The organism is Curtobacterium sp. Csp2 (assembly GCF_013347165.1).
On record NZ_CP054593.1, the window covers coordinates 3,703,169 to 3,760,251 of the forward strand.

Sequence of the window (57,083 nt, forward strand, 5' to 3'; positions counted from 1 at the left end):
GCACCGCGCCTCCCGTCCGTCAGGTGGTGGCGCTGGTCAGACGCCGGCCGTGGAACGGATCCACGAGGACGACTGCGACAGGAGCGCGTAGTTCGAGCCGGCCGTCGTGTCCGCGCCGGGGTCGGCGCTGTCACCGGTCGAGCAGACGGCCACCACCTTGCCGTTCACCAGGAGCGGGCCGCCGGAGTCGCCGTGGTTCGAGGCGCCGGTCACACCCGTGACGTGCTGCGCCTTGCCGTTGTAGGCGTCACGCGAGGCGCCGGTCAGCGAGACCGTCGCCTGGTAGAGCCCGTCGGACTGCTGCGCGTTCGCCCGCAGGCCGTAGCCCTCGATGACGCCGGTGCCGCTCGACTTGGCGGCGGCCGTCAGGTCGAGGGGCGCGTAGGTCGACAGGGAGTAGGTGCTGCGCAGGTGCACGAGGGCGATGTCCCCGGCCGGGGCCGCGGTGACCCGGTCGACGGCGACGGCGGAGCCGCGGTTCGTCGTGGAGTTCGAGTGGTAGACGTTCATCGCCCCGATGCCGTCGATGCAGTGCCGCGCGGTGAGGATCCACGAGGCGTTGATCTGCTCGCCGGTGCAGTTGCTGACGTAGCCGGACGGGATGGTCCCGCCGGAGGCCTCGAGCTGGACGGCCCAGGTCGTGGTGGGCGCCTTCTCGCCGCCGACGACCTCGGTCCCGGCGGGCAGCGCCGTGGCGGGGGTGGCGGCGAACACGCCGCCGGCGACGACGGCCACGGCGGCGAGCGCCGCTGCGAGGGTGTGCTTCATGTGGACTCCTCGGTCAGGACCCTGCTGCGTTGCAGGGTGCAACTAGGAGGCCCATCCTGACCCCCGTCCAGGGGGTGCGGTAGTCCGCACTTCGACCGACACGTGCCGGCCGACGGCGCTGCCTATGCTGTGACCGTGTCCGACTCCGCCGTCCCCGCCGCCGTCGCCGCGCCACGCCGTCCGGTGGTCGCGATCGCCGGACTCGCGATCGAGACCTCGACCTTCACGCCGACCCGGACGGACGCCGCGGCGTTCCACCCGGTCCGCGGGCAGGACGTCGTCGCCCGGTCCCCGTTCCTCGCGGCGTACGCGGACGTGGTCGACCTGCGCGGGACCCTGACCGGGCACGCGCTGCCCGGCGGGGTGGTCCTGCGCTCGGCGTACGAGGCGCTCGCGGGCGAGATCGTCGACCGGCTGACGTCGGTGGTCGCGGGCGGCCCGGTCGACGGGCTCTGGTTCGACGTCCACGGCGCGATGGTCGTCGAGGGTCTGGACGACGCCGAGACGGACCTGCTCGGGCGCATCCGCGCGGTCGTCGGGCCGGACACGATCGTGTCGGCGTCGATGGACCTGCACGGCAACGTCACCGCGGAGCTCGCACACCAGCTCGACCTCGTCACCTGCTACCGGACCGCCCCGCACGAGGACGTCCTCGAGACGCAGGAGCGGGCTGTGCGCAACCTGGTCGACGTGCTCACGACCCGCGCGCCCGGGCAGCGCCGACCGGTGAAGGCGTGGGTGCCGATCCCCGTGCTCCTCGCCGGCGAGCAGACCTCGACCCGGGTCGACCCGGCCGCCGCGCTGTACGCGCAGGTCCCCGAGGTCGAGGCGTCCGAGGGGGTCCTCGACGCCGCGGTGTGGGTCGGGTACGCGTGGGCCGACCAGCCGCGGGACCGCGCGGTGACGGTCGTGACGGGGTGGGACCAGGAGGCGGTCGCCGCCGGGGCGGAGCGGCTGGCGCGGGCGTTCTGGGACGCGCGCGAGGACTTCGGGTTCGTCGCGCCGACGGGCACCTTCGCGGCCTGCCTCGACGCGGCCCTCGCCCCGGGAGCGCCGCGGCCGTACTTCGTCTCGGACTCGGGCGACAACCCGACCGCCGGCGGCTCGGGCGACATGACCTGGGGGCTGACCGAGGTCCTCGCGCACCCCGCGTTCCGGGACCCGGACGGTCCCGTGCTCGTCTACGCGAGCGTCCCGGGACCGGCCGCCGTCGACACCGCGGTGGCCGCCGGTGTCGGTGCGACCGTCACGGTGACGGCCGGGGCCGCGGTGGACGACGAGCACGCCGGACCGGTGACGATGACCGGTCGGGTGCACGCGATCCGGCACGGCGACCGGGACGCGGACACCGAGGTCGTGCTGCAGGTCGGCAGCGTGTACGCGATCCTGACCCGACTGCGGAAGCCGTACCACCACGAGCACGACTTCACGGACCTCGACCTGTCGCCCCGTGACGCGGACGTCGTCGTCGTGAAGATCGGCTACCTGGAGCCCGAGCTGTTCGACATGGCCGCCGGGTGGATGCTCGCACTGACCCCGGGTGGGGTCGACCAGGACCTCGTCCGGCTGGGCCACCACCGCGTCGAGCGGCCGCTGTTCCCCTTCGACCGAGACTTCCCGTCCCCACCGGACCTGCACGCCCGGATCGTGCCGCCGTCCGACGAGCCGCTCGGGAGCCTGGCGTGAGCGCGGGAGGTGCCGGGGTCGCGCTCGAGGTGGCGGTCACGTCGCCCGCCGGGGCGGTCGTCGCGCGGGACGCAGGTGCCGACCGGGTCGAGCTCTGCTCCGGACTCGAGCTCGGTGGGCTCACACCGTCGCAGGCCCTGGTCGAGATGACCCACGGGACCGGCATCCCCGCGCACGCCCTGGTCCGGTGCCGTCCCGGCGGGTTCGTGCTCGACGCCACCGAGCTCGAGCTCACCGAGCGCGAGGTCCGCACGGTCCTGCGCTCCGGAGCGGCGGGCGTCGTCGTCGGCGCCCTGCGCCCGGACCGGACGCTCGACGAGGACGCCCTCCGTCGGTTCGTCGACGCCGCCCGGTCGGTCAGCGCCACCGCCGAGGTCACGCTGCACCGCGCCGTCGACCACGCGGTGGACCCCGTGGCGGCCGCCGCCCGCCTGGCCGACCTCGGGTTCACGCGGGTGCTCACCTCCGGCGGGGCGCCGAGTGCCGCGGCGGGCGCGGGGACGATCGCCCGCATGGTGGCGGCGGCGGGGCCGGTGCAGGTGATGGCCGGAGCGGGGGTGACGCCCGCGGACGTCCCGGCGCTCGTCGCCACCGGGGTCGCGGCCGTGCACCTGTCGGCGAAGCGGTCCGCTGGTGGCGGGCACGCCGGGGTCCCGATGGGCGCCGGCGACCGGGGCGACGGGCACTTCGTGACCGACGGCGCGGTCGTGGCGGCGGCGCGGGCGGCGCTCGGCGGCTGAGCCGGGCGCGCTCAGCCGAGCGTGACGACACGGTCCGCCGCCGCGACGGCGACCGGGTCGTGCGCGGCGTGCACGACGACCGCGCCGCGGGAGGCTTCCTCGGCGAGCGCTGCCACGACGAGCGCCGCGGAGGCCGTGTCCACGCCGGCCGTCGGCTCGTCCACGAGCAGCACCGGCGCGCACTGGGCGAGCCCGAGCGCCACGAGCGTCCGCTGCCGCTGGCCCCCGCTCAGCTCGTCGAGGGACCGGTCGGCCAGGTCGGCGATCCGCATCCGGTCCAGCTGGGCGTCCACGACGTCCCGGTCGTGCCGGCCGAGCGGTCGCCACCAGGGCTTCCCCCGCCAGCGCCCCATCGTGACGGTCGCCCGGACGGTCAGCGGGAGGGCGCTCGGCGGCACCGCCTGCACGACGTAGGCGGCCCCGTCCCCCGGTCGCGTCACGGCGCCGGCCGCGGGCGCGACGACACTGGCGAGCGCGTCGAGCAGCGTCGACTTGCCCGAGCCGTTCGGTCCGGTGAGCGCCGTCACGGCACCGGCGGGGAACGTCGCGTCGACGCGGTGGAGCACCGTGCGGTCGCCACGGCGGACGGTCATCGCGGCGACCCGCACGGCGGGGTCGGTGGTGGTCGTGGGCACCTGAGCACGCTATCAGTATCGATAGTCATTTTCATGTAGCGTCTCCGCCGTGACCTGGCTGACCGACCCGTTCTCCGTCGACTTCATGGTGCGCGCCCTCGTCGGCGGCGCCCTGGCCGCGGTGCTGTGCGCGGTCGTCGGCACGTGGGTGCTGGTCCGCGGGATGGCGTTCCTCGGCGAGGCGCTCGCCCACGGGATGCTGCCGGGCGTCGCGGTCGCGGCCCTCACGGGTGTCCCGGCCGTCCTGGGTGCCGCGGCGAGCGCGGGCGTGATGGTCCTCGGGGTCGGGGCGCTCCGACGTCGCGCGCGGCTGTCGTACGACACCTCGATCGGACTGCTCTTCGTCGGGATGCTCGCCCTCGGGGTGATCATCGTCTCGTCGTCGCGGTCCTTCGCGACCGACGTCACCGCGATCCTGTTCGGTGACGTCCTGGCGGTCACCCCCACGGACCTCGTCGGACTCGCGGTCGCCGTCGCCGTCGCGCTCCTGCTCACGACCGTGTTCCACCGCGCCTTCACCGCCGCCGCCTTCGACCAGCGCACGGCCACGACGCTCGGACTGCGGCCGCGCCTGGCCGAGGTCGTGCTCGTCGCCCTCGTCACGCTCGCGGTCGTCGCGTCCTACCGCGCGGTCGGCACGCTCCTCGTCGTCGGCCTGCTGCTCGCGCCGGCGGCCGCGGCCCGGGCGTGGACGCGGCACGTTGCCTCGACGATGGTGCTCGCCGCCGTCCTGGGGTCCGCGGCGGTCACGGTCGGCCTGCTCGTGTCGTGGCACGTCGGCACCGCGGCCGGCGCCACCATCGCGTTCGCCGCCGTCACCGGGGTCGCACTGTCCCGCACCCTCGCCGCCCTCGCGGCCCACGGCCGTCGACGCCGGGCCACACCCGTCACCCGACCCGAACCCGGTCCCGTCCAGCGGACCACACCGACCCCAGCACCACGAGAGGGAGCATGAACCCGACCGCCCGACGCACCCCGCGCCTCCTGGCCGCAGCCGTCGCGACCACCCTGACCACCGGCCTCGCCCTGTCGGCGACCGCCTGCACGCCCGGCGGGTCCGCCGGCCGGTCCGACGAACCGTCGCCGGACCGCTCGTCCACGGCGCGGCCGCACGGCTGGGTCGAGGGGGCGAGCGAGGCGCAGGAGCCACAGCTGCGACTGCTCGCCGTGTCCGCGTCCGGCACGACGACGCTCCACGACCTGCTCGGTGGTGCCGCCACGTCCCTCGACGCGGTCGACGCCCCGGCGCACTCGGCGACCGACGGACGGTTCCTCGTGACGAGCGACGCCGACCGGACCACGATCACCGACGGCGGCGCGTGGACGGTCGACCACGGCGACCACACGCACTACTACACGGCCGATCCGCGGGTCGTGGGCGTCCTCGACGGCGGCGGACCGGTCGCGGTCCACTCGTCGGAGACCGTCACCACGATCAGCTGGCCGGAGCGCCGGCAGGCCGTCGTGCTCGACCGCGCCGCACTCGGCCAGGGCGACGTCGACGTGACCGCACGGCTGGACGCCGCCGTCCTGCTCCCGTTCGGTGACGGCCTGGTCGCCGCCACCGACGCCGGGGTCCGGCTCCTCGACGCGGACGGCGAGCCCGTCGGAGCCGCGACGCCGTGCGCCGCACCCGCGGGCGGCACCGTCACCCGCGCGGCGGCCGCCGTCGGATGCGCGGACGGCGCGGTGCTCGTCGCCGAGGACGGGACGGCCACCGTGGTCCCGCTCCCCGACGGCGCCGAGCGGCCGACGTCCTTCGCGGCGCGGGGCGGACGCCCGACCGTCGCCGGGACCGCCGGGGGCCGCGGTGCGTGGTTGCTCGACACCCGCGAGGGCAGCTGGCGACTCGTCGAGACCGAGCGTCCGCTCCGGACGGTCGTCGCGGTCGACGACCAGGAAGAGCACGTCGTCGGGGTCGACGACCTCGGGCGGGTCGTCGTCCTGACGGTCGCGACGGGTGCGGTCGCGACGACCGGTCCGCTCCTCGACCCGGACGCCGAGCCGTTCCTGCAGCTGGACGCCCAGCGCGCCTACGTCGCGGACGACGCCGGGCCGCGCGTGCACGAGGTGGACTTCGCCGACGGTGCCCGCGTGGCCCGGACGATCGAGCTGCCCGCCGCCCCCGCCGCCCTCGCGGAGGTCGGGCTGTGACCCAGCGCGACGCCGAACGCCGCGGGGCCGGACGCCGGAGTGGACGCTCGGTCACCGCGCTCCTGCTCGCCGCCCTCGTTCTGGGCGGTACCGCGGCGTGCACGACCGGACCGCCCGACCGACCGACGGTCGCGGTGACGACGAACATCCTCGGGGACGTCGTGCACGAGGTGGTCGGCGACGCCGCCGACATCCTCGTGCTCATGCCGCCCGGAGCGGATCCGCACTCGTTCGAGGTCTCCGCGCAGGACGCCGCCCGACTCCGCTCCGCGGACCTCGTCGTCGAGAACGGCCTCGGACTCGAGGAGGGCATCGCGCGGCACGTCGAGGCCGCAGCGGCCGACGGCGTCCCGGTGTTCACCGCCGGCGACGCGGTCGACGCCCTCGAGTGGACCGCGGACGGCGACAGCGGACCGGACCCGCACCTGTGGACCGATCCCCTCCGGATGATCGACGTCGTACAGGACCTGGACGTGGCGCTCCGCGACGTCGGCGTGGACCCGACCGGCACCGACGCCTACCTGGACGAGCTCGCCGCGCTCGACGCCGAGATGGCCGCCGCCTTCGCCCGCATCCCGGACGACCGGCGCGCCCTGGTCACGAACCACCACGTCTTCGGGTACCTGGCCGACCGGTACCGGTTCCGGGTGGTCGGCGCGGTGGTCCCGAGCGGCACCACGCTCGCGTCCCCGAGCGCGGCGGACCTGCGCGACCTCGCCGAGGCGATCGAGGACGCGGGCGTCCCGACGATCTTCGCCGACCTGTCGCAGCCCGCCCGGCTCGCCGAGGTCCTGGCGGACGAGGTCGACGTGCACGTCGAGATCCGCTCGCTCGCGACGGAGTCGCTGACGCCGGACGGCGCGGCCTCGACGTACCTCGGCATGATGCGCGCGAACACGGCATCGATCACCGCCGGGTTGTCCGTTCGTAATTGAGAATGAGAATCAGTACAGTGAAGAGCATGACCCCTCGAACCGCCCTCGCGCCGGCGACCCTGCTCGGCGCGACCGCCCTCCTGCTCACCGGCTGCACCGCCGCTCCGACCGGCGCCGACCGCGCCGACGCGCGCGCCGACGCCACCGCTCCCGACGGGGCGCGCATCGTCGTGACCTACGACGGCGGGCTCCTGACCCTCGACCAGGACCTGCGGGTCGTCGCCGATGACGCGATCGACGGCTTCACCCGCGTCAACCCGGCCGGGGACGGCCGGCACGTGCTCGCCACCGTCCCGTCCGGCTTCCGCGTGCTCGACACGGCTGCGGACCCGGCCCTGACCGACGCGGTGTTCCCCGCCGACACCGGTGGCCACGCGGTCGTGCACGGCGACACGACCGCACTCTTCGCGGACGGGACGGGCGACGTCACGGTCTTCGAGCACGACGACCTCGACGGCGACCGGCTCCCCGAGACCCGCACCACCACGTCCGAGGCCGCGCACCACGGCGTCGCGATCCAGCTCGAGGACGGCACGCTCCTGACCACCGTGGGAACGGAGGCGTCACGCTCCGGCGTGCGGGCGCTCGACGAGGACGGCACCGAGACCGCGCGCTCCGAGTCCTGCCCGAACGTGCACGGCGAGGGGGCCGTCGAGGACGAGGTCGCCGTCTTCGGGTGCACCGACGGAGCGCTCGTGTTCCGCGACGGCACCTTCACGAAGATCGACGCCCCGACGACGTACGGCCGCACCGGGAACCTCTTCACGACGGAGTCGAGCCCCATCGCGGTCGGTGACTACAACGACGACCCGGACAGCGAGGGGTACCTGCTCGACCAGGTCGCCCTCATCGACACCGCGACCGACGAGTACCGCGTCGCCGACCTGCCCGAGGGCGTCGGCTTCACGTTCCGGGACCTCGCCCGTGGTCCCGGCGACGAGGCCGTCGTGCTCGGGTCGGACGGCGCGCTGCACACGATGGACGAGCAGACCGGCGAGCTCCTGGCCTCGTACCCGGTGATCGACGCGTGGCAGGGTCCGGCCGAGTGGCAGGACGCGCACCCCGCGCTCAAGGTGGTCGGCGACGTCGCGTACGTCACCGACCCGGCGGAGCGGAAGGTGCACGCCGTGGACCTGACGACCGGAGCGGTCCGCACGTCGAGCGACGTCCTGCCCGGCGTCCCGAACGAGATCGCGGTCGCGTAGCGCGGGTGGTCGCCACCCGGCGGACGGGAGGCACGGGGCCGGCCGGCACCGTGCCTCCCGTCCGTCGGTCCACGGGACGGGCGGTCAGCGCCAGTCCGGCCGCGCGCTGCGGATCGCGGCGCGCGCCCGGGCGATCTGCCCGCGGACGGTGGACTCGGGCAGGCCGACCGCGTCGGCGATCTCCCGGTAGGACAGACACCCGAGGTGTCGCAGCTCCCAGCAGCGTCGCTGCGCGTGCGGCAGGGCGCCGAGGAGCCGTTCGGCCGCCGACACCATCGCCGCGCGCTCGGCGACGGCGTCCGGGCAGTCGTCGGTCCGTGCGACCGCGTCCGCCTGCAGCTCGGCGCGACGGCGACGATCGGGAGCACGGAGCCGGTCGTAGCTGCGTCGTCGGGCGGTCGTGGCGAGCCACCCCGCGATCGCGTCGCCCTCGACGAGGTCCGCCATCCGCAGCCACGCGGTGAGGAAGGTCTCCTGCACCACGTCGTCGACCTCGGCCGTGCCGTCGAGGATCCGGCCGACGACGGCCCGGAGCATGGTCTCGTGCCGGCGGACGAGCACGGCGAACGCCCGGTCGTCCCCGGTGGCGGCGCGAGCGACGAGCGCTCCGGGCGGAACGGCCGAAGGTGACGGCGGCGGCGATGACGGCTCGGGTGGGAGCGGGTGGTCGGGCGGGGTGGTGGTCCGGGTGGGGTCCGGGAGCGTGGCGAGCATGGTGGGTGCCCTCTGATCGGCGGGGGTGGTTGCCGATGGTTCGGAGGGGACGACCGCCCGGGGTGCTGCGGCCGGTACCCCAGATCACGGGGCAGACGGCCTCAGTGCCGCCCGGGCAGCCGCAGGTCCCGCCACGTGAAGCCACCGCGCGGCGGGAGGGCCGCCCGGATGTGCTCGTCGTCGAACCGCGCCGACGGGGCCAGGTCGGTGGGCAGGTCCTCCGTCGGCGGCGCGGCCTCGGTCACGCCCTCTGCGAGCATCCGGACCTGCGCCTTCGCCACGAGCGGCACCCGCATCGTCCACTCGGTCAGCTGGCCGAGCGCCCGGTGCGCCCAGACCGGCGCGGGGAACACCAGGACGCGCCGACCCACCACGCGGGCGACCCGGCGCACGGCCTCGCTGAGCAGCAGGGCCTCACCTCCCCGGACCGCGACGGTCCGCCGGGACAGCCGACCGTCGAGCGCGGCCACGACGACGTCCACGAGCTCAGCGACCGGGATCGGGCTGATCGTCCGCTCGCGGAACCCGACCGACGCGAAGAGCGGCACGGTCTGCACGGTGTGGCTGAGGTGGTCGACGAGGTGGTCCCCGTGCCCGTAGATCATCCCGGCCTTCAGCACGGTGTGGTCGAGGCCCGAGGAGCGGACGAGCTCCTCCGCCGTCCACTTCGTCTCGTGATACGGCGAGCCGGTGCCCGGGCGGGCGCGCAGGAAGCTCAGCAGGACGACGCGCTGCACCCCGGCCCGCCGCGCGGCCTCGAGCACGGCTGCGGTGCCCTCGACGTGCACGCGCTGGAAGGTCTGGTCGCCGAGCTCGCGGTTGATGCCCGCGCAGTGCGCCACGGCCTCGACCCCGGCGAACGCCGCGGTCAGGGCGTCGACGTCGTCGATCGGCACTCCGGTGCGCCGGGACACCACGACGACGTCCTCGGCCGGGTACCGCTCGGCGAGGTGTCGTCCGACGAACCCCGTCCCACCCGTGATCGCGATCCGCACCGGTCCTGCTCCCCCCGGGTGCACACCTCGCGCCCCCGCTGCGGACACTAGCGCGTCGCGGTCGCCGCCGGTCGCCACATCGACACGGGTCTCGCCGCGCCGAGGCCGGTGATCGGCGCCCCTTCCCCGAACCCGTGCCGACGGTAGAGCCGGCGGTTCTGCGGCGTGGACGACTCCAGGTAGGCGTCCTCGCCCCGGCCGTCCACGCGGTCGAGGGCGTGCTCGAGCAGCAGCCCGCCGACGCCCCTGCCCCGGGCGACCGCCGCGACACCGATCTCGGCGAGGTACCAGTGCGGCGCCTCCGGACGGGCACGGTCCATGCGGCCGAGGTGTCGGACGGCGCGGAGGGCACCGCCGACCCCGAGCGTCCGCAGGAAGGCCGGGACCTGCCGGAGGAACGCGAGCGCTCCCCCGGCGTGCGGCCGCGGCGCCTGCCAGAAGGCGGCACCGACGACCCGGCCGTCCTCGACCGCCACGTCGAGCGCGCGGGACGCCGCCGGGACGGACCGGACCAGCGCGGTGAACAGGTCGGTGAGGACGGCCTCGCGGTCCTCGTCGGCGCGTGCCGGGCGGAACGCCCGGAGGACCGGGTCGTCGGCGAAGGCCTCGGCGAGGACGGCGGCGGCCGTCGGCACCTCGTGCTCAGCGGCGGGTCGGACGGTGATCGACACGGGGGCTCCCTCCAGATTCGGCCACTTGGCCGAATGTAGTCTCCCGAGGACACCTGCACGCAGGCCGTACGCTGCCTGTGATGACCCCGGAACCCGCTCCGCGCGCCTACCGCAGCCGTGCCGAACGCCGCGACGAGCTGCTCGACGCGGCCGCCCTCGTGGTGCGGGACGGCGGGGTCGAGGCGCTCACCACCCGGGCGGTCGCGGAGCGCGCCGGTGTCGCACACGGGGTGGTGCACTACGCCTTCGGGGCGCGGCAGCACCTGGTGCTCGCGCTGCTCGAGCGGCAGGCGCGGGACGTGCTCCCCCGCGTGCTGGCGGCAGCCGAGGAGCACGACGACCTGACGGGAGCGCTCGACGCCGGCGTCTCGGCGTACCTGGCGCTCGTGCGGGCCGAGCCGGAGCGGTTCCTGCTGCTCGAGTCGTTGAGCGGGACGGCGCTGGGTGGGCCGGCACTGGGCGGGGACGATGCGCTCGTCCGGGGAGAGCGTGCGCTCTGGCACGACGGCCTGGTCGCCGCGATCGAGCGGTGGACGGCTCGACACGGGGTCGCGCTCGCGGAGCCGGCGGCGGTTGCAGCCGATGCCGTGCTCGCGTTGGTCGACGGGCTCGGCCGGGCCGCGTGGAGCGATCCGGACGGGTCGGCCACGGACCGCGCGCGGGCGCTCCTGGTGCGCGGCCTCGCGCACGCGCTGACGCGCTGACCGGCCGCACGCGCCAGCGCAACCGCGGGACGGACTGGAGGCACGGTGCCAGCCGACACCGTGCCTCCCGTCCGTCAGGTGGTCGTGGGCGTCAGCCCGCGACCGGGATCGACTGCGCCTTCAGGGCCGCGATCGTCTTGGACTGTCCACTCTTCAGCGCGTCCTCGAGCGTTCCCGAGCCGGAGGCCGCGGCACCGAAGCCGTCCGAGACGTCGGCGTAGGTCTGCGTCATCGTCGGGCCCCAGGTGAAGGGCTGGATGTCCTTCGCGGCCGAGGAGAACTCCTCGTAGATCTTCTGGTCGCCGTAGAAGGGCAGGCCCTGGGTGAGCGCCGGCAGGTCGGCACCGGTCGAGGACGCCGGGTACAGGTTGGCCTCCTTGTTCAGTGCGCTGAGGGCCTCGGTCGAGGTGTTCAGCCACACGAGGAACTTCGACGCCTCGGCCGGGTGCTTGCTGCCCGCGAAGACGACGTTCGACGAACCGCCCCACGCGGCGGACTTGCTCTCACCGGACTTCCACTGCGGCATCGGCGCGACGGCCCACTTGCCGGAGGTCGAGGGCGCACCGCTCGAGATGGTGTTCGCACCCCAGACGGCGGAGACCCAGGTCCAGTCCTGCCCGCTGTCGTACGCGGCGTTCCACTGGTCGGTGAAGCTCGGGACGGTGTTGACGAGCTTCTTGTCGATCAGGCCCTGCCAGTAGTCCGCGACCTTCTTCGACGCGCTGTCGGTCAGGTTCACGTCCCACTTGTCGCCAGAGTTCGAGAACCACTGGCCGCCGGCCTGCGAGACGAGCCCGGCGAACTGGTTGACGTCACCCTTGGCGAAGTTCGTGATGTTGCCGCCCTTGGCCTTGATCTCCTCGGCGGCCTTCGCGTACTCGTCCCACGTCTTCGGGACCGGGATGCCGGCCTGCTCGAACAGGTCCTTGCGGTAGTACAGCGCCATCGGGCCGGAGTCCTGCGGCACCGCGTAGACCGACTTCGACTCGCCGAACGTCACCTGGTTCCAGAGGCCGTCGGAGAAGTCCTTCTTCGCGGCGCTGATGCCGGAGCAGGCGCCGATGTCCTCGAGGCCGCCCTGGACGCGGAAGGCCGGCAGGGTGTCGTACTCGACCTGGCCGATGTCCGGCGCCTGCTTGGCCTTCAGCTGGTTGAAGAAGTTCTGGTACGTGCCGCTGTTGCCGTTCGCGACGATGGAGACCTTGACCTGGATGTCCGGGTTCTCCTTGTTCCAGATGTCCACGACCTTGTCCATGTTGGGCACCCAGGTCGTGAAGTCGAGGGTGACCTTGCCGCTCGACGGCTTGCAGCTCGCGGCGGCGGAGTCGGAGCCACCGCTGCCGGAGCCGGAGCCGCCGGTGCTGCAGCCGGCGAGGGCCACGGTCGCGGCGACCGCCACGGCGGCGACGCTGAGGAACTTCGTTGTCTTCATGCTGTTTCCGTTCGGATGTGGGTGAGGAGGAGGTGCTGGTCCGGGGTGTGGGCCGCGGTGGCTCGGGGCCGGGCTACTTCAGGCCGCCGGCGCCGAGGCCGGACCGCCAGAAGCGCTGCAGGGAGAGGAAGGCGACGAGCAGCGGGATGATCGAGACGAACGACCCGATGAGCACGAGGGTGCGCAGGTCCGGGTACTGGTTCACGCTCGAGTTCCACGTGTAGAGGCCGAGGGTGACGGGGAACAGCGACGAGTCGCGGAGCATCACGAGCGGCAGGAAGAAGTTGTTCCACACGGCGACGAACTGGAACAGGAAGATCGTCACGAGCGCGGGCGACATGAGCCGCACGGCCACGGTGAAGAACGTGCGGACCTCGCCGGAGCCGTCGATGCGCGCGGCCTCGATGATCTCGTCCGGGACGCTCGACGCCGCGAACAGCCGCGACAGGTACACGCCGAACGGGCTGACGATGCTCGGCAGGAACACCGACCAGAACGTGTCGGTCAGGTCGACCTGGCTGAAGATGAGGAACAGCGGCAGGGCCAGCGCGGTCGCCGGCACGAGGACGCCGCCGAGGAACACGTTGAACAGGGCCTCGCGACCGCGGAACCGGTACTTCGCCAGGGCGTACCCGCACATCGCGCTGAGCACGGTGCCGAGCAGGCCGGCGACCCCCGCGTAGGCGATGCTGTTCAGCAGCCAGCGCAGGTAGATGCCGTCCTGGCGGGTGAACAGCTCGACGAGGTTGCCGAAGAAGTCCTGGAACGAGGTCGCGCTGAACCACAGCGAGAACGTCGTGTTGAAGTTCGACGCCGTCTTGGTCGACGAGACGAAGAGCCAGAAGATCGGCAGCAGGAAGTAGACGGTGAAGACGCCCATCACGATCATCGCGGCGGAGCGCGAGATCACGCTCTCGCGCGGTCCGCGGGCTCCCGGCTCGTGCGGACGGGAGGCACGGTTCGGCTTCAGGGGTCGGCCTGCGTCCGCGACGAGGTCGCGTCGGGTGGGTGCGTTGACGGTCACTGGGCGGCCTTCCGCTGGGTCAGTCGGAGGAACCCGATCGACAGGACGAACGTGGCGAGGGCGAGGACGACCGAGAACGCGGCCGCGAGGTTGAAGTTCGGCACCGACGAGGTCGAGTAGACGAGCATGTTCGGCGTGAAGGTCGACGAGATCGTCGAGGTGAACTGCCGGAACACGGTCGGCTCGGTCAGGAGCTGCAGGGTGCCGATGACGGAGAACACGGCGGTGAGGATGATCGCCGGGACCACCATCGGGATCTTGATCGAAAGCGCGATCCGCAGCTGCGACGCGCCGTCGAGCTTCGCCGCCTCGTAGATCTCGGTCGGGATCGCGAGGAGCGACGAGTAGATGATGAGCATGTTGTAGCCGACGTAGACCCAGGTCACGACGTTCGCGACGGCCCACAGGACAGTGCTCGCGGAGAGCAGGTCGACGTTCGACGTCAGGAACGAGAACGGCGACAGGTCGGGGGCGTAGAGGTAGCCCCACATGATCGCGGCGATGACGCCGGGGACCGCGTACGGCGCGAAGAACGCCAGGCGGAAGAACCGCTTGCCGCGCAGCAGCGGGGAGTCGAGCAGCAGCGCGAAGACGAGCGCGAGCCCGAGCATCACCGGGACCTGCACGATGCCGAACAGCAGCACGCGGAGGACGGAGCCCCAGAACTCGGTGGCCTGGAACACGAGCACGTACTGGCTCAGGCCGCCGAACACCTGCGTCGGGGCGCCGAACGTGCCCTGGCGCTCGATCTTCTGCAGCGACTCCCACACGGCGTACAGGATCGGTGCGAGGTAGAACGCGGCGAACAGCAGCGCGAACGGCAGGACGAAGAAGGCGATCGCGCACCGGTAGCGCGTGCCGCCGGGGCGACGCCGGGGCGTGGTCGGCCGGGTCGTGCGGCGCGACTGGGCGGTGGTGGTCATGGGCGGGCTCCGTCGATGCGGTCGGTGCGGATGATCTGGGTGCCGCCGGCGGCGAGGACGGTGACGCCGTCGACGGGCCGGTCGGCGACGAGCTCGTGGCCCGCCACGGTGTGCGCGACCTCGCGGTCGGTGTGGTTGAGCAGGAAGACCCACTCGTGCGCGTCGTCACGGCGACGGACGACCTCGAGGCCCGGCTCGGCCACGGGGTCCGGGGCGACCCCGGCGGTCTCGAGGACCCGACGGAGCAGGGCCGCGCGGGCGCCGTCCTCGAGCACGGTGGAGACGTACCAGGCGTCGCCCGTGCCGACGGTGTTCCGGGTGACGGCCGGGCGTCCGGCGAGGGGCCCCTCGGCGTAGGTCGTGACCGCCTCGGCGCCGCGCAGCTCGACCGGCTCCGACCAGGTGTGCGCCCGGGTGCCGTCCGACAGCGCGAGGGTCTGGCCGGCGCCGAGCGGGCGGAACTCTGCGACGCGGATGCCGAGCAGGTCGCGGAAGGCGCCGGGGTACCCGCCGGTCCGGACCCGGTCGTCCTCGTCGACGATGCCGCTGAAGAACGTGACCACGGCCTGGCCGCCGCGGGCGACGAGGTCGGCGACGACCGCCGCGTGCTCGTCGCGGACCAGGTAGAGCTCCGGGACGACGACGACCGCGTACCCGTCGAGCGGGGCGCCGGGCGCGACCACGTCGACCGTGACGCCGAGGTCCCACAGCGCGGCGTGGAACGCGTGGACCTGTTCCAGGTACCGGAGCGCGGTGGTGGGGTGCGCCTCCACGTCGGCGGCCCACTGGACCTCCCAGCTGAAGACGAGCGCGACGTCGGCGACGACGCGGGAACCGCGGAGCTCGCCGAGGCGCTCGACCAGGGCGCCCAGCGCGACGACGTCGCGCCAGGTCTGCGACTCGGTGCCGGCGTGCGGCAGCAGTGCGGAGTGGAACTTCTCGCTGCCCTGCACGGACGCGCGCCACTGGAAGAAGCAGACGCCGTCGGCGCCGCGGGCGATGTGCGTCGCGGTGTCGCGGAGCATCTGGCCCGGGTCCTTCGCGACGTTGTGCGGCTGCCAGTTCACGGCGCCCGTCGAGTGCTCCATGAGCAGCCAGGGCGCCCCCTTCGCCAGACCGCGCGTGGTGTCGGCGGCGAACGCGAGCTCGGTGTGCGGGCGTGGCAGGCGGTGGTCGAGGTAGTGGTCGTTCGCGATGACGTCCATGTCGTCGGCCCACGTCCAGTAGTCGAGCGCGGTGATGTGCGCCGCGACCATGAAGTTCGTGGTGACGGGCTTGTCGCTCAGCTCGCGGAGCACCGCGGCCTCGGCCCGGTGGTGGCCGAGGAGCTCGTCTGACGAGAACCGGTCGAAGTCAAGCGTCTGGCCGGGGTTCGTGAAGGAGAGCGTCGCGCGCGGCGGCAGGACCTGTTCCCACGCCGAGTAGCGCTGGCTCCAGAACGCCGTGCCCCACGCGGTGTTGAGCGCCTCGAGCGTGCCGTACCGGTTGCGGAGCCAGCCGCGGAAGGCGTCGGCGGAGACGTCGCAGTAGCAGTGCGCGTTGTGGCAGCCGAGCTCGTTCGAGACGTGCCAGAGCTTGACCGCGGGGTGGTCACCGTAGCGCTCGGCCGTGGCGCGGACCAGGGCGAGGGCGTGCTCGCGGTACACCGGGGAGCTCGGGCAGAACGCCTGGCGGCCGCCGGGCCAGCGGGTGGTGCCGTCCGCGACGACGGGCAGGACCTCGGGGTGGGCGGTGGTCAGCCACGGCGGGGTCGAGGCGGTCCCGGTGCCGAGGTCGACGCCGATGCCGGCGCCGTGCAGCAGGTCGACGACGCGGTCGAGCGCGGTGAAGTCGTACTCGCCCCGGTGCGGCTCGACGTGCGACCAGCCGAAGATGTTGATCGCGACGAGGTTGACGCCGGCCTCGCGCATGAGCCGGACGTCCTCGACCCAGACCTCGGGGTCCCACTGCTCGGGGTTGTAGTCGCAGCCGAACGCGAGTCCGGTCGAGCCGAGCCCGAGCGCCGTGGTGGCTGGTGCCGGGAGGGTGGTGGTCACGGTGGTCCTCGCTGGTCGGGGCGGTCCGCCGTCCCGGTCGCGTGCGACCCCTTCGACGGCGAAGGCCACCCAGTGTTCTGGGAGCGCTCCCAGATGCCGCCGACCGATCGGGGTCGGAGGGTTTCTGGGAGCGCTCCCAGCGTGAACACGAGATCGCGGCCGGTGTCAACCCGGGGGTGCTCGCAGGAGGCGGGGGCGACTTCACGGCCTCAGCGACACTTCACTGCCGGCCGGGCCCGGGAAGTGTCGCTGGGCGCGTGAGGTCGCCACGGACGGGCAGCCGGCATCGCCACGATCACGGCACCGCGCGGCCCGGGCGGCCCGCCCCCGCGACCGGCCCCCGCCCGGCCGCCGGATACGCTTGCGCCATGACCGACGTCCGTGCCGCACGCACCCGTGCGACGATCCAGGACGTCGCGGACGAGGCCGGCCTGTCCCGCGGCACCGTCTCCCGCGTCCTCAACGACGAGCCGTACGTCTCCGCCGAGGCCCGCGAGGCCGTCCAGGCAGCCGTCCGCCGCGTCGGCTACGTGCGGAGCGCCGCGGCCCGCAGCCTCGTCACCCGACGCTCCGGCGCCGTCGCGCTCATCGTGCACGAGCCGAGCGTCCAGGTGCTCGACGACCCGAACATCGGCAACATCCTGATCGGCACGAACACGGTCCTGTCCGAGGCGGACCAGCAGCTCGTGACGATCATGGTCGACTCCGGCCGGGACAACGAGCGCGTGGTCGAGTACCTGCGCGGCGGGTTCGTGGACGGCGCGATCGTGCTCTCCGCCCGGGACGGCGACCCCGTCACCCGGGCCATCGAGGAGATCGGACTCCCGGCGTGCTTCGTCGGCCACCCGTCCGACGCCCCGAACACCTCGTACATCGCGATCGACAACCGCGCCGCCGCCGAGCAGATCACCCGACGCCTGGTCGAGACCGGTCGGCAGCGCATCGGCATGCTCGCGTCCGGGCTCGACCGCGACTCGGGGCAGGACCGCCTCGAGGGCTTCACCGCCGCACTCGGCGACCGGTTCGACCCGTCGCTCGTGGCCAGGAACCCCCTGTTCAGCTACACCGCGGGCGTCGAGGGCATGCGGGAGCTGCTCGACCGCGCCCCCGACGTCGACGGGGTCTTCGCGGCGTCGGACGCGGTGGCCGCCGGGGCGATGGACGTCCTGCAGCGCGCCGGCCGATCGGTGCCGGGCGACGTCGGCGTGGTCGGCTTCGACGACAGTGCGTGGGCGCTCCGCTGCGACCCTCCGCTGTCGACCGTCCGGCAGCCCGCGCGCACCCTCGGCGAGCACGCGGCGCAGCAGGTCCTCGCGCAGATCGCCGGCACCGACGAGGGCCCGCACGGTCTGATCCTGCCGACCGAGGTGGTCTGGCGCGGGAGCGCGTAGCCACCCTCGCACGCCCCACCCGCATCACCGCCAGGTGCGCGCGACCACCCAGCCGTCGCCCTCCGGCACGATGTCGACCACGACCGCGTCCCCGTCGGCACTGACCTGGAACCGCCACCCGACCGTCCGCTCCGGCGCGTGGGTCATCGCCGACGGCAGGAACTCCGCCGTCGCGGTGAGCCGCGTGGGGCTGTCACTGACCCGCCAGCGCCGGTCGCGCCACACCATCCGGTCCGGCACGCCGCGCTCCCACCACACCGTGGCGACCTCGTGCGTGAGCATCATCTCGACCTCCTGTTCGAACGTGTGTTCGAATGCTACGCGATCCCCGCCGACGTTCCGCGTGTCGGAGGCCGTTCCGCGCACCGGGCACCGAACCGCGCGTCGGGAGCCGATCCGCGCGTGGTGCGCAGGTCCTTCCGCCCCGCCACGCGCGGATCGGCACCCCATGTCGGGTGCGATGGGCAGGAACGTCCCAGCGCGCCCCGAACCGGACGGGAGGCACGTGGCGGCCCCGCCCCGCTCCTCCCGTCCGGTGTGGGGTCGCGCCCGCCCGCACGACGCGCCCCGGCGCGCACGTCCGGGTGCCACTACCCACCGCGTGCGCACCGCCGAGGGTGCGCGACACGGCCCGTGTCGCGCCGAGATGCCACGATTCCGGCACCTCGGCGAACCGCCCCGGGACCGCCCCGACCGCACCTCGGGGGCACCGCCCCCGACGCGCCGCACGCCCCGGCCACCCGGACGGCGGCGGCTCGGGGTACGCGGCCGCCACGAGGACACAGTCGCCCACCACTAGAAGGGCATCATGACCACTTCCTCCCGCACGCCGCTCGGCGTCACGCTCGTCGACGGCGGCGCCAACGTCGCGCTCTTCTCCAGCACCGCCGAGCGGGTGGAGTTCTGCCGGTTCGACGAGGACGGCACCGAGCACCGCACCGAGCTGCGGAACCGCACCGGGTACACCTTCCACGACGTGGTCCCCGACGTGACGGTCGGCACCCGCTACGGCTTCCGCGTGCACGGCGCCTGGGACCCGGCGAACGGCCTCCGCCACAACCCCGCCAAGCTCCTGCTCGACCCGTACGCCACCGCGATCGACGGCACCTACGAGTGGGGCCAGGCACTGTTCGGCCACGACATGGACGCCCCCGAGCAGCTCGACGAGACCGACTCGGCGAGCGCCATGCCGAAGTCCGTGGTCGCCGACCGCGACTTCGACTGGGACGGCGACACGCAGCTGCGCACCCCGTACGCCGACACCGTCGTGTACGAGGTGCACGTCAAGGGCTTCACGAAGCAGCACCCGGACGTGCCCGAGGAGATCCGCGGCACGTACGCGGGCCTGGCGCACCCCGCCACGATCAAGCACCTGACCGACCTGGGCGTCACGGCCGTCGAACTCCTGCCGACCCACCAGTTCGTGCAGGACTCCACCCTGGCCGACAAGGGTCTGCGCAACTACTGGGGCTACAACTCGATCGGCTTCTTCGCGCCGCACGACGAGTACTCGTCCTCGGGCACGGCCGGGCAGCAGGTCGCCGAGTTCAAGGCGATGGTGAAGGCCCTGCACGCCGCCGGGCTCGAGGTCATCATGGACGTCGTCTACAACCACACCGCCGAGGGCAACCACATGGGCCCGACGCTGTCGTTCAAGGGCATCGACAACCAGGCCTACTACCGCCTGGTCGAGGGCGACGAGGCGAACTACTTCGACACCACCGGCACGGGCAACAGCCTGAACGTGTCGCACCCGTCGGCGCTCGGGCTCATCACCGACTCGCTCCGCTACTGGGTCGAGGAGATGCACGTCGACGGCTTCCGCTTCGACCTCGCGACGACGCTGACCCGCCAGGACGGCGAGGCCGAGAAGCACTCCGCGTTCCTCGACATCATCCACCAGGACCCGGTGCTCCGCGAGGTGAAGATGATCGCCGAGCCGTGGGACACCGCGGGCTACCAGGTGGGCGGGTTCCCGGCCGACTGGTCCGAGTGGAACGGGAAGTACCGCGACGACCTGCGGGCGTTCTGGCGCGGCGACGAGGGCACGCTCGGCGACGCCGTGCAGCGCGTCCTGGGCTCCCCCGACGTGTACGAGGGGTCCCGCCGCTCGCCGCTCTGCTCGGTCGACTTCGTCACCGCGCACGACGGCTTCACGCTGGCGGACCTGACGATGTACGCCGAGAAGCACAACGAGGCGAACGGCGAGGACAACAACGACGGCGAGAGCAACAACACCTCGTTCAACGGCGGCATCGAGGGCCCGACCGACGACGGCGCGGTGAACGACTACCGCAACCGTCAGCGCCGGAACTTCCTCGGCACGCTCCTGCTCTCGGCGGGCGTCCCGATGATCCTCGGTGGCGACGAGATCGCCCGCTCGCAGGGCGGCAACAACAACGCCTACTGCCAGGACGACGAGATCTCGTGGTTCGACTGGGCCGCGGCGGACCGGGACCTGCTCGCGTTCACGACGTCGGCGATCGCGTTCCGCAAGGAGCACGCGGCGCTCCGCCCGTTGTGGTTCCGCACGGCGCCGGGCGACTCCGAGTCGACCGTGTCGGTGCTCCGCGCCGACGCGCAGGGGTTCGAGGACGGCGACTGGGCCGACGGCGGCAACCGTGCGGTGCTCCTGGTGCTGCAGCAGGGCGACGACACCGTCGCGGTGCTCCTGAACGCATCGGACACCACGGTCGAGTTCGCCCTGCCCGAGAAGCCGGGCGGCGGCAGCTGGGCGCTCGGCCTGTCGAGCGACCCCGACCAGGCCGTCGAGGACGGCGCGACGACGCTGCTGGTCCGCGACGCGTCGTTCACGGCGCTCGTCTGATCTGCCCCGCTGCGGTCCGACGAGCTCCGGTCTGACGGGCTGCGGTCCGCCACGGACCGGGTGACGGACGGGAGGCACGGTGCCGGTTGGCACCGTGCCTCCCGTCCGTCAGGGGGTCGCGTCCATTAAGGCTCGGGCCGTCAGGGGGTCGCGTCGGGACGGACCTCGGCGGGCAGCTCGTCCGTGGTGGGCGGGTCCGCGCCGGGGCGGGAGACCGTGACGGCGGCGCACGCGAGGGCGAGCGCGGCCAGGCGCCCGAGGTCGTCCTCGTCGAGGGCCGTCGGCGCGGTCCCGGTCGCGAGCACGGCGGCGAGCAGCCCGGCCATGAACGAGTCCCCCGCACCGATGGTGTCCGCCACCGTCACCGCGGGGGCGGCGATGCGTCGGCGGGCTCCGCGGGAGGCGATCGCGCACCCCGAGCCGCCGAGCGTCACGGCCGCGAGCGTCGCACCGGCCGCGAGCAGCCCGTCGAGCACGGCGTCGACGTCCCGGTCCGGCCAGAGCCACGCGGCGTCCTCGTCGCTGCACTTCACGACGTCGGCCTCGGCCAGGAGCGGCTCGAGGGTCGCGAGCACGGCGTCGCGGTCCGGCGTGATCGACGGACGGACGTTCGGGTCGAGGGACAGCAGCGTGCCGGCGGGTCGGGCGCGCACGGCGTCGAGCACGGTCGCGGCACCCGGCTGCAGGACCGCGCCGATCGACCCGACGTGCACGAGCGGCGTGCCCTCGGGGACGTCGACCGGGTCGATCCGCCAGTCCAGGTCGAACTCGTACGAGGCCCCGCCGTCCGCGGCGATGGTCGCCACCGCCGTCGAGGTCCGCGGGACCGCCGTCGCGTCCACCCGGACACCGCTCGCCTCGACGTGCGCACGGACCGCGGCGCCGCGGTCGTCGTCGCCGAGCGCGCAGACGAGCCGGGCCGGGCGACCGAGCCGGGCGAGGCCCACCGCGACGTTCATCGGACTGCCACCGGGGTGCTCGGACCGCCCCTCGGGGCGGTCGACGACGTCGACTAGGGCTTCTCCGATGACGATGACGCTGCTCATGGCGACCAGCCTGACAGAGGTGCCCGCTCCGTGACGGCAGCGGCGTGACGGACGCGCCACGATCCTCCCGTCCGTCCCCTGGTTCCCGTGTGCCGGACCTGGGCCGGGGAGTTGACTCGGCCGTACCCGACCCGACCGTCGAGATGGAGTCCCGATGCTGTCCCTGACCTACTCGAGCGTCGCCACCGACGCGCTCGACGACGCCGACCTCGCACAGCTGCTCGCGCAGAGCCGGCGGGCCAACGCCGAGAACGACATCACGGGGGTGCTCCTGTTCCGGAACGGCTACTTCCTGCAGCTGCTCGAGGGTCCGGACCAGGCCGTGCGACGCAAGATGGACACCATCAAGCACGATCCTCGGCACACCAAGGTGACGGTGCTGCTCGAGGAGGTCATCGAGGAACGGCAGTTCCCGGAGTGGACGATGGGCTACCCGGCAGCGGACACCGACGTCGAGCAGGCGCCCGGGTACCGGACCACCTTCGACGACCTCGACGCGGCGGACGGCGACTCCGTGACCTCGCTGCCGGCGCTCCGCGAGCTGATCCGCTGGTTCCGACCCCGCGGCTGATCGTGACCCCGGTGTGACCACGGGCCGTGGCAGGATCGCGGCGTGGGGAACGTGGTCGTGCTGCCGGCGGGTGCGCCGTGAACGACCGCTCCGGAGGACGGCCGTGGTGGCACGTCGTGTCGGCGACGCTCGTCGGGATCGGTGCGGCGTACCTCGTGCACGTCGGCGTGGTCCTGGTGTTCCTCACCGGCCTCGGCGGCGTCGTCGCCCTGCTGGTGGTGACCGTCCTGGCCGGTGTCGGGCTGGGCCTCTGCGGGTTCGTGGGCACCGGTCGTCGCCGCGCCTGGTGGCTCGGGGCGACGGCGCTCGTGCTGGTGTCCGGCGCCTTGATCACCGAGGTCGTCCCGTGGGTCGTCGCAGCGCCCGGTCCACTGCTGCTCGCCCCGTCACCGCTGCCGTACCTGGTCGGAGCGGTCGTCGGTGCCGTCCCCGCGCTCCTGGTGCACCCCGGTCGGCCGCGGCTAACGGGGCTCGTCTCCGGCGGGACCGCGGTGCTCGCCGTCGCCGCGCTCGTCACCGTGCTCGGGGTGCAGGCGCACGGACGCGCGGTCGAACGCGACCAGCAGGCGATCGCGCGGGCACAGGTCGCGATCGGCGCCGACTTCCGACCCGTCACGATCTCGCCGCCGGGCTACGGCTCCGACTTCGAGGCGAACATCGAGCGGCGGCTGCCCGGCTTCCTGCAGGTGTTCTCGTCGCCCGCCTCCCCGGCGCACTACCCGGGCAACACGAGCGGGGACGACCTGACCGTCGTCACCCTTGCCGCGGATGCGCCGTCGTGCGGACGGGCGCTCGAGGGCGTCGGTCCGGACGGGGCGTCGGAGCCCGAGACCGGGTGCACCACCACGGACGGGGTCGTGGTCCGCACGAGTGCGCACGGACACGAGGTCGCCGCCGTCGTCGGGGACACCCTCGTCGCAGTGAGTGCCCTGCGCGCGGTCGACGAGACGGTGCTGCGGGCCGCGGTCCGGTCGGCCGAGCCGATCGGTGACGCGGCGTACCGGCATGTACTGCTCGGCGACGGGGACGAGTACACGGACGAGCTCGACGGGAACCGGTGCCCGGTCACCGGAGCGGTGTGCGGATCGTGACCGCGCCGAGCGTCGCGCTGCTCCCGGTGGACCTGGCGGATCCGATCGGCCGGTCGTGGCTCGTCGCCTTCCTGACCACGAACCGCTTCCCGTTCCACGTCACGCCGGACCCGACGCGCAACGGGGTCAAGCGGCGCATCGCGGACGGAGACTTTTCGGGTCCGGCGCACGCCCTGTTCCGTGTCGAGGCCGACGGCGCGGCCGTTGGGATGATCACCCTCGACGACCTGGACGACGGCGCACCGTTGATCGACGTGCGGCTCGCGGAGCGGGCCCGGGGGCAGGGGCTCGGCGTGCCGGTCGTCCGGGTGCTCGCCGGCACCGTGTTCGCCGGGTACCCCGACGTCGATCGGCTCGAGGCGCAGACCCGGGACGACAACGTCGCGATGCGGAAGGTCCTGGTCCGGTGCGGCTGGGTCCAGGAGGCGCAGTACCGGCGGGCATGGCCCGTCGAGGGCGGCGCGCCGAGGGACTCGGTGGCGTATGGGCTGTTGCGGGAGGACCACCGGAGTGGGCGCGGGACGCCGTTCTACGGTCGGTTCGACGCGGGCGAGTGAGCCGGGCTGGTCGGAACGCGCCCTGAGACCGACGTCCGCTCAGTGCCGAGGCCGTCGGCCGAGCCGGACGGCCTCGGGGCTGCGTTCGTAGCCGAGGTAGCTGATCACGGCCAGGATTCGGGTCCGCATCGCGGGCCTGACGGTCTCAGGGCAGTTCAGCACCCTGGACACCGTCTGGTGCGAGACACCCGCGGCTGCTGCGACGTCGTAGATCGTCGGCCGCTCGGACGACGGCATCGGTCAGTCCCGCCGCGCCGCGCTGCGCGGTGCCGCGGTGCTCTCGCGGATCAGGACGGGCGGGTCGACGGTGTCGAGCGCGAGGGGCGCGGCCCCGGTCAGGAGGGCGTCAAGCTGCGCCATGCCGTGCCGGCCGAGCTCGGCGAAGTCCTGGCGGGCGGTCGTCAGGGACGGCAGGAACATCGCGGCCAACGGATGGTCGTCGAACCCGGCGACGCTGACGTCGTCCGGGACGCGCTTCCCGGCGTCGTGGAGCCCGCGGATCAGGCCCATGGCGGTCTCGTCGTTGCCGCAGAGCACCGCGGTGACGTCGGACTCCCCGGCGATGGTGACACCGACGTCGTACGCCGAACGCGGATCCCACGAGACGTCGCGGATCTCGGGCAGGGCGATCCCGGCTTCGTTCAGGGCGTGCCGCCACCCGGAGGTGCGCCCGTCCTCCTTGCCGGACGGCGGGACCCGCACGTGGTGGACGGTGTGGTGGCCGAGACCGAGCAGGTGCCGGGTCAGCGCCGCGGCCGCGTGCGACTCGTCGAGCACGGCCTGCGGGACACCGCTCTCGGGGACACCGGAGAGCGCGACGACGGGGATGTGCGGTTGGAGCGCGGCGAGGGCCGCGACGCCGGGCGGGTCGAACTTCAGGACGACGACGCCGGCGGGTGACTGCCGCAGCACCGCGTCCGTCGCCGCGGCCACGTCGTCCTGCTCCGCCGTCTCGACCACGACGATGAAGCTCAGGAACCCGGCCGCGCGCGCGGACTCCTCGACGCCGCGGATCGCCTCGGCGTAGCCGTACCGGGAGGTGTTCCCGGCGACGATCCCGATGACGTTCGACCGACGGGAGGCCAGGGTCTGCGCTGCGGCGCTCGGGCGGTACCCGAGCTCGGCGATCGCGTCGAGGACGCGCGACCGACGACCTTCGCTGACCTTGGCCGCTCCGGTGAGGACGCGGGACACCGTCGGCACGGAGACGCCGGCGAGCTGAGCGACGTCGCTGATGGTGACGGGCTTGTCGCGGCGCGGCGGGGTCATGGTCCCCTCACGATACGACCTGCCGACGATGACGCTCACTTCACCGCTCCGCTGGTGATCCCGGCGATGATCTTCCGCTGCATCACCACGAACGTGACGAGCAGCGGCAGGCTCATCAGGATGATGTAGGCGAAGATCAGGTGCCAGTTCTGCAGGTAGAGCCCGCTCGAGGCGACCTGGTACAGGTTCAGCGGCAGGGTGTCGAGCCGGCCGCCGACGACGAACAGCGCGTAGAAGACGTCGTTCCAGATGTACAGGCAGATCAGGATCGTCGCGGTCGCCAGGGTCGGGCCGAGCAGCGGCAGGATGATCCGCACGAAGACCCGGACCGGTCCGGCACCGTCGACGCGGGCGGCTTCCTCCAGCTCGGCGGGGATCGTCCTGACGAAGCCGGTGACGAAGAAGATCACCGTCGACAGGTACATGCCCATGTAGACGCCGATCATGCCGACCGCGGTGCCCGCGAGGCCGAGCTGGCGGAGCAGCAGCACGATCGTCACGACGGCCGGGGGCAGCACGATGCCGCTGATGCCGAGCGCGTACACGACCGAGACGAGTCGGCCCTTCCGGCGGGCGAGCACCCACGACGCCATCGCCCCGAGGACCAGGACGCCGAGGACCGACGGGACCATGACGAGCATGCTGCCGAGGAACGCGGGGACCATCCGGCCCTGGGTGAGGACGGTGCCGAAGTTCTGCAGCAGCTGCCAGTGTGACGGCAGGGAGAGGTTCGGGTTCAGTGCCTCGGCCTGGTCCTTGCCCGCGGTGACGACGACCATCCAGAACGGCACCCCGAGCAGCGCGACGACGAGCAGGACGACCACGACCGGCTGCAGCCACCGGCTGACCGGACGACGGCGGCGGACGGCGGGGTTCGCGACGGTCATGAGAGCACGTCCTCTCGCTTGCGCAGGGCGTAGATGACGGGGAACGCCAGCAGCGTGACCATCACGAAGAGCGACAGGCTCATCGTGGTGGCCTGCGCGAACAGGCCCTGCCCGAAGGTCCGGAAGATGAAGATGTTGAGCAGCTCGGTGGTGCCGCCGGGTCCGCCGGCGGTGGTGGCCTGGACGATGTCGAAGCCGTTCATCGATCCGAGCAGGGCGGTGGCGACGTTGAACGTCACCGCGGGGGCGAGCAGCGGGAACCGGATGGACCGGAAGGTGCTCCACCAGCCGGACCCGTCGATGCGCGCGGCTTCCAGGACGTCGCCGGGGATGGTCTTGAGGCCGGCGAGGTAGATGAGCATCGACAGGCCCATCCACTTCCAGGCGTGGATGATCGCGACGACGAGCAGCGTCCAGGTGGTGCTGCCGAGCCAGGCGATCGTGACCTCGTGGCCGGTGAGGAAACCGAGGATGGCGTTGAGACCGCCGGCCGGCTTGAGCAGGGCCTGGAAGATGTAGCCGACGGCGAGGGCGGACATCACGACCGGCACGAAGAACGCGGTGCGGGCGATCCGGTTGATCCGGGTGTCCGCCTCGAGCACCAGGGCCAGGACGAGGCCGAAGAGGTTCTGGAACACGGCCACGAGGACCGCGTAGATCAGCGTCGTGCGGAGATCGGCGAGCAGGGTGCCGTTCTGGAACAGCGCGGCGAAGTTGTCGCCGCCGACGAAGGCGATGTCGCTGTGGAAGCTCGACCAGTTCGTGAACGCGTAGACGAAGTTGAACAGCGTCGGGATGAAGAAGAACACGACCAGGACCGCGAGGGCCGGGACGAGGAACCACAGCGGGTGGTCGCTGCGGCGTGGCCGACCGGCGGTCGGCGGATCGGCGGAGAGAGTCGGGACCGGCCGGGACGGCCGGGTCCGACCGGGGATGAGCTGTGCGGTCATGGGGTCCTCGTGGTGCTGGTGGCGCGTTGGTCGGGTGAGCGGCTGACGAACGGGAGGCACGGTGCGGGGCCGCCACGCGCCTCCCGTCCGGTGTCGGCCGACTGGGTTCAGAAGCCCGCGGCGCCCTGCGCCTTGGCGAGCTGCGCGAACTGCTGCTGCGTCGCCTGGGTGACCTGGTCCGGGGTCTTGGTGCCCTGGATCATGTCGGCGAGGTAGAGGTACAGGTCGGGGTTCGCGATGGCCTCGGCCTGCATCGAACCGACCGACGACGGCACGGCTGCTGCAGCGTCCTTGAGGGCGGTCGGGACGGTCGACGGCGTGTCGACGCCCTTCTCGATCGAGACGGTCGACTGGTCCTTCACGAAGCCGGCGTAGCCCTTCCCCATCCAGTACGACAGGAACTGGCGGGCGGCGGCTTCCTGCTCGTCGTTGCCGGACTTGAACGCGACGAGGGCATTGCTCTGGTCGGGGATGAAGGTGCCGGTGTTGCCGGACGGCGAGATCGGGAAGAAGCCGATCTTCTGGTTGAGCTCGTCGGTCTTCGCCAGGGTCTGCAGCTGGTTGAAGAACGAGTTGACCTGGATCACCATGCCCGCGTCACCGGCGAGGAGCGCCTTGCCCTGGTCCTCGAACGTGGCGGTCTTGATGTCGCTGTTGAACATGCCCTGCTTGATCAGGTCGTCGTAGTTGTCGACCGCCTTCTGGACGGTGGCGTCGGTGAACTTCTCCTTCCCGGTGTTGATCTGCTTCCAGAGGCCGTCCTTCGCTGCGTCGGCGAGCTGGACCTGCACCCACCACTGGGTGGCCCACTTGTCGCCGCCCATCTCGTAGAACGGGGTGACGCCCTTGCTCTTGAGGGTCTTCGCGTCGGCGAGGAACTCGTCCCAGTTCTTCGGGGTCGAGGTGATCCCGGCCTTCGCGAGGACCTCCTTGTTGTAGTAGACGCCCTCGACGGCCGGTGTGCTGACGAGCGCCGCGTAGCGGGTGCCGTCGAGCTTGCCGGTGATGTCGGCGAGGTTGCCGGTGTACTTCGAGGTCCACGGCGCGCCCTCGAGCGACTGGAGGTTCTGCTTCGCGTTGAGCGAGGTGAGCTGCGACGCGGTGGGCTGCCAGAACGCGAGGTCCGGCTTGTCGCCCGTGGCGACCTTCGTCTGGACGCCCTGCTCGTAGGGGTCCGGGATGGTGACGACCTTGACGGTCGCGCCGGTCGCCTTCTCGAACCCGCTGATCACCGAGTCGGCGGTCTTGTTCGAGTTCTGCGCGGCCCAGATCGTGAGCGTGGTGCCCTTCAGGTCGGCGGTCTGCGACGGCCAGGTGACCGAGCCGGAGCCGGTCGTGGTGCCGGATCCGGGGTCGCTGCAGCCGGTGAGGAGCGCTGCCGTCACGGCGGCGACGGCGACGGCGCCCTTCCATGCGTGCTTCATGTTCGTCCTTGGTGTGAGGTGTTCGTCGAGTGGGGTGCTGCGAGGTGTTCGTGTCTCACTCCGACGGCGCCGTCGGGGTGAGGGAGAAGGTCCGAGCCGTCGGGGTGGTGACGGTGGTGCGGACCGACAGGGTGCCGGTGTCGGCGTCCCACGCGGCCAGCCATCCGGGCAGGTCGTGCGGGAAGATCGTGGAGACGGTGCGGGCCTGGCCGGCGAGCTCCGGGAAGCGCAGGACGGTCTCGTCCGGGCCGTCGCCCCGGTCCCAGACGGACACGACCGTGCGGGTCGGGGTGTGCCGGGCGGCCGCGACCCAGCGGTCGGTCCACCCGGGCAGGCCGAGGGGCCAGGACGGCTCCGCGTCGGCGAGGTCCCGGTGGAGTACCCGCGCGGCGTCGACTGCCTCGCGGACCCGGGCCGTCTGGTCGTCCGTCATGCCGTCCAGGTGCCCGGACAGGTAGAACCGTCCGGCGAGCCCGGTGACCAGGGTGAAGACGTTCTGCTCGTCGGACAGGTCCGGCTGCGGGTAGGCCCAGTTCGCCGCCTGCTCGGGCAGGACCGACAGGCTCGCGGATGCTGCGATGGGCGGGTACAGCAGCGGGTCCTGCTGGTCCGACGTCGACTGGAGCTGCGTCCGTGCGAGCACGGCGGGGTCCGCGCGCATCGCGCCGGACGCGCAGTTCTCGAGCACCAGGTCCGGGTGGCGCGCGTGCACGCCCTCGAGCCAGGTGAGGTGCGCCCGGTTGTGCTCGAGCAGTCCAGCGCCGACGCTGTCCGTCGCCCGGTCGGTGCCCGGACCGCCGTCGATGTTGTAGTCGAGCTTGAAGAAGCCGATGCCGAACTCCGCGACCAGGCGGTCCACGACGGAGTCGAGGTGCGCGCGGGCCGCGGGGTGCCGGAGGTCGAGGTGGTACCGGTCGTGCTCCTCCACGCGGTGGCCGCGGCGCCGCAGGAACGCCTCGGGTGGCAGGCGGTCGGCGACCGGGCTGCCGACCCCGACGACCTCGGGCTCGAGCCACAGGCCCGGCGTCATGCCGGCCTCCCGGATCGCCTCGACGACCTCGCGGAGGCCGTTCGGGAAGCGGGTGCGCGACGGCTCCCACGCTCCGACGGTGTCCCACCAGTCCGCGGTGTCCGAGTACCAGCCGGCGTCGATGCAGAACGTGTCCACGCCGACACGGCCGGCCGCGGCCACGAGGGGCAGGAGCTTGTCGGTGGAGGGGTCGCCGTCGAGGGTGTTCATGTAGTCGTTGAAGACGATCGTCGGCACCGTGTTCTCGGCGTGCGGCAGACGGTTCCGCCGCCGGGCTGCGGCCATCGCAGCCGCAGCGGTCGGCAGGTCCCGGCCCAGCGCCACGGTCGCCGGCACGGTCGTGAACGTGTCACCGGGCTCCAGCGACACCGACCACTGGTGGTCGCGGTCCGTCGGCCCGGACACTGCGACGTAGCAGTCGGAGACGTGCTCGCCGACCTCCCACCGCCAGGGACCGTTGTGCTCGACCTCCCACAACCAGGTCAGGCCCGGCGCCGTCAGGCCCGCGACGGGCAGGTGCCCACCGGTCGACCAGGTCCCCGCCGCCGTGCGGGTGACGGCGGACCGGGGCGTGTGGCCGGTGAGTTCCTCGTGGAGTTCCGGCAGGAGGACACCGCGGAGCGGTCGGGTGGTCCAGCGCCCCTCGCCGAGCCAGTCGTTCACACCCTCGATGAGGGACCAGTCCGAGGGGAGCAGGGGGCGCTCGGCACCGGCGTCCCGCCCGAGACCGCTCGCCCAGCTCGTGACCGAGGTGAGCAGGACGGCCTCGGCACCGGCGTTCCGGACCGTGGACACGCACCGCACCGCACCGTCGACCGCGCGGAGCGTCACGTCGACCTCGACCGCCGGCGTGGTGCCCTCCGTGCCGAGATGGACCACGAGGGTGTCGGCAGCCGGCTCGTCGTGTGAGCGGTACCGCAGTGCAGCGCCGATCGACGTCTGCACGAGTCGATCGTTCGAGAGCGTGTGCCCGGAGCCGACGGCGAGCACCTCGACGAGCGGCACGTCGTCGCCGAGGCACGCGTCGGCGCCTCGGCCGACGAACCGGGTCACCCTCAGGGGACGGTCCTCGTCGTGTCGGAACGCCAGGTGGACACCCTGCGGGGTCCAGTCGATCTGCGGCAACGCTGCCTCCTCGTGGTGCGGCCCAACGGCGGACCGTAAGGCGATGATAGCGGTTTCAATGCTCGACGCAAGAGGGATCGTGAAATCGCTATCTCGACTTCGGCAGCCGGGCGCACGGGATCTCCAACTCTTGTTGAAATCGCTTTCACGATCTAGGGTTCCGATCGTCCCGCCTCCGGGGCCCAGTACGAAGGAGTACGAAGTGCCACGTCCTGTCCTTCCCGGTCACCGTCGCGTGCCCGGGTTCGCCGCGGCCGTCTCGGTCGCCGCCCTCACCGCCCTCGGACTCGTCGGGATCGCACCCACGGCGTCCGCGGCCACCGTCGACCACCTCGGCGTCGCGTTCGGATCGTCCACCGGAGTCGTCCGCGGCGGAGCCGGCGGCACGCTCTACGGCCTCGGCGACCCGGGCAACCCGACCCAGGCGCTCATCGACGGAGCGCACGTCACGAACACGTCGCAGAAGCCGCCAGGGGGCGCGCAGCACCCAACCGGCGACGCGCTCCGTGTCGAACCGTCGTTCTTCGCCGGCGCCGGGAAGGACGAGTACGTCTACATGCAGGACCAGTACCCGGACTTCCCCTACAACGGCGGCAACCGCCCGGGCGACGCGGACAACGACGGGGTGTGGGACTACCTGCCGATCGTCAAGCAGGAAGCCGAGACGATCGCCACGCAGTCGGCACACCCGAAGCAGTACGTGTTCATCCCGTTCAACGAGCCCGACCTGGACTGGTACACGAACTGGACGAACGACAAGTCGCAGTTCCTGTCCGACTGGTCCGCCGTGTACACGACCATCCAGCAGGTCTGGACGGCGCACGGCCTCGGGCACGCCCGGATCGGCGCCATGGGCGACGGGTCCTTCCACTCTGACCGCACGACCGACTTCCTTGCGTACGCAAAGGCCCAGGGCCAGCTGCCAGACGTGACGATCTGGCACGAGCTGAACCCCAGCAGCCTCGCGAACTTCCGCACGAACATGTCGACGTACCGCGGCATCCTGTCGAACCTCGGCCTGTCGGCGATCCCGGTGAACATCACGGAGTACGGCAACCCGCGCGACATGGGTGTGCCCGGACAGCTCGTCCAGTGGATCTCGATGTTCGAGGACCAGAAGGTCGACGCCCAGACCGCGTACTGGAACTACGCCGGCAACCTCAACGACAACTCCTCCCGCACGAACAGCGCGAACGGCGCGTGGTGGCTCTACAAGTGGTACGGCGACCTGACCGGGAACACCGTGACCGTCACCCCGCCGCAGGCGAACACCACCGACACGCTCCAGGGCGTCGCGTCGATCGACACGACCGCGAAGAAGGCCACCGTGCTGCTCGGCGGCGGCTCGAACGACGTGTCGGTCGACCTGACGGGCCTGTCGAGCAGCGTCTTCGGCACCTCCGTCGACGTCACGGTGCGTGCGGACCGGCTGAACGGGAAGGAGGGGCTGTCCCAGCAGCCGCCCGTCGTCGTCTCGCAGCGTGCGACCGTCACGAACGGTGCGCTGAGCGTCACCGTGCCGAGCAGTGACCGGTACGCGGCCTACCAGGTGGAGGTCACCCCGGCACGGGCGAACCGTCCCGCGGTCGACACCTCAGCGGTCAGCAGCGTCGAGGCGGAGAACACCACCCTGACAGACGCGACGGTGTACACGCAGGACCCGTCGTCCGTGAACGGCATGGCCTCCGGCGGGAAGGACGTCGGATCGTTCAACAAGGCCGACAGCGCCGCGACCTGGACGGTGAACGCTCCGACCGCCGGGACCTACCGACTGACCGTGCTCGGCGGCGCGAACGGACAGCCCGGACAGCACGCGCTGTTCGTCGACAACACGTTCAACCAGCTCGTGAAGTACTCGGCAGACCAGAGCTGGACGTACCGGGGCACCGCCTCGGTGCTCGTGCAGCTCGCAGCCGGGTCGCACACGTTCTCCCTCCGCGCGAGCAAAGACGGCACGAACGTCCTGCCCGGTGCGGACATCACGCTCGACCGCTTCACGGTGCAGAACGTCACGAACGGGGACACCGACACCTATCCGGCCGTCGACGCGCGGCTGGCCGGCACGGCGAGCGCGACCTACGGCTCGTCGACCGCAGCCGCGAACGGCGGAGCAGCGCTGACCGGGTCCGGCACCGCGACGTTCTTCGTCTCGGCACTCGAGTCCGGGTACCAGGACGTCAGCCTCGACTCGGTCACATCCGCAGCGAGTGCGCTGACGCTGAAGGTCGGTGGCCGATCCGTCCCGCTCGGATCGATCAGCGGCGCAGGTTCCTGGCGGACGACCGCTCGCATCTGGCTGCCACAGGGCATCTCGGAGCTGACCGTCGGGTCCCCGAACGGCGCGACGGTCACCGGCATCACGACCGTCCGCGGGTCGACGCAGCGCGCCGCGGACACCGCGTCCGCCAACGCGGTCCGGATCGAGGGCGAGTCGCTCACGCTCGCAGGCACCGCGAAGGCGGTCACCATCCCCGCGTCCGCCGGATCGAACGGTGACGCCGACGGGAAGGGCGTCGTCACGAAGCTCGGAGACCTCGGCAACGGCGCGGGCAACACCGCGACCCTGACCCGTCCGTCGTCGCTCGGTACCGGGGCGTTCGTCCTGACGGTCACGGCGGCGAACGCGGACCAGTCGTCGAACCTCAACTACAACCCGCAGGTCGTCAACCGGTTCCTCGACGTCACCGAGGCCGGCGGTGCGACCACGCGCGGCACGTTCCGCAACGGGTACTCGTGGAACAGCTTCTGGGACACGAGCATCCCGCTCGACCTGACCACGGCGAGCGGATCACTCACGCTCGGCAATGCCGGGGCCTACGCACCGGACATCGACGTGGTCACGCTGGCGAAGCTGACCGCGGGGAGCGCGACCACGGTCGCGCGGTGACCGCCGACAGCGGCGCGTGTCGGGACGCGCCGCTGTCGGCCGGAGGCGGAGGGTCCGGGGCGGAACGGCCTCGGGCCCTCCGCCGTTCGCGCGCTCACGCCGCTGCAGTGTCAGCGCGGCCACCGGGCGGTCAGGGAGCTCCCCGCAGGGATGCCGTCGGGATCCGAGAGAAAGTACGTCACCTCGACGCTCGCGAGCCTGCCGTCATCGCGGAAGACGGGCAGCACCTCGACCGGCGGCTCGTGCCCGACGAGAGCAGGCACGTCACCGGTGGACACGGCCGGCGCAGCTTCCGGGACCGAGACGGCGAAACTCCCGCATCCGCAGCCGCAGTTCGACGCGACGAGCATCATCGACACTTGCGACCGGAGTGCGTCCGCGCTGCTCCCACGGGTGACGTCGGCAACGGCTCCGACGATCATGCGCTCGCGAGCGCGAGGGGCGCGCAGTGGCTCGACGGGCTTCATCACGCCGTGATCCTCGCACGCGAGGCCCTGGGCAGGACCACTGACCGGTGGGTACTGAGGCACCTCACGAGATCCGCACCGAGGACACTCCAGAGGCTCGGCCAGGAAGAAGAAAACCCCCGCCGAAGCGGGGGTTTTCTGTGGCGGGTCATTTGCAGATCTCGACGCCCCGCGTGATCACGCGGATGCAAGACGCCTCACCCGGCGCCGTTGGCTGGGTTTCCCCTGGGCCTGCTCTTAGTTTCCCCTTTTTCGGGAAAGCCCAGGTCAGCAGGGCTCTGTCTGCCGACATGCGCAAGGACGACGCAGCCTCGCTCGAGGAAGTCCGCAACCGGCTGCAGTTCCTCGCCGACACCGGCTACGACCTCCGCCACAACCTGCCGAGCTGAAGCCTCTGCCTGACGCCGCAGCGACGACGGTTTGAGGCAGCCTCGTGAGAATCAAACCGGACGGGCTATCAGCAACGCTCCGCCGCTCATTCAATCAACGGACGAAGGCTGACCGGTGAAGAACCGGCTTGAGTGCCTTTCCACAACGGTCGTGCCCGGAGCACCAGGAACGCCCTAAGTCCGCCTCCAACGGCGGGACGGTCAGCTGCTTGTTGTACCACTGTCGACTGCGGCCCCAAGGATCGCATTCCCGACTGGTGCGCGCGAGATGGCCGGCCACAGCTCCTTTTGTAAAGTCATGATGAGCGCTGGATCGATTGTGGCGACCTCCGCCAGCGCAGCTTGGAGCGCCGCCAGAGCAGGGGCCTCTTCGCGACTTCCGCCAGTATGTGGCCATCAACGTGTGACCAGCTAAGGCGGGACCGGATGGCACGCGCAGTCCGCAACAGAACCTCCTCGTCTTCACCATCGACATACGCGGTAGCGACTTGCTCGTCGAAGAGAGCCCAAGCGGTCTCTGCCGAACCCGCCGAGGTCGGCTCGTCATCGCTCCGTAGCTGACCGAGAACACGTGTATCGAAGGCCAAGCCACCCTCGTCGATACGCCTACGCACGATGTCGATGAGAATCTCAGCGTTGCCCCTTGCGATCGAGCCACCTCGGAGGGCTGCCGTCAACGCGAGTTTGAGCTCGTCACCTTCGGCGGGCCACGTGCCCGCCGCACGGATGAGGGTGACAGCAGGGCTGACCGTAATCATCGGCCTGTCCAGCACTCTGAGCGCCACCGCAAAGAGCCAGGCTCTTAGGGCCGGTCGGTCGCGGACCATGCCGTCGTCGATGATGTCTAGCGCCAGCTGTGGTGCGACCGGAAAGATCCCGCTCAGGCGCGAGTCCTGCCGTTCATCGAGGTCCTCCACAAGGGATACAAGCGATTCCTGCATGTGGTCGTGCCCGCCCGCGAAAATCGAGCCCGCTGCGAAGAGCCACGCGTTGCGCCAATGCGGGCTCGGCGCCGCGAGGATCAATCGGGCGATCACCAACTCGGGTTGGGCATTGACGAGGTACAACCCGGCCATCAACTCCTGGAGAGATCGCACGTCGAATCCGAAGCCCTTGTCGCCACGCGCCGTGATCAGGACCAGGCGGTGGGTCGCGGCGATATAGAGCGAGTCGATCGTTTCACTGTCAGCTCCAGTGGGGTCGTATCCGGCATCAGACAGCACCTTCCAGATGTGTTCCCGCAGCTCGGCCGTCGAAAGAGTCGCGTCCGACGAAGAGCCGGATTCGTTGCGGACCTGGAGCTCTATAGCGACGTCCACATGAAGGTGGAGTATTTGCGGCCCGTAGTCATCCAGAAGGCGGTAGAGCGCCGACGTCTTCGACGCCTCACGCTTTTACACCGTGTCGAAGTACCCCCTGAACAAGCTGTACCGATCCGGCGCCAAACGTGGAGACGACTCCAGCACAATGGTCAGGAACAGCACCTGCAGAAGTGTCCGGAACAACGGGACGTAGGCGTCCCCTTCCGCTGCGCGGCGCAACCGCCCGATGACCGCTTGCGTTCGCTCCGGGTCGCCGTGCAGTCGTGCTGCGGTGGCGCGCTCACCGTATGCAAGACCTTCGTCAGGAGTGAGGTAGTCGAGGTCGAGGCGCTCAAAGCGCTCGTTTCCGAACTCATCGTTGTAGCCGAGTGGACGCGTCGTGAGCACGAGGAGGAGATCCGCATCGGCAACTTCGGCATCATTGACGAACTCCTCAACCCGTTCGATCAGCTGCCTCCAGGTCTGCGGATCGGTCACTTCATCCAGACCATCGAGGACCAAGAACCATGGGAACGCTCGAAGCCAGCTACCAAGCTGAGCACCGTTGACGGTGTCCTCCCCCATCTGATCGGAAAGGTGCTCACCGATCGCCTTCAGCAAGGATGTGTCCCCTTCGAACCTCCCCGCTTCCGCGAACTTCGCCAGGTCCACTCGTAATGGCCTTCGCAAGTGCGCAGGCAGAGCAATGCCGACCGCGTCCAAGGCGGCAGTAGTCCCGTCTACGATGCGACGTTGGTCGATGCTCAGGTCGACATCCGACAAGAGCGAGCAACGAGAAGCTTGAACGAGCAGTTTCGACATCGTCGTCTTCCCGTTGCCGGGTGCCCCAGTGACGACAAGATGACGTGGCACCTCCCTGACAGCGAGAGATCGCCGTCGCACCTGCTGCGCCCTCTGAAGGACAATCTCGGCGAGTGCGCCCCGCGATTCGGCTCCCGTGCCGGCGGCTACAACCACAGGGAGATCGACGGCAAAGTCGTGGAGCCGAAGTCGACTCGCATCCGGGTCTCCTGCTTCCTCGAGCCAGATACTGCCGTCAGTGGCCAGTTGAGTACGTGCATGCCGGCTGAGAATCTCACCGATCTCTCGGGTGGAGGTGAGCCCGTTCTCTGCTCCGAACGCCGCCAGCACGTCCCCCGCAGTCACCAGCCCCGGAAACCCTAGACGCACTGCGTCGTGAATCCGGAGGCCCGTGAGCACCCACTCCCGTGACAGCACCTCGACTCTATCCAGACGCGCAAGTCGTTCTTTTCGCCGGACGGCTCGATCGGATGTGCTGTCGGCGGCTTCGACAGCGCGGCGAACCTTCTCAACACTCGCCCGCACCACGTCATGGCCACCCGACTCCGGTACCGGCGAGAGCGGGACGTTGGTGACGAACACGAGCTGCTTGGGTGTCGTTGGCCGCTCGTCGGCGTCTAGCCAATCGCGAAGTTCCGTCCGGATTTGGTCGGCGAGCCATGCGGCGTTGTCGGCCGGCCGGGAGCCGAGGGCGGCCTTCTGCTTCACCTGGAACACGGTGCGGCCGTGCCACTCCGCATTCGTCCCGTTCGTCCAGCGGAGGGGCTCATCGGTGTATAGGTCCCTGCCGCCGTCGCGACCACGTCCCATCACGTGAAGACCGGACCCGAACTCCGCCACCAACAACGCCGCCGCTAGATCCTGGAAGCCGAACGGCCCCATGGCTTCAAGTTCCGGCCGCTCCATTTGACTCTCCATCCGCACCCTCGCCGTGCTCGGCGCATCGAGCCTAAAGGCCAGGCGCGTGCGAACAGTGCACTTCTGAGGCAGAAGGACACGTCGGACCAGGCCCCCATGGAGGAGACCACCGCGTTGACCCTCCCACGGAGGGGCTGTCGTGTTGTTTATCAGCGGCAGCGCCGCCCGGCGCGCAGTCGGCTGTGGGAGTCGCCGTCTGCTCCAGTCCACGCTTTAGCCGGCCGACGTGCCCTCGCTCTGCTGGAGTCAGGAGTGGCTCGGGCTGTCGTCCGCAGGCTGCTGGCCGGCGTCCCCGAGGTCACCCATCCTCAGGGTGCGGCGCTGCCCGATGAGCCATCGCCGCGAGTTTGCCGCCACGAGTGCGTTGAGTTGGAAGTTGTCCGGGTAGTCCAGGCGCGGGCCGAGCACGAGCAGCAGGGAGGGTGAGAGCGGGAAGGTGACCGTGCCGACTCCCGAGCCGTTTGCGTCACGCCAGAGCAGCACTGCTCCGTCGCCTGTTACGAGCATCTGCGGCCACTCCTCGATGGTCAGCTGCCAATGTTCGACTCCGAGGGCTGCGAGCCTGACTAACCTTTCCTCGGATCGGGAAAGCAGCATCCGATCGGCGGTGTTGAGTTGCACCTGCTCGGACGTTCCATCCGTCCGCAACGCAACAGCGGAGGTTTGGACGCCCACCTGGTCGGCGTACCGACCTCGGTTGAGGTGCATGTCGAGGAACGCAATCAGGGCAACACGTTCGTCGTCGGCGAGGTCGTACTGCGCTTGCCGAAGTTTGCGGATCACCCTGAGTCCGCGACTTTCCACGACCCCGTATTCTTTCTCAAGGTCGTGGGTGAGCACCTGAGGCTCGTAGGCAAAGCTCCAGACGGTGGCGTTGTTATAGGAGTCGACGTACCCGTAGTTTCGAACTTTATCGATGACCTCGACGGCCTTTCGGCTGTCTGCCCACGCCTTAATGTAGCCCTTAGAGACCATGTGGGCACGCTTCTCTACTGGCCGGTTCATCACAGATTCCTCACGTGCAACTTCGTCTGCGCTGAGTTGTTGTTGCCCCTTAAGACATCATCTTGCGCCACCTGAATCTTTCCCATAGACCTGAAGCTACGAAGCGGTGCCGAGCCGGTCCCACAGTGGGACGCGTCGATTCGCCACGCGTGCCGTTCCCGATCGCCTTCGACAACCGGGACTTCGGACCGGGATCGCTCGTAGGAGCTCGCCTGCAGCGCGGGTTCGGTGAGGTGTGTGCCGGTCACTGGAAGAACGCTGCACTCCCTCGTTTCAGCCGCGACACGAAGTCGCGCGGCTCAGGTTGCTCCGCCTGATGATTCGTCAAACGCTCTTGCCGTCGTGTTGCGAGCTTCTCCTGACGTTCAAGGTCGTTATCGGCGAACTGCACGAGTGCGCCCGCGAGGAACCAAACACGATTGCTACCAGTCTGCACCGACCGAGCTCCGAAGAACAGAACAAGCGGAGCAACGAGCAACCCTTGAATGCCCAGAGTCACCCCCAGGTGCACACCAGAGCCGGATTCGGCGTACCACGCCGTGCCAATAAATGCGAAATACACAAGAACCCACAGGACGCGCGTTCCGATACGTTTCCACTTCTTGACTTCGAGCACAGCGCTTGCGGTCATGATAGCGACGAGGCACAGCCCCGCGAAGGCCACCACTGTAACGAGCAGGAAACCAAGACCCACGGCAACGAGGCGCCCGTCAGCGAAGACCAGCACGACCGCCGCGACTAATCCGACGACGAGCGCGACGAGGACGAGACGCCGGATCGCCTTCCGCCCGCCAGTAAACCGCTGCAGAACAACGCGTTGGCGCTTGATCGAGTCGAGCTGCGTCGTGGCGCTCTTCTGCTGGTCGGAGAACGACGGGACGATGAACCGGCCGCACTCGGCGGCGAGAAACCACGTCACCGCCCCAGCGGAGAGGACTGTGGGAAGCACGCCGACGAGGGTGTGGTCTTTGATCACTCCCGCTACCGCGACGATGACGAACACCATTGCGAAGGAAGCAAGGACAAGTCCGAGCACACCCAACATGCGCCGGAGCGTCTCCCCCGCGGGCCGGCCGGTGAGCGCGATCTGCCCACCGACGGTGATGCCGAACAGCGCGAAGGCCCATCCGGGGAGCGGGAGGATGGCGTCCGGACCGTCCTTGAAAGCGGACGCACCCAAGTCCCCGAGCCACGCCAGATCGACGCTGTCTCCCTTGACGATCCCAACGACGATCGACAGAACGTAAAGCCCGACGACCGTCAGCGCAGCGACGCCGCCTTGGACATCGCGCCGGAGTGCAGGCAGGGCCGGCTGATACATCGAAGTCACCTGGGTATTACTCATTTCCTGTCATCCTGGCACAGGTCGGACCCGCTCATGTCGTCATAGCCGTGCTCCTCGTCAAGCGCTGGCTGGCTCGGGGCCGCCCGAAGTCACGTCGCTCGGTGCCGATAGTAGGAGTTGTAGCGCCGGAAGCCAGCGCTTCGAGATCAGGAGCCGCACCATGACTGACCGTCTTGCCCGCATTACCTTTGAACACCACCACCGCGTCTGGCGTTTGCGCCTCGACCCCGACGCGACCGGCGCAGGCGACAAGGCCGGCGACCTCATCGGCTTCGGTGGCGACCCTCGCCGACCAGACGACGAATTGAAGGTCACGATGCTGCTGTCCGCGTGGGGCGTCCAGCCCGAACCCGGCGGCTGGCGGGATGACCGCGGGACGTGGGTCGTACCGGTTGTGCGACTCGAGTAGCCCCATCCGCTGACGAACGGATCAGGGTTTACGCACCCGGGTACGCCGATGAGGGTCGCCTCCTCTGCCCGGTTCTAGTCGCGGCGTTCCTCTGCGCTCAGCGACGGCGCCGCCGTGGCCTCGGCACTCTCAGCACGCGTTGAGCAGCATCACGGAAGTCTTGCTCGGCTCTGCCGGCCCTTTCATCGTCGCCTGCCTCGTAGGATTTCTGCATCTCGAGAACAGCGACTGCGACTTCTTGAGGTCCGAGCAGGACGACAGCGGCGAGCTCTCGAGCCGCGGTCGCCTGCAGCTCTGACGCTTGCTCGTCCAGAGCACGGTAGTCGGGGTCCTGGCGCAGACGCTCGAATGCCGCCTTCGCATCCAGATCCTCCGGTCCCTCGGCAACCGCCTCCGCGATGAGCGACGCGACGACTTTGCCGGTCTTCGACGAGTTCAAATCGAAGCCCTTGGTCAGCGCGAACGCACGAAGATACGCATCGAGGCGCTTCTCACGAAGCCAGCGTCGATGCTCACGCCGCGCCTCGAGAGCACCAGCAAGAAGGGTCACGAGAGAGGTGATGATTGCGCCGGCGGCCGCCCCCGCCAACAACGTTGGCCAAAGCGGGACGCTGGCAGCCGGACTTCCGGCCGCCAGAACCTGGAGAGTGAACATGCGATAAGTCTGCTTGCTAAGGACGCGCGTCGCGGCTGGGCGAAGGATGTGGAGGGTTGCGTCGCAGCACTTCGGATCCGACGGGTTGCCTCAAACGCATTCAAGCCGCCGGGCGGGCTTGCGGCCTGCGAGGGCTCGTCATGGAAGCCATCTCCCACGTCAGACACGTGCCGAGTCGACGAACTCGTTCGGGCGCCCGATGTCGAAGCGCGCTGAACAGCGGCTAATCCGCTTCGATCCGTCAGCAGCGCCGATCGGTGAGCGGCTCGAGAACCTCCGGATAGCGACTATCGAGCTCGTCGACGGGATGCCGGCGTGGAGCGGCCTCGACGTATGGCTGGAAGCGGAGCGCACCCTCGGAGCAACCTACAGCCGTCAAGCCATGACGGTGTCCCGTCCGGACGACAGTGTGGAGCAGCGGATAAACGGCCTCGCCCCCGCTCCTGACCTGGGCGCACGCGCTCAGCTCCAATCTTCGGTTCCTCCGATCCAATGGGTACGACGCTGAGGCTCTCACGAAGCTTGCCGCACACGCGGTGGAGCTCACGAAGGAGCTCCATGAACGAAACGGATGGGCGCTAGCACCCGAACGCAATACACGCATCGAACCTCTGGAGTAGCAGACCATCGGACTCCGTTCCGGGAGGTCGGAGTGCGCTCAGATCGGCGCGCGTGGGGCTCGAACGTGACCGTGTTCCCCGCCTCCACTTGACCAGTGGACAGTCGACGGACGTGCTCGAGTCACTGATCTGCTCCACTAGGCGCGCACCTCGTGATGAACGCTTGCGGTATTCGATAGGTGATCGACTACCGCGCGCACTGCAGGCAATTCGACGAGGGCAGTTCAGCCCGATAGGCGAGAAGCCATGAAGCGATAGCGCTCCGGGCCGAGCGCAGGGGACGCTCCCGGCGGCCCTGCGCGTTCCAGGGGAAGCGGGATCGGGTAGAGCGAGACGCGCCGGCCGAAGGGCGCCGGAATGACGCGGCCTTATAGTAGAAGACGTTTCACGTCCAAGCCCCCGTTTAGGGGATGAGCGCCAGAGGAGGGAACTCCCGCAAGTGCGCTAGTGTCTGCTCACAGTGGTTCGCACAAGCGGACTCGATAATAGGGGGAAACAGTGCAGCCGACAATCGCAGATGCCGCCGCGAACTCGACTGAGACGCAAAACGGTTTCCGGAGGAGTTTCTGGCTACGGCATCAGTGCAACGATCGGTTCGCACTCGACAAAGCCGACACGCTCTGGGATTGGCTGCAGAACGGCGACTTCAGAGAACTGGCGACATGGCCGATCGCCGCGGGAGACAACCTTTTCTTCCGCGGCCAGTCCGACATCTCCTATGGCTTGACATCGAGCTTGTACCGCCAGGTGCGGGCGGCGAAGCCAGAAGGCGTTATCACGGAGCGCGATCTGCGGGACGCCGAGACCGCCCTAATCGAAGCGATGCGAGCGGAAGGCCTGGGCCGTCACCTGTCGGACTTTGAACTCGTCACCGTCCTGCAGCATCACCTCATGCCGACACGACTCATCGACGTCTCTCGATCACCGATGGAAAGCCTCTTCTTCGCCGTCGAGAGCAAGCACAGTGTCGACGGCGTCCTCCTATTGGTGAACCCGTACGGCGCGTCCCATCTGGACTACTCGACAAATTCGCTCCCATGGGCACACTTCCGTGCTAGTGAAGTGAACGGTGACAGCCGGTGGACTAATAAGGTGGCGGCCGTCGAACACGACGCACTCGATCCACGCATGCGCGCCCAAAACGGCACGTTCCTCGCAGGAGGCCTTTTCCGCTCCTACCCAGGCCTAGGCTTCCCCACCGAAGGAGAGCCCGTCCCAGTCGACATGCGCTCGGACGTGTCGAATCTCGCTTTGAAGTTCCTGACCCAGCGCCAGGAACGCACAGGGCACGGGTGGGGCGGCGCGGCCTGGGTGATTCGCATTCCTGCCGAGTGGAAGCGAGGACTGCTGCAACGGCTCCGCGAGGAACTGCAGATCTCGGAGGACACGATCTACCCTGCATTCACGGAGACTGCCCGTCTGGCGAAGCACGTGGTGAAGCACGCCGTCGCGGCCAACTGATCTGCTTCGAACCGCCGCCTTGGCCGTGTGCCGGGTGCGCGGCAAGGCGGCCAGATGCATCTTCTGCCACGGGGGCACCTCAGGCCCACGAAGAGAAGAGGCTTGTGGCACACAAGATAACCACTCAGCTGGTGGAAGACCCTTCCGGTGAAGTCATCGGAGCCGGAGGGGGTAGCACGGTGCACTACGCGTTGGACGGCAGCAGCTTCGAGATCGACCTGTCTAGCAACGGCGTCGCCACCGACCGTGCGACCCGCAGCAAGCACGGGGCTGCTGCAGGTTTGGTTGACTCCTGACAGGTAGGGGCGTTGGCTCCTGCTGGAAGGATGTGCGCCATGGTGAAGGCGTATCCGGAAGAGTTCCGCCGTGATGTGATCGCGGTCGCCCGGAAGGGCGAGACGTCGGTGCGGCAGGTCGCGAAGGACTTCGGTGTGTCCGAGTCCTGTCTGGCCCGCTGGTTGCGGCTCGCGGACCGCGACGACGGCACCGGTGCCGCAGCCTCCCCGTCGGTGAGAGCGGTCGAACAGGCGGAGCTGCGGGAGGCGCAGAAACGGATTCGTCTGCTCGAGCAGGAGAACGAGATCCTCCGCCGGGCGGCGGCGTACTTCGCCCAGTCGCAACTCCCAAAATGATCTACCCGCTGGTCCTCGAACTCGCCGACGATCGGATCCCGGTCGCGGTGGCCTGCCGGGTGCTGGGGTTCTCGAAGCAGGCGTTCTATCGATGGCGCGCGAGCCCGGTGACCGAGCGCGATTGGGCGGATGCGCACCTGACCAACGCGGCCGTCGATGCGCACCGGGACGATCCGACGTTCGGGTACCGGTTCATTGCCGACGACCTCGCCGCGGCCGGCCACCGAGCATCGGAGCGGCGGGTGTGGCGGTTGTGCTCGCAGCAGCGGCTGTGGTCGCTGCACGCGAAGAAGCGCGGCCTGCACCGCAAGGCCGGACCACCGGTTCATGACGACCGGGTCCGGAGGGCGTTCACGGCACCGGACCTGGACCGGCTGTGGCTGACGGACATCACCGAGCACCCGACCGGCGAGGGCAAGCTCTACCTCTGCGCGGTGAAAGACGCCTGCTCGCGTCGGATTGTGGGGTACTCGATCGGTGATCGGATGCGGTCCTCCCTCGCCGTCGCGGCTCTGCAGATGGCGGTGCAGCGACGGAATCCGGTCGGGACAGTCGTGCACTCGGACCGCGGCAGCCAGTTTCGTTCCAAGCGCTTCGTCCGTGCAATCGAGGACGCCGGGCTGCTCGGATCGATGGGGCGGGTCGGGGCGTGCGCGGACAACGCGGCGACGGAATCGTTCTTCGCCTTGCTGCAGAAGAACGTCCTCAACCGAAAACGATGGGCGACCCGGGACCAGCTCCGACTCGCGATCATCACCTGGATCGAGGCGACCTACCACCGGAAGCGACGCCAGCGCGGTCTGGGGAAGTTGACCCCGATCGAGTACGAGACGATCATCAACTCACAGGTCGCACTCGCGGCCTAAACGAACGAGTCAACCGAACCTGCAGCAGTCCCGAGTCCGCCGGCTGTGAGTTGAGTTGCTCGGTCATGGACGGACCTATGCGCGACCAGTCTCCCCAGGCGTGAGTTCTAGAACTCTTGAGAGAAAGCCCAGTTCAGGCGGCTATTCCGCCAGCTCCGGGCTCACGGAGCGCTACCGACGCCGCAGCGGAAGCGGAGAACACCGCGGCCGCGCGAAGCGCAAGGCAGCGGAGTGGATGCTGCAGTCACCGGGTGCGAAAGGCGTCCCGCATGCGCCGCAGGACGTCAGCTTCGTCGTCGCCGCGGATCTTCGAGAACTCGGGTCCCGTCGGATACGTGTACTTCTTCGTCGCGGCTCCGGCACTCTGCGGCGCTTCCGTCTGCCACAACATCAGTTGCGCGACGCGCTCGCCCGGAGTGATTGCCATCGGTAGTTCTCCGAGGTTGACCAATTCCAGCGTCAAGCATCCGGCGAAGCCCGGATGCACCTGGACCGCCGTCGCGGATAGCAGACCGAGCCGTCCGTACGAGGAGCGGGTGATGACCTGCCCGGCGAGGTCGTCGGGCAGCACCAGGTACTCCAGGGTCGCGGCGAGAACCAGCTGTCCGGGGTGAAGGAAGAAGACATCGCCCCACTCACGGACCACGGGTGTCTGGATGGCCCGGGGGTCGCGGGCGTCGTCCAGGGCGTCGAACTCACCGAGGTTTGAGCGTTCGAAGACGATGAAGTTATTGCCGAGTCGAAGGTCGGTGCTGGCATCGTTGACTGCTGGCGGGAGTCGTGGGGTGACGATGAGGCGGCTGCGGTCTTCTGCGGACAGTCGCTTACGGATCTCGCCAGCGGACAGAGCGCCTGCGGGGGTGATGCTGTTCATCGGCGGCTCGTTGGGGGCCGCGCCACCGCCGGCTTTGTTCCACCTCCGCAGGAAGGCGAGCAGATCCAGCGACTTCAGCGCCATGCGATTCAGGGGCATGTCGGTGTAGCTGGCGAACCCGAGCCAGATTGCGTTGAGGATGTCGGCTTCCGTGAATGCGGCACCGCGGGTAGGGCCGCTTTCGCGTGCGACGGCGGGTCGTCCGCTGAGCAGTTGTGCGGCGCAGTCTTCGATGCTGTCGGAGGCGGTGGCCTGGTCGTAGGTAGGTCGAGCCGACCAGGCGGCGACGTCAGCCAAAATTGCCATTGCGTGGGTCTCGAAGTGCTGTTCGAGTAGTAGCGCCCACGACGGTAGTGGGCTTGCGGGAGGGGTTGGAGTGTCGTCGCTGCGGAGGCGGGCGGTGTCGGCGATGTGGAGTTTGTCGCCTCCCGCGGTGCTGTCCAGCCATCGCAGCATCAGTCTCGTTCGGAGAGTGCGAGGCGGGTGGGTTTGCCCTGCTTTGGAGACCGGGCCGACGTAGTGCAGGAAGTCCGTCATTGCGATGACCGCCGCAGCCCCGAATCGGTGGACGGCGTAGGCGTCGCAGGTGAGCTCCTCCAACCAGGCGGCCGCGATTTGATTCAGGCGTCGGGCCCAGGCGGTGTCGGAGAAGCCGTTTGGCCGGTCGGGCAGCCGAGCGACGGCATCGTCGTCGAGCGTGTTGGTGTGGCTCCGAATAACCGCCTTCTGCCGCTGCATGTAGTGCGCGAGTTCGTGCCCGCAGACGATCGGGATCCATGATGCTTGCGAACCTTCGAGGTCGGGCACCGTGATCATCGCCAGCGGGGTCAGGCGCATCGGCGGGTTCGTCAGACCTTCGAAGAGAGCTGCGGCGAGGTCTTCGGTGAACGTCATGAAGTTGCTCGGCGTGCCGACGCTGAGGACAGCTCGGGAGCCGGTGATACCCATACCGATGAGTTCGTTCTCGATCAGGTCGACGACGGGGAGGGGCACCTGGCCGGGGCCACGTCGGAACTGGTCGTCGAAGAACTGCACACGCTGACGGAAGTGCGTGCTCCACTGCTGCAGCTGTGTGAGCTTGTTTGCTTCGTTGGGCGCGAGGTCGAACGCGTCGCTCACTTCCGTCGAGACGGCATCGCAGTAGTCGACGAACAGGTCGAGAGCGAGGTGTGCACCGGTGCCGGAGCTACCAAGCGCCGCGATCTGCTCCTTCACGTGCGCGGAAAAGGCACGGATCCGGTCGAGCAGGGCGTTCCGTTCGTGCCGTGCGCGTGCCCCCTGCTGCGCTACAACATCCATCAGAGCAGCGCTGGCGTCTTCTCACCACTGGTGGAGAGCGACTGGGACGCGTTGGCGCCACTGGCAAGGAACAGCATCTCAAGGAACCGTGCGTCGTCGGCTGCGACCTCGTCGTCATGCAGTTGCTGCAGCCGCTCGATGATGGACTGCAGTGCACGGACCGTACCCTCTCGGTCCGCTTCCCCGGGGGAGGAGGGCCCCTGCTGCTGCGAATGCAGCGCGTCAAGTGTGAAGCTGGCCATTGCGTAGGCCGGTTCGTCGGCGACTACCGCGTCACGCCGTCCGAGAAGAAGCTCAACCTCGGATCGAAGTTTCGCGACGACGGCGTCGATGGCGTTGCGTTCAGCCTCGAGCGGTGCTTGGCCGTGCTGCGTTCGCGCGGCGGCAGTAGCCACTCGGGTCATCTGCAAACCTGCGGCGGATGTAGCAAGACCGACGCTGAGTCCTGCATGCGCGCTCTGCATTTCTCTCCCCTCACAACACTGCTAGGGCTGCCAGCGTGTCGCGGTCAGCCCTTGGTGATCCTCATGATATGCGGCGACTCCGACGGTCGCTTGCCCGGATTCTACGGACCCGCAGGTCGGAAACGTTGCATTGACTCCACACGGTGCGGCGTCGCGCAAGCGAAACGCCGCGCTTGCCCGTGCAAGCACCCGATCGATCCGCAGCCGCTGGCGTCGAGGAGTGGCCCTCGGGTGCAACGGAGCGTCTACCTCGCGCGGCGGTTGCGGGTCCGATTCGCGATGATCCTGCCGCCGGAAACGTTCATCCGCCACTCGGCGAGCTTGTCGCTCACGCCGTACTTCCGAGCGAGAGACTCCGCCGGCCATCCGCGCAGCGCCCATAACGTTGCCTGCTCCTTCGGCACGAGTATCGCAGCGGCAAGCTCCGCTGCTTCTTCCTCCTGCTCCCGGTTTCCACCCCCGCACTTGCCGTCCTCGGACGTCCACGCAGGCGTCAGAAGATGCTCGGCTTCGACGTGCGCGACTTCATGGGTGAGATCCGACATGATCCGCACCCTCGGACGGCTGTCGTCGTAGAAGACGGCATGTCCGACACCGTCACTGACGAGTGCCGCCGACCACACACCGAAGCGGGTCGCGGTGAAGTAACGAACCGCCTCCTCCGCTCCGGGGATGCTTTGAATCGCGACGAACTTGACGCCGTTGCGTCGGGACCACTCCCATGGATCGAAGGCATCCTGAGGACTCAGCCCCGTCTCGGTGCGGATGTCGCCAGCGAGACGCGCGAGTGCTGCTTTGTTGATTGGCATGGTGCGGTCAGTCCTCTCGACTGTCCCGCACCATCCGAATCCCCATCCGCAAGATTGAGTTCAGGTGGTCGCGATCGTTGTCGTTCAAGTCCCTTCGGGCCCGCAACAGCATGGCGATCTCCGACTCTAGAGGGGGCTCCTCGCGGGGCGCCGCATCCGGGTCTATGAGGAATCGGCCGGCGTCGATGCGTAACCACCTCGTGATTCTCGCGAACGCCTCGAGGTCAGGGCGTTGCCCGTTGCGGAGGCGAGTGAGCAGCGACGGGCTCACGCCGATCTGCGCTGCCGCGGTCCGCCATGAGACGCCGTCGGCTTCGACCCTCCCGCCGACAGCATCTTTCAGGGCGCTCACGTCGATCGAGGTGTCAGGCATGGATCTCCATGGCTAGATCATACCGGCAGCCGAACCAGTGTTCTAGTTGCAAAACAGATCAGTCTGTGCCAGCGTGATCTGCAACAGCGTTTTGCTACTGAAACGGAGGGTCACGATGACCACCAACGCTCTGCACCTCACCATCGATGGACACCAGCACACCACCAAGGACGCCGACCAGCTCGCAAGCGACCTGATCCTCCTCGGCGGGAAGGACCCCGCCGCCTACGACCTCTTCCGCGTCGGTCACGGCGGCGTCGAGGACCATGTGAAGGACCGACAGATCCTGAACCTGCAAGACGGCGACCGGTTCGTCACCCGCTCAAAGGTGCACTTCACCGTCGACGGGGAACCCCAGACCTCCTGGGACGACGACCTCACCGCAGCAGCGATCCTCCGACGAGTCGGCCTGGACCCGACCCAGTACGACCTCGCCCGAGTCGGTGGTCACGGAGGAACCGCCGTCCTGCCGGCCGACGACGTGATCACACTGCACGACGGTGACGAGTTCGTCACCGCGAAGCGAATCGGCGGCGTCGCGTGAGCGAGGAGTCAGCCACCGACCGGGCCACGCGGGCCTTCACGGAAGACATGGCGGCAGCCGGCGTACCGGTACGGGCCGACGGGCCGCGACTGCTCTACACAATCTTGGCGGTTGCCGGGAGCTGCGCCGGCCAAGAGGTTCCGACCGGTGTGAGTGTCACCGAAGTGCAGAACTGGCCGCAGATCCCGCCGCACTGGGTGCACCTTCCTGACTCTGTGACGTTCCCGACCGGGGAGACGAACACCGACGAGACGGACACGCTGCCGGGATGGAAGCGACACTCCCGCGACCTCGGACCGTGGGATATGACCGTGCCGCCGGCAACAGCATGGATCCGGCAAGTGCGTGGGATCGTGTCCGCCGCGACAGGGAAGGACCAATCATGACGCGCTACTCCGTCGCCATGACTGAGGACGTCAACCTCGACCTGCGCCGACACCTGCTCCGCAGGGACCGCCAAGAAGACGTCGTCATCGCAACCTGGGCGCCATCGACCGGTGCGTCTCGAACCACCGCGGTTCTCCGCAGGGTCGTGCTCCCACAGGAAGGTGAGCGGTTTGTGCACGGCAACGCGTCGTTCACCAGCGAGTACGTGATCCGCGCTGCCCGAGAGGCGCACCAGCAGGGCGAAGGCATCGTGTTGCTCCACTCGCACCCCCGTGGAACGAACTGGCAAGGGCTCAGCCGACCCGACCACGACACCGAAGCGGACTACCGCCGTGCAGCCACCGCCATCACATCGATGCCACTGGTCGGCATGACGCTCGCTGGTGACGGAGCGTGGTCTGCACGGTTCTGGCATGACAACGACCCGCAGTGGGCGGAGTCCGTGCGAGTGGTGGCACCAGCGCTCGAGATGACGTTCAACCCTGACCTCCGCCCGGCGCCAGCGACGACCGCTGCTCAGGTGCGTACGGTGTCAGCGTGGGGTGACCAAACTCAGGCAACGATGGCTCGGCTACGGGTCCTCGTCGTCGGCACCGGCAGTGTCGGGTTGGATGTGGCACAACGACTTGCTGCGACCGGGCTGACCGACATCGGCATCATGGACTACGACGCCGTTGAAGAGCTCAACCTTGACCGTATGGTCGGCGCGACTCGCTTGGACGCCGCGCTTGGACGCGCGAAAGTCGACGTTGTAGCTCGTCTCGCCACCACTGCTGCAACAGCCCAGCGATTCACCGTGCACCGACATGAACTATCGGTCACCGACCCCGACGGCTTCGCCGCTGCGTTGGACTACGACGTTATTGTCTCCTGCGTCGATCGGCCATGGCCACGAGCTGTGCTGAACACATTGGCGTACGCAGACCTCATACCCGTCATCGACGGCGGAATCGGGCTCAATTCGTTCCAAGACGGTCGGCTGCGATCCGGTATCTGGCGCTCACACACCCTTGTCCCCGGTCGGCCATGTCTCATCTGCATGGGTCAGGTGCAGATGAACGAGCTCAGCCTGGATCGCCGTGGCCTCCTCGACGACCCGAAGTACATTGCGGCGGCAAGCATGGCCGCGCCGGCGAAACAGAACGTCGCAGCGCTATCAGCGTCAGTCAGCGCCGCAGTCCTCGCACAACTGGTAAGTCTCATCGCCCACCCTGGTGGCCGAGGCGTTCCTGGGCCCCTGCGATACATGCTCGCCACGCACAACCTCGAGCATGTTCCCGCGGAGACACAGAAGTACTGCCAGATTGAACCGCAGGTCGCCCTCGCTGACCATCGGTCCGATCTGACCGAACATCAGACCAACTGGCGGAACACTGTCGCCGCTCGACGGCGCAAGAAGACGCCACTGCGGCTCCGACTCCTCGCCGCAGGAGAACAGCTACTGCTCCGTCAGATTCACCGGCTCGGACGGTGAGACGGGACACGGTGAGCGGCCTGCCGGGGATGAATTGGCAGGACGCTCACCGTACCCATTGGCACTACTCCGTCAACGGACGCCGCCTAGAAACACGAGTCAGTTCACGAGATGGGTTAGGCGTACAACTTTGGCTGAGAGATCATGCTCGCGGCCGTCCGTCTGTCCGTTCGGCCGCGATCGGCGGGACGATCACGGCTACGGTAGCCGCATGGTGTTGGAAATCGTGCTCGTCATGATCGTGCTCGTTCTCGGCGTCCGACTCCTCGTCCGACACTTCACTCGTGCAGACGAAGGCAGGCCCGAGTCACAGAGGCTCGACCCGACCAGCACCGAAAATCCGAGCACACCCAACAATGCCGATCAAACCTCTGACCTCGACCGAGCCAAGAACGTTACGCCCGGACTCGAAGCGTCCACAGCAGTGGGACGCCGAAACCGTTCCGGCGTCATCGCGGTCCGTCTCGACAAACAGCTGCAGCAGATCGATATGCGAGCACTTCCGTCGTCGAGGTACCGAATCGTCGGCTCGGCGTACTGGGTGACAGATTCGGAACGCACCCGATACGGCGGGACAGAGTACGCATTGGTGCGTGAACCCGCTAACGAGCACGACGAGAACGCGGTCGCAGTGTACGGCCGAGGCCGAAAAGTCGGACACCTTAGCGCCGCGAAAGCAGCTGCTCTCGCCGCAGAACTCGACCGCTTGGGACCTGCCGCCTTCATCGTCTCTGGTGACACCGTATCCGAGCGAAGCATTCGACTGTGGGTCGATATCCCTCGGGTCGCCGCGGTCCGAGCGTTCCGCGCCAGTTGAGCTCTAGGCTTCTCGACCAGGAGCTGCCATTGCGACGGCGAGGCCACGAGCGATGTTGGCGACCGGCGGTCGTTTCCAGCACACAGGCGAGGTGCCATATCGCGACCGGCTGAAGACCGCTCAGAGGCGTAAGAACGAAGGCCCCCAGGTCATCCTGGGGGCCTTCGTGCGGGCTTCACGAGTTCCGTAAATTTCTTTACTGAGTTCCGTGAATCGCCCTGTGGCGGTACCGGTGGGATTTGAACCCACGGTGGAGTTGCCCCCACACATGTTTTCGAGACATGATCCTTCGGCCGCTCGGACACGGTACCGGGAACGATCTTACACGATCCGGGAGGCACGTCGAACCACCGCAGGTCGGCTCACCCTCCACAGGCGGTGCTGTCCGGCCTCCTGTCCACAGTCCAGCTCGGCCGGAGTCGAGAACGAGCGGGCCCGCGTACCGTCCTCGGCATGAGAACGCGCACCATCGTCGCCCTGCTCACCTCGGTCCTCGGCGGACTCGCCGTCGTGGGTGGTGGGCTCATCGGCGCCCGGGCCGGGGTCCGCGGGCAGCGGGCCGCTGCGCAGCGGGTGATCGACATGCTGCCGGTGCACGCGGACTGGTGGCGGGAGCGCCTGCAGCACGAGGGCCAGCTGACCTACCTGGCGATCGGCGACTCGGCGGCGCAGGGCGTCGGGGCGACGACGCCGGCACGCGGGTACGTGGGGCTCCTGGCACGCCGGATCCGACACCGGTCGCGGATGTCCGTGCGCGTGGTCAACCTCAGCGTCTCGGGGTCGACGACGTGGGGGGCGAAGAACGACCAGCTCCCGAAGCTGCGGAACCACACCCCGGACATCTGCACGGTGTCGATCGGGGCGAACGACATCGCGGACTTCCACCCGGACAAGTTCGAGCGGAACATCCGTGCGATCTACAGCGCGGTGCCCTCCCACGCGATCGTCGCGGAGCTGCCGTGCATGTTCGTGCCGGACCGGGAGCGCAAGGTGGCGGTGGCGAACGAGATCGTCCACCGGGTCGCCGACGAGCTCGGGCTGACCGTGGCACCGCTGCACGTCATCACGAAGCGCGTGGGGCTTCGTCGCACGTTCTTCAACAGCTACGGCGACCTGTTCCACCCGAACGACCGCGGCTACGAGATCTGGGCGAGCGCGTTCGAGCCCGCGGTGGACGCCCGGGTGGACACGGTGGCGGCGATCCGGCAGTACCTGTCCGCGCGCGAGGCCGAGGACCTCGGGCGCGAGGCCGGCGCGGTCGCCACAGCTCGCGCGGAGCAGGACACCGAGCACGCGGCGGAGCTCGACCACGGCGAGCGACCGGGGCGGGTGGAGCGGCTCCGGCACCGGATGACGGGCTCGATCCCGCTGCCGCACCAGCGCGAGGTCGAGAACGAGAACGCAGGCAGCACCAGCACCGGCACCGGCACCGGCACCGACACCGGCACCGGCACCGGCACCGGCACCGACAACCACTCCGACACCGCCCCGGGCCGGCGGACGGGTGATGTCGGCGGAGCGGCCTAGCCTCGACGTCATGGCGCGCACCCAGTCCCTGTACCGCTGCTCGGAGTGCGGGTGGACCAGCATCAAGTGGGTCGGCCGCTGCGGCGAGTGCCAGGCGTGGGGCACCGTCGAGGACACCACGGCCGCAGCCGCGAGCTCCCGGGGTACCGCCCCGGTCGCCGTCGCCGGAGCCCGGGTGGCCCGTCCGATCACCCAGGCGACCGGCACCGCCGTGCAGCGGTGGAACACGGGCATCGGCGAGTTCGACCGCGTCCTCGGCGGCGGCATCGTCCCCGGCGCCGCCGTGCTGCTGTCGGGAGAGCCGGGTGTGGGCAAGTCGACGCTGCTGCTCGAGGTCGCCTCGCGCGCGGCGGCGACGGGGAAGCGCGTCCTCTACGTCAGCGCCGAGGAGTCCGTCGACCAGGTCCGACTCCGCGCCGAGCGCACGAACGCCATGCACGACGAGCTCTACCTGGCGAGCGAGGTCGACCTCGGCGTCATCCTCGGCCAGATCGACCAGGTCCAGCCCGACCTGGTGATCGCGGACTCGGTGCAGACGATCTCGTCGAGCACCGTCGACGGCATCGCGGGCGGGACCTCGCAGGTGCGGGAGGTCGCGTCCACGCTCATCCGGGTGGCGAAGGAGCGCGCGCTGCCGGTCCTGATCGTCGGGCACGTCACGAAGGACGGCACGATCGCCGGGCCCCGGCTCCTCGAGCACCTGGTGGACGTGGTGTGCCACTTCGAGGGCGACCGCCAGACCGCGCTCCGCTTCGTCCGGGCGCTCAAGAACCGCTTCGGTCCGACCGACGAGGTCGGCTGCTTCGACATGGCCGGCGACGGCATCCACGAGGTCCCGGACCCCAGCGGACTGTTCATGTCGCGCAACGGCACACCGGTGTCCGGCACGTGCGTCACCGTCGCGATGGAGGGACGTCGGGCCCTGCCGGTCGAGGTGCAGGCCCTCGTGGTGCCGAGCTCCGCACCCCAGCCGCGCCGCGTTGTGAACGGGGTCGACGCGTCCCGGGTCGCGATGCTCCTCGCCGTGCTCGAGCGTCGAGCGGGGCTGAAGCTCTCGGATGCCGACGTGTACGTGTCGACGGTCGGCGGCATGAAGCTCACCGAACCGGGCGCAGACCTGGCGATCGCCCTCGCGCTCGCGAGCGCCGCGCGGGACCGCCCGTACCCGCACACGCTCGCGGCGGTCGGCGAGATCAGCCTCGCCGGCGAGATCCGTCCGGCCACGGGGGCGAAGCAGCGGGCGAGCGAGGCCGCACGACTCGGGTTCACGACGGTGCTCGGCGCAGGGTCGGAGCACCTCCGCGAAGCACTCCGGGTGGCCTTCTCGATGACGCAGTCCGCGCGCGAACGCGAGCTCGACCGGGCGTTCTGACCCGGCGCACGCCAGCCCGGCCACCGACGGAGGCAACCGGCGTGATGCGAGCGATCCGATCCTCCAGGCCGGAGCGGCCGACTCGGCCGGCTGCCGTGACCGACGACGCGGCCGACGGCCCGCGACCGACGACCCGGCCGACCGGCAGCGACGGCCCTGATCACCGCGGCCGCAGGACCGAATCCGACCGCGTCAGGCGCGCAGCGCCGCCAGCAGGTCCGCCGGGGTCGACTGCATCGTGTGCGGCCCCGCGATGTCGAAGAACACACCCTCGAGCGAGTCGAGGTGCGCAGCGAGGAACTCCTCGAGCCGCGGCCCGTCGTAGACCATGACCTGCCGGATCTTCTCGTCCGGCACCATCGCCGTGTACGCGTCCGCGGACGAGAACAGCAGCAGGATCCGCTTGTCGGACCCCTCGCGTCCGAAGACGCGCACCTGCATGTCCTTCTTGCCCGTGACGAGCCGCGGCACGATCACGATGTCGTTGCGCAGGGCGAATGCGACCGCGGCCACGTCCTGCTTCGCGAGGGCCTCCTCGAGCTGCTCGCTCCGGAAGCGCTGTTCCTTGTCTGCCATCGCCCCTAGTCCACCACTTCTGCGGCGCTTCCGTGACCGCACCATGCTCGGCTCCGACGGCGCAGGACTGCGGAAAGCGGCCGTGGAACGCTGTCCTCGTGCACAGATGTCGTCACGGGACTCCCGCTGGGGCCGTTCGGCACGGTAGGTTGGACGCAACCGCCTCGGCGGGAGTCCATCGTTCTTCTGGTGCTCTGCACCTTCGAGCGCCAACGGTCACTGACCCTCTCAGGTCGCCTGGCCCCGAACCCGTTCCGCCGGCCCATGCCCGCGGGGCGCATCGATCTGACGACATCCGTCGGTGGATCGGCGGCAGTACGTGTCGCCTCGCAAGACAGGCAGCGATATCTCGCCTGGCAAGAAAGTAAGGAAACGCCATCATGGCAACTGGCACCGTCAAGTGGTTCAACAACGAAAAGGGCTTCGGCTTCATCGCTCCGGACGACGGCAGCGCCGACGTCTTCGCGCACTTCTCCGCGATCGCTGGCAACGGCTACAAGTCGCTCGAGGAGAACCAGAAGGTGGAGTTCGAGATCACCGAGGGCCGCAAGGGCCCGCAGGCGGAGAACATCTCCGTCATCGGCTGATCACCTCAGCTGTCGGAACGGGCTCGTCGTCTTCGGACGGCGGGCCCGTTCTCTGTTCCCGGGCGGGGCGACGAGCCGCGCGCACCGTCGCCGCGCATGGAACCACGAAGACGACGTCGAACCAGAGGAAGCGCTTGGTTCGACGTCGGAAACCTGGTTCGACGCGCACACCACCGACACGCGCCGGCACCGCCGGCCGCCTGCGGCTCAGTTCAGCACGAACTGCGCCGACTTCTCCGACTTCAGGTCCCCCACCGCCACCTGCAGGTGGTAGCTCGCACCCCCGCCGGTGACCGCCGGCCGGGACGAGTCGCACGTGGTGGTCGACGAACGCGTCCGGTCCCAGCTGATCGACGGCGTCGTCAGCGTCTGCCCGGCCTTGATCGTGACGTCCTGGTTCGTGCCGTTCGTCTGGCAGTCCTTCGACGACCAGTACTGCTCGTCACCCGAACTGATCGTCAGCACCTGCTGCGCCGAGCCGAGGTCCATGTGGCAGGCGTCCGAGCCGGTGTTCGTGATCGACATCGCGATCTTCGGGTCCTCGGTGGGGCCGTACACGGTCTTGTCCAGCACGGCCGCGAGCGTGATCTGGTCCGCCGAGCAGGTCGACCCGGACCCGGACGCCGCCGCGGAAGCCGACGCAGACGCAGCCGGCGCAGCAGCAGCGGAAGCTGCGGAACCGGCACCACCGGACGAAGACGAAGACGAAGACGAGGACGAAGACGAAGACGAAGCCGACCCCGATGCCGACGCCGTCGCCCCGGGCGCCGACGCCGAGGACGACCCGCTCCCCCGGCCGACCACGATCAGGACGACCACGACGACGATGAGCAGCAGGACCCCGCCGACGAGCGCACGACGGCGCCAGTAGACACCGGACGACTCGGGGCCGACGGGGTGGCGGAACGAGGACATGCGCACAGGGTAGGACGGGATCGCCCCACGCCCGGGACGCGACGCCGAGGCGCCCCCGAAAGCGTCAGAGGATCTTCAGCATGCGGGTGTTGCCGAGGGTGTTCGGCTTGACCCGGGCCAGGTCGAGGAACTCGGCGACCCCTTCGTCCGACGAGCGCACGAGCTCGGCGTAGACGTCCGGCGACACGACCTGCTCGCCGATCTCCAGGTACCCGTGCTTCGCGAAGAACTCGACCTCGAACGTCAGGCAGAAGATCCGGGCGACGCCGAGCTCGCGGGCGTCGTGCTCGAGCGCCTCGAGCATCCGGTGCCCGACGCGCTTGTGGATCCACCGCTCGTCGAGGGCGAGCGTGCGCACCTCGGCGATGTCGTCCCAGAACACGGCGAGGGCGCCGCACCCGATCGGCACGCCGTCGGGCCCCTCGGCGATCCGGAACTGCTGGATCGACCCGTACAGCGCGACGTTCTCCTTGCCGAGCAGGATGCGCCGGTCGACGT

At 69.7% G+C, this 57,083-nt stretch carries 52 protein-coding genes and 1 tRNA gene (1 of these 53 cut by a window edge); 22 read left to right on the forward strand and 31 right to left on the reverse strand.

Features of this window, described 5'->3' with window-relative positions:
* Window positions 1–36: 36 nt before the first annotated feature.
* Window positions 37–768, reverse strand: a complete 732-nt coding sequence (locus tag HUN59_RS18005) for a S1 family peptidase (RefSeq protein ID WP_174779145.1) — start codon at window positions 766–768, stop codon at window positions 37–39.
* A gap of 135 nt (window positions 769–903) precedes the next feature.
* On the opposite strand from HUN59_RS18005, the gene HUN59_RS18010 reads away from it, so the two are divergent.
* Both HUN59_RS18010 and HUN59_RS18015 read left to right on the forward strand, forming a co-directional pair.
* Window positions 904–2,454: a M81 family metallopeptidase gene (locus tag HUN59_RS18010; RefSeq protein WP_174779156.1), complete on the forward strand. Its 1,551-nt coding sequence runs from the start codon at window positions 904–906 to the stop codon at window positions 2,452–2,454.
* Window positions 2,451–3,194 carry a copper homeostasis protein CutC gene (locus HUN59_RS18015; protein ID WP_174779157.1) on the forward strand — a complete coding sequence of 248 codons (744 nt, stop codon included), beginning with the start codon at window positions 2,451–2,453 and terminating at the stop codon, window positions 3,192–3,194. The genes HUN59_RS18010 and HUN59_RS18015 overlap by 4 nt, the downstream gene beginning before the upstream one ends.
* Window positions 3,195–3,205: 11 nt before the next feature.
* On the opposite strand, the gene HUN59_RS18020 is transcribed toward HUN59_RS18015, so the two are convergent.
* Window positions 3,206–3,829 (reverse strand): ATP-binding cassette domain-containing protein, encoded by a 624-nt coding sequence (locus HUN59_RS18020; protein WP_254629935.1) that lies wholly within the window; start codon window positions 3,827–3,829, stop codon window positions 3,206–3,208.
* A gap of 49 nt (window positions 3,830–3,878) precedes the next feature.
* On the opposite strand from HUN59_RS18020, the gene aztB reads away from it, so the two are divergent.
* The 4 genes from aztB to HUN59_RS18035 are packed head-to-tail and all read left to right on the forward strand — an operon-like array spanning window position 3,879 to window position 8,123.
* Window positions 3,879–4,784, forward strand: coding sequence for a zinc ABC transporter permease AztB (gene aztB / locus HUN59_RS18025; RefSeq protein WP_174779158.1), 906 nt, complete (start codon window positions 3,879–3,881; stop codon window positions 4,782–4,784).
* On the forward strand, window positions 4,781–5,983 hold the full coding sequence (locus tag HUN59_RS19870; RefSeq protein ID WP_254629936.1) for an ABC transporter: 1,203 nt from the start codon (window positions 4,781–4,783) through the stop codon (window positions 5,981–5,983). The genes aztB and HUN59_RS19870 overlap by 4 nt, the downstream gene beginning before the upstream one ends.
* Window positions 5,980–6,918 carry a metal ABC transporter substrate-binding protein gene (locus HUN59_RS18030; protein WP_254629937.1) on the forward strand — a complete coding sequence of 313 codons (939 nt, stop codon included), beginning with the start codon at window positions 5,980–5,982 and terminating at the stop codon, window positions 6,916–6,918. The genes HUN59_RS19870 and HUN59_RS18030 overlap by 4 nt, the downstream gene beginning before the upstream one ends.
* A 26-nt stretch (window positions 6,919–6,944) precedes the next feature.
* Window positions 6,945–8,123 carry a hypothetical protein gene (locus HUN59_RS18035; RefSeq protein ID WP_174779159.1) on the forward strand — a complete coding sequence of 393 codons (1,179 nt, stop codon included), beginning with the start codon at window positions 6,945–6,947 and terminating at the stop codon, window positions 8,121–8,123.
* Window positions 8,124–8,207: 84 nt separating this feature from the next.
* On the opposite strand, the gene HUN59_RS18040 is transcribed toward HUN59_RS18035, so the two are convergent.
* The 3 genes from HUN59_RS18040 to HUN59_RS18050 form a co-directional block, all read right to left on the reverse strand.
* A complete protein-coding gene (locus HUN59_RS18040; protein WP_174779160.1) occupies window positions 8,208–8,837 on the reverse strand; it encodes an RNA polymerase sigma factor in 630 nt (209 codons plus the stop codon).
* A 101-nt stretch (window positions 8,838–8,938) separates the two neighbouring features.
* A complete protein-coding gene (locus tag HUN59_RS18045) occupies window positions 8,939–9,832 on the reverse strand; it encodes an NAD-dependent epimerase/dehydratase family protein (protein ID WP_174779161.1) in 894 nt (297 codons plus the stop codon).
* A gap of 47 nt (window positions 9,833–9,879) precedes the next feature.
* Entirely contained in the window at window positions 9,880–10,503 is a 624-nt protein-coding gene (locus tag HUN59_RS18050; RefSeq protein WP_254629938.1) for a GNAT family N-acetyltransferase, read from the reverse strand.
* Between the two features lie 80 nt (window positions 10,504–10,583).
* Here HUN59_RS18050 and HUN59_RS18055 point away from each other — a divergent pair, with 80 nt between their 5' ends.
* Window positions 10,584–11,207: a TetR/AcrR family transcriptional regulator gene (locus tag HUN59_RS18055; RefSeq protein WP_174779162.1), complete on the forward strand. Its 624-nt coding sequence runs from the start codon at window positions 10,584–10,586 to the stop codon at window positions 11,205–11,207.
* Between the two features lie 91 nt (window positions 11,208–11,298).
* Here HUN59_RS18055 and HUN59_RS18060 read toward each other — a convergent pair whose 3' ends face one another.
* From HUN59_RS18060 to HUN59_RS18075, 4 genes are all read right to left on the reverse strand, one after another.
* Window positions 11,299–12,639: an ABC transporter substrate-binding protein gene (locus HUN59_RS18060; protein WP_174779163.1), complete on the reverse strand. Its 1,341-nt coding sequence runs from the start codon at window positions 12,637–12,639 to the stop codon at window positions 11,299–11,301.
* Between the two features lie 73 nt (window positions 12,640–12,712).
* Window positions 12,713–13,663, reverse strand: coding sequence for a carbohydrate ABC transporter permease (locus HUN59_RS18065; protein WP_231049858.1), 951 nt, complete (start codon window positions 13,661–13,663; stop codon window positions 12,713–12,715).
* Window positions 13,660–14,586 carry a carbohydrate ABC transporter permease gene (locus HUN59_RS18070; RefSeq protein WP_174779164.1) on the reverse strand — a complete coding sequence of 309 codons (927 nt, stop codon included), beginning with the start codon at window positions 14,584–14,586 and terminating at the stop codon, window positions 13,660–13,662. The genes HUN59_RS18065 and HUN59_RS18070 overlap by 4 nt, the downstream gene beginning before the upstream one ends.
* Entirely contained in the window at window positions 14,583–16,622 is a 2,040-nt protein-coding gene (locus HUN59_RS18075; protein ID WP_174779165.1) for a beta-galactosidase, read from the reverse strand. Before HUN59_RS18075 ends, HUN59_RS18070 begins: the two co-directional genes overlap by 4 nt.
* Before the next feature lie 368 nt (window positions 16,623–16,990).
* Here HUN59_RS18075 and HUN59_RS18080 point away from each other — a divergent pair, with 368 nt between their 5' ends.
* On the forward strand, window positions 16,991–18,013 hold the full coding sequence (locus HUN59_RS18080) for a LacI family DNA-binding transcriptional regulator (protein WP_144805311.1): 1,023 nt from the start codon (window positions 16,991–16,993) through the stop codon (window positions 18,011–18,013).
* Window positions 18,014–18,037: 24 nt separating this feature from the next.
* On the opposite strand, the gene HUN59_RS18085 is transcribed toward HUN59_RS18080, so the two are convergent.
* Window positions 18,038–18,298 carry a hypothetical protein gene (locus HUN59_RS18085; RefSeq protein WP_141859811.1) on the reverse strand — a complete coding sequence of 87 codons (261 nt, stop codon included), beginning with the start codon at window positions 18,296–18,298 and terminating at the stop codon, window positions 18,038–18,040.
* A 523-nt stretch (window positions 18,299–18,821) separates the two neighbouring features.
* Between HUN59_RS18085 and glgX the strand changes: the two genes are divergently transcribed.
* A complete protein-coding gene (gene glgX / locus HUN59_RS18090) occupies window positions 18,822–20,840 on the forward strand; it encodes a glycogen debranching protein GlgX (RefSeq protein ID WP_174779166.1) in 2,019 nt (672 codons plus the stop codon).
* 140 nt (window positions 20,841–20,980) lie between these two features.
* On the opposite strand, the gene HUN59_RS18095 is transcribed toward glgX, so the two are convergent.
* Window positions 20,981–21,886 (reverse strand): carbohydrate kinase family protein, encoded by a 906-nt coding sequence (locus HUN59_RS18095; protein ID WP_174779167.1) that lies wholly within the window; start codon window positions 21,884–21,886, stop codon window positions 20,981–20,983.
* 154 nt (window positions 21,887–22,040) lie between these two features.
* Here HUN59_RS18095 and HUN59_RS18100 point away from each other — a divergent pair, with 154 nt between their 5' ends.
* The 3 genes from HUN59_RS18100 to HUN59_RS18110 all read left to right on the forward strand — a co-directional run bounded on the left by HUN59_RS18100 (window position 22,041) and on the right by HUN59_RS18110 (window position 24,105).
* Window positions 22,041–22,457: a BLUF domain-containing protein gene (locus HUN59_RS18100; RefSeq protein WP_058742628.1), complete on the forward strand. Its 417-nt coding sequence runs from the start codon at window positions 22,041–22,043 to the stop codon at window positions 22,455–22,457.
* Between the two features lie 77 nt (window positions 22,458–22,534).
* Window positions 22,535–23,548, forward strand: coding sequence for a hypothetical protein (locus HUN59_RS18105; RefSeq protein ID WP_174779168.1), 1,014 nt, complete (start codon window positions 22,535–22,537; stop codon window positions 23,546–23,548).
* Complete coding sequence (locus HUN59_RS18110; protein WP_254629939.1) at window positions 23,545–24,105, forward strand: GNAT family N-acetyltransferase; 561 nt, start codon at window positions 23,545–23,547, stop codon at window positions 24,103–24,105. The genes HUN59_RS18105 and HUN59_RS18110 overlap by 4 nt, the downstream gene beginning before the upstream one ends.
* A gap of 39 nt (window positions 24,106–24,144) precedes the next feature.
* Here the strand turns inward: HUN59_RS18110 and HUN59_RS20000 are convergent, their stop codons facing one another.
* The 6 genes from HUN59_RS20000 to HUN59_RS20005 form a co-directional block, all read right to left on the reverse strand.
* The gene (locus HUN59_RS20000) at window positions 24,145–24,342 is read right to left on the reverse strand and encodes a LacI family DNA-binding transcriptional regulator (RefSeq protein WP_174779170.1); all 198 of its coding nucleotides are present in this window, start codon (window positions 24,340–24,342) and stop codon (window positions 24,145–24,147) included.
* 3 nt (window positions 24,343–24,345) lie between these two features.
* Window positions 24,346–25,374, reverse strand: a complete 1,029-nt coding sequence (locus tag HUN59_RS18120) for a LacI family DNA-binding transcriptional regulator (protein WP_174779171.1) — start codon at window positions 25,372–25,374, stop codon at window positions 24,346–24,348.
* Window positions 25,375–25,409: 35 nt separating this feature from the next.
* A complete protein-coding gene (locus HUN59_RS18125) occupies window positions 25,410–26,261 on the reverse strand; it encodes a carbohydrate ABC transporter permease (RefSeq protein WP_174779172.1) in 852 nt (283 codons plus the stop codon).
* Entirely contained in the window at window positions 26,258–27,211 is a 954-nt protein-coding gene (locus HUN59_RS18130; RefSeq protein ID WP_174779173.1) for a carbohydrate ABC transporter permease, read from the reverse strand. The genes HUN59_RS18125 and HUN59_RS18130 overlap by 4 nt, the downstream gene beginning before the upstream one ends.
* A gap of 107 nt (window positions 27,212–27,318) precedes the next feature.
* Window positions 27,319–28,635 (reverse strand): ABC transporter substrate-binding protein, encoded by a 1,317-nt coding sequence (locus HUN59_RS18135; protein WP_174779174.1) that lies wholly within the window; start codon window positions 28,633–28,635, stop codon window positions 27,319–27,321.
* Between the two features lie 55 nt (window positions 28,636–28,690).
* A complete protein-coding gene (locus HUN59_RS20005; RefSeq protein ID WP_174779175.1) occupies window positions 28,691–30,790 on the reverse strand; it encodes a glycoside hydrolase family 36 protein in 2,100 nt (699 codons plus the stop codon).
* 235 nt (window positions 30,791–31,025) lie between these two features.
* On the opposite strand from HUN59_RS20005, the gene HUN59_RS18145 reads away from it, so the two are divergent.
* Complete coding sequence (locus HUN59_RS18145; protein ID WP_254629940.1) at window positions 31,026–33,677, forward strand: CBM35 domain-containing protein; 2,652 nt, start codon at window positions 31,026–31,028, stop codon at window positions 33,675–33,677.
* A 110-nt stretch (window positions 33,678–33,787) separates the two neighbouring features.
* Here HUN59_RS18145 and HUN59_RS18150 read toward each other — a convergent pair whose 3' ends face one another.
* The 5 genes from HUN59_RS18150 to HUN59_RS18170 form a co-directional block, all read right to left on the reverse strand.
* Window positions 33,788–34,147 carry a hypothetical protein gene (locus tag HUN59_RS18150; protein WP_144805284.1) on the reverse strand — a complete coding sequence of 120 codons (360 nt, stop codon included), beginning with the start codon at window positions 34,145–34,147 and terminating at the stop codon, window positions 33,788–33,790.
* 682 nt (window positions 34,148–34,829) lie between these two features.
* Entirely contained in the window at window positions 34,830–35,852 is a 1,023-nt protein-coding gene (locus HUN59_RS18155; RefSeq protein ID WP_174779177.1) for a hypothetical protein, read from the reverse strand.
* A 75-nt stretch (window positions 35,853–35,927) separates the two neighbouring features.
* Window positions 35,928–37,562 carry an NACHT domain-containing protein gene (locus HUN59_RS18160; protein ID WP_174779178.1) on the reverse strand — a complete coding sequence of 545 codons (1,635 nt, stop codon included), beginning with the start codon at window positions 37,560–37,562 and terminating at the stop codon, window positions 35,928–35,930.
* Between the two features lie 258 nt (window positions 37,563–37,820).
* Complete coding sequence (locus HUN59_RS18165) at window positions 37,821–38,579, reverse strand: DUF4238 domain-containing protein (RefSeq protein WP_174779179.1); 759 nt, start codon at window positions 38,577–38,579, stop codon at window positions 37,821–37,823.
* Between the two features lie 244 nt (window positions 38,580–38,823).
* On the reverse strand, window positions 38,824–39,924 hold the full coding sequence (locus HUN59_RS18170; RefSeq protein ID WP_174779180.1) for a hypothetical protein: 1,101 nt from the start codon (window positions 39,922–39,924) through the stop codon (window positions 38,824–38,826).
* A gap of 160 nt (window positions 39,925–40,084) precedes the next feature.
* Here HUN59_RS18170 and HUN59_RS18175 point away from each other — a divergent pair, with 160 nt between their 5' ends.
* Window positions 40,085–40,333, forward strand: coding sequence for a hypothetical protein (locus HUN59_RS18175; RefSeq protein ID WP_174779181.1), 249 nt, complete (start codon window positions 40,085–40,087; stop codon window positions 40,331–40,333).
* Between the two features lie 97 nt (window positions 40,334–40,430).
* Here the strand turns inward: HUN59_RS18175 and HUN59_RS18180 are convergent, their stop codons facing one another.
* A complete protein-coding gene (locus HUN59_RS18180) occupies window positions 40,431–40,988 on the reverse strand; it encodes a hypothetical protein (protein WP_174779182.1) in 558 nt (185 codons plus the stop codon).
* 1,118 nt (window positions 40,989–42,106) lie between these two features.
* Between HUN59_RS18180 and HUN59_RS18185 the strand changes: the two genes are divergently transcribed.
* Together HUN59_RS18185 and HUN59_RS18190 are read left to right on the forward strand one after the other, a co-directional pair.
* The gene (locus tag HUN59_RS18185; RefSeq protein WP_174779183.1) at window positions 42,107–43,069 is read left to right on the forward strand and encodes an FRG domain-containing protein; all 963 of its coding nucleotides are present in this window, start codon (window positions 42,107–42,109) and stop codon (window positions 43,067–43,069) included.
* A gap of 335 nt (window positions 43,070–43,404) precedes the next feature.
* Window positions 43,405–44,567, forward strand: a protein-coding gene (locus HUN59_RS18190; protein WP_174779184.1) for an IS3 family transposase whose coding sequence is annotated in 2 segments (ribosomal slippage) — window positions 43,405–43,684 and window positions 43,684–44,567 — 1,164 coding nt in all. Because the reading frame shifts where the segments join, the coding sequence is not laid out codon by codon here.
* A gap of 244 nt (window positions 44,568–44,811) precedes the next feature.
* Here HUN59_RS18190 and dcd read toward each other — a convergent pair.
* The 4 genes from dcd to HUN59_RS18210 form a co-directional block, all read right to left on the reverse strand.
* Window positions 44,812–46,656, reverse strand: a complete 1,845-nt coding sequence (dcd, locus tag HUN59_RS19535; RefSeq protein ID WP_217483585.1) for a dCTP deaminase — start codon at window positions 46,654–46,656, stop codon at window positions 44,812–44,814.
* 83 nt (window positions 46,657–46,739) lie between these two features.
* Complete coding sequence (locus tag HUN59_RS18200) at window positions 46,740–47,204, reverse strand: hypothetical protein (protein WP_217483586.1); 465 nt, start codon at window positions 47,202–47,204, stop codon at window positions 46,740–46,742.
* A gap of 245 nt (window positions 47,205–47,449) precedes the next feature.
* Window positions 47,450–48,013 carry an ImmA/IrrE family metallo-endopeptidase gene (locus tag HUN59_RS18205; protein WP_174779186.1) on the reverse strand — a complete coding sequence of 188 codons (564 nt, stop codon included), beginning with the start codon at window positions 48,011–48,013 and terminating at the stop codon, window positions 47,450–47,452.
* 7 nt (window positions 48,014–48,020) lie between these two features.
* Entirely contained in the window at window positions 48,021–48,386 is a 366-nt protein-coding gene (locus HUN59_RS18210; RefSeq protein WP_174779187.1) for a transcriptional regulator, read from the reverse strand.
* Between the two features lie 73 nt (window positions 48,387–48,459).
* Between HUN59_RS18210 and HUN59_RS18215 the strand changes: the two genes are divergently transcribed.
* The 3 genes from HUN59_RS18215 to HUN59_RS18225 all read left to right on the forward strand — a co-directional run bounded on the left by HUN59_RS18215 (window position 48,460) and on the right by HUN59_RS18225 (window position 51,608).
* A complete protein-coding gene (locus tag HUN59_RS18215) occupies window positions 48,460–48,930 on the forward strand; it encodes a hypothetical protein (RefSeq protein WP_174779188.1) in 471 nt (156 codons plus the stop codon).
* Between the two features lie 382 nt (window positions 48,931–49,312).
* On the forward strand, window positions 49,313–50,791 hold the full coding sequence (locus HUN59_RS18220) for a ThiF family adenylyltransferase (RefSeq protein WP_174779189.1): 1,479 nt from the start codon (window positions 49,313–49,315) through the stop codon (window positions 50,789–50,791).
* 211 nt (window positions 50,792–51,002) lie between these two features.
* Complete coding sequence (locus tag HUN59_RS18225; RefSeq protein ID WP_174779190.1) at window positions 51,003–51,608, forward strand: HIRAN domain-containing protein; 606 nt, start codon at window positions 51,003–51,005, stop codon at window positions 51,606–51,608.
* A 221-nt stretch (window positions 51,609–51,829) separates the two neighbouring features.
* Here the strand turns inward: HUN59_RS18225 and HUN59_RS18230 are convergent.
* Window positions 51,830–51,919, reverse strand: a tRNA-Ser gene (locus HUN59_RS18230).
* Between the two features lie 142 nt (window positions 51,920–52,061).
* On the opposite strand from HUN59_RS18230, the gene HUN59_RS18235 reads away from it, so the two are divergent.
* Both HUN59_RS18235 and radA read left to right on the forward strand, forming a co-directional pair.
* The gene (locus HUN59_RS18235) at window positions 52,062–53,135 is read left to right on the forward strand and encodes an SGNH/GDSL hydrolase family protein (RefSeq protein ID WP_174779191.1); all 1,074 of its coding nucleotides are present in this window, start codon (window positions 52,062–52,064) and stop codon (window positions 53,133–53,135) included.
* 10 nt (window positions 53,136–53,145) lie between these two features.
* Window positions 53,146–54,507: a DNA repair protein RadA gene (gene radA, locus HUN59_RS18240; protein WP_174779192.1), complete on the forward strand. Its 1,362-nt coding sequence runs from the start codon at window positions 53,146–53,148 to the stop codon at window positions 54,505–54,507.
* Window positions 54,508–54,699: 192 nt separating this feature from the next.
* Here the strand turns inward: radA and HUN59_RS18245 are convergent, their stop codons facing one another.
* Window positions 54,700–55,083 (reverse strand): SseB family protein, encoded by a 384-nt coding sequence (locus HUN59_RS18245; RefSeq protein WP_114850646.1) that lies wholly within the window; start codon window positions 55,081–55,083, stop codon window positions 54,700–54,702.
* 380 nt (window positions 55,084–55,463) lie between these two features.
* Here HUN59_RS18245 and cspE point away from each other — a divergent pair, with 380 nt between their 5' ends.
* Window positions 55,464–55,670: a transcription antiterminator/RNA stability regulator CspE gene (gene cspE / locus HUN59_RS18250; RefSeq protein ID WP_022904520.1), complete on the forward strand. Its 207-nt coding sequence runs from the start codon at window positions 55,464–55,466 to the stop codon at window positions 55,668–55,670.
* Between the two features lie 207 nt (window positions 55,671–55,877).
* Here cspE and HUN59_RS18255 read toward each other — a convergent pair whose 3' ends face one another.
* Window positions 55,878–56,585 (reverse strand): hypothetical protein, encoded by a 708-nt coding sequence (locus HUN59_RS18255; protein WP_174779193.1) that lies wholly within the window; start codon window positions 56,583–56,585, stop codon window positions 55,878–55,880.
* Window positions 56,586–56,649: 64 nt separating this feature from the next.
* Window positions 56,650–57,083, reverse strand: the 3' portion of a protein-coding gene (locus HUN59_RS18260) for an amino-acid N-acetyltransferase (RefSeq protein ID WP_058742237.1). 109 nt of this gene lie beyond the right edge of the window; the window shows 434 of its 543 coding nt (coding positions 110–543); the start codon falls outside the window, past its right edge — the gene reads right to left on this strand; it ends in the stop codon at window positions 56,650–56,652.

What these genes read in the sequence shown, in the direction of transcription:
- HUN59_RS18005 (WP_174779145.1), bottom strand. Translation starts at nt 768, where the DNA reads ATGAAGCACACCCTCGCAGCGGCGCTCGCCGCCGTGGCCGTCGTCGCC.
- HUN59_RS19870 (WP_254629936.1), top strand. Translation starts at nt 4,781, where the DNA reads ATGAACCCGACCGCCCGACGCACCCCGCGCCTCCTGGCCGCAGCCGTC.
- HUN59_RS18035 (WP_174779159.1), top strand. Translation starts at nt 6,945, where the DNA reads ATGACCCCTCGAACCGCCCTCGCGCCGGCGACCCTGCTCGGCGCGACC.
- HUN59_RS18040 (WP_174779160.1), bottom strand. Translation starts at nt 8,837, where the DNA reads ATGCTCGCCACGCTCCCGGACCCCACCCGGACCACCACCCCGCCCGAC.
- HUN59_RS18055 (WP_174779162.1), top strand. Translation starts at nt 10,584, where the DNA reads ATGACCCCGGAACCCGCTCCGCGCGCCTACCGCAGCCGTGCCGAACGC.
- HUN59_RS18060 (WP_174779163.1), bottom strand. Translation starts at nt 12,639, where the DNA reads ATGAAGACAACGAAGTTCCTCAGCGTCGCCGCCGTGGCGGTCGCCGCG.
- HUN59_RS18070 (WP_174779164.1), bottom strand. Translation starts at nt 14,586, where the DNA reads ATGACCACCACCGCCCAGTCGCGCCGCACGACCCGGCCGACCACGCCC.
- HUN59_RS18080 (WP_144805311.1), top strand. Translation starts at nt 16,991, where the DNA reads ATGACCGACGTCCGTGCCGCACGCACCCGTGCGACGATCCAGGACGTC.
- HUN59_RS18085 (WP_141859811.1), bottom strand. Translation starts at nt 18,298, where the DNA reads ATGATGCTCACGCACGAGGTCGCCACGGTGTGGTGGGAGCGCGGCGTG.
- glgX (WP_174779166.1), top strand. Translation starts at nt 18,822, where the DNA reads ATGACCACTTCCTCCCGCACGCCGCTCGGCGTCACGCTCGTCGACGGC.
- HUN59_RS18095 (WP_174779167.1), bottom strand. Translation starts at nt 21,886, where the DNA reads ATGAGCAGCGTCATCGTCATCGGAGAAGCCCTAGTCGACGTCGTCGAC.
- HUN59_RS18100 (WP_058742628.1), top strand. Translation starts at nt 22,041, where the DNA reads ATGCTGTCCCTGACCTACTCGAGCGTCGCCACCGACGCGCTCGACGAC.
- HUN59_RS20000 (WP_174779170.1), bottom strand. Translation starts at nt 24,342, where the DNA reads ATGCCGTCGTCCGAGCGGCCGACGATCTACGACGTCGCAGCAGCCGCG.
- HUN59_RS18120 (WP_174779171.1), bottom strand. Translation starts at nt 25,374, where the DNA reads ATGACCCCGCCGCGCCGCGACAAGCCCGTCACCATCAGCGACGTCGCT.
- HUN59_RS18125 (WP_174779172.1), bottom strand. Translation starts at nt 26,261, where the DNA reads ATGACCGTCGCGAACCCCGCCGTCCGCCGCCGTCGTCCGGTCAGCCGG.
- HUN59_RS18130 (WP_174779173.1), bottom strand. Translation starts at nt 27,211, where the DNA reads ATGACCGCACAGCTCATCCCCGGTCGGACCCGGCCGTCCCGGCCGGTC.
- HUN59_RS18135 (WP_174779174.1), bottom strand. Translation starts at nt 28,635, where the DNA reads ATGAAGCACGCATGGAAGGGCGCCGTCGCCGTCGCCGCCGTGACGGCA.
- HUN59_RS18160 (WP_174779178.1), bottom strand. Translation starts at nt 37,562, where the DNA reads ATGGAGCGGCCGGAACTTGAAGCCATGGGGCCGTTCGGCTTCCAGGAT.
- HUN59_RS18165 (WP_174779179.1), bottom strand. Translation starts at nt 38,579, where the DNA reads ATGAACCGGCCAGTAGAGAAGCGTGCCCACATGGTCTCTAAGGGCTAC.
- HUN59_RS18170 (WP_174779180.1), bottom strand. Translation starts at nt 39,924, where the DNA reads ATGAGTAATACCCAGGTGACTTCGATGTATCAGCCGGCCCTGCCTGCA.
- HUN59_RS18175 (WP_174779181.1), top strand. Translation starts at nt 40,085, where the DNA reads ATGACTGACCGTCTTGCCCGCATTACCTTTGAACACCACCACCGCGTC.
- HUN59_RS18180 (WP_174779182.1), bottom strand. Translation starts at nt 40,988, where the DNA reads ATGTTCACTCTCCAGGTTCTGGCGGCCGGAAGTCCGGCTGCCAGCGTC.
- HUN59_RS18200 (WP_217483586.1), bottom strand. Translation starts at nt 47,204, where the DNA reads ATGCAGAGCGCGCATGCAGGACTCAGCGTCGGTCTTGCTACATCCGCC.
- HUN59_RS18205 (WP_174779186.1), bottom strand. Translation starts at nt 48,013, where the DNA reads ATGCCAATCAACAAAGCAGCACTCGCGCGTCTCGCTGGCGACATCCGC.
- HUN59_RS18210 (WP_174779187.1), bottom strand. Translation starts at nt 48,386, where the DNA reads ATGCCTGACACCTCGATCGACGTGAGCGCCCTGAAAGATGCTGTCGGC.
- HUN59_RS18220 (WP_174779189.1), top strand. Translation starts at nt 49,313, where the DNA reads ATGACGCGCTACTCCGTCGCCATGACTGAGGACGTCAACCTCGACCTG.
- HUN59_RS18225 (WP_174779190.1), top strand. Translation starts at nt 51,003, where the DNA reads ATGGTGTTGGAAATCGTGCTCGTCATGATCGTGCTCGTTCTCGGCGTC.
- HUN59_RS18235 (WP_174779191.1), top strand. Translation starts at nt 52,062, where the DNA reads ATGAGAACGCGCACCATCGTCGCCCTGCTCACCTCGGTCCTCGGCGGA.
- radA (WP_174779192.1), top strand. Translation starts at nt 53,146, where the DNA reads ATGGCGCGCACCCAGTCCCTGTACCGCTGCTCGGAGTGCGGGTGGACC.
- HUN59_RS18245 (WP_114850646.1), bottom strand. Translation starts at nt 55,083, where the DNA reads ATGGCAGACAAGGAACAGCGCTTCCGGAGCGAGCAGCTCGAGGAGGCC.
- cspE (WP_022904520.1), top strand. Translation starts at nt 55,464, where the DNA reads ATGGCAACTGGCACCGTCAAGTGGTTCAACAACGAAAAGGGCTTCGGC.
- HUN59_RS18255 (WP_174779193.1), bottom strand. Translation starts at nt 56,585, where the DNA reads ATGTCCTCGTTCCGCCACCCCGTCGGCCCCGAGTCGTCCGGTGTCTAC.